The organism is Pontiella desulfatans (assembly GCF_900890425.1).
Classification (GTDB): Bacteria; Verrucomicrobiota; Kiritimatiellia; order Kiritimatiellales; family Pontiellaceae; genus Pontiella; species Pontiella desulfatans.
The window spans coordinates 460,836-518,506 of record NZ_CAAHFG010000001.1 but is presented as its reverse complement, the minus strand read 5'-3'; the positions used below and the strand labels follow the sequence as shown (position 1 = coordinate 518,506).

Sequence of the window (57,671 nt, the reverse complement as noted above, 5' to 3'; positions counted from 1 at the left end):
TACGTGCCTAACTATGTATATTTATATATAAATATATAAATCCAGCTTCGTACCTCAGCTTTCAATTTGCCCTTTCTCTTATCTGATTTGGGATGATTGAGGTGGTGATTTATAAGTGAGTCTATTCCGAAGATGGAGTGGTTGTTATCTTCCGGGCCAAAATTACAGCATCCCCTTTGATACCGGGGAAGTCATGACTTTGGAATGCGTTCCAAAACCGAAGCTCATAAACCCACAGAATACCCCCTCTCGCTGTTAGGAATTCCGGGCTACGTCATCACCCACCTCACATGCTCTAATGCCGGAGAAGACAGCATTCTGCTGCGATTAGAACAATGCATTTCCATCCGAACACAAAAAAGCCCCCGTGAGTGACGAGGGCGGTCTAGTTGATGAGTTATGAGGCTAATCCCCTGCTCATTTATTATTTCTAGCAATTGGTTGAGTTGCGGGAACTCAGGTTGCAATTTCCTTCCAGATCACCTTCTGCGTTTCATTACCCATATTAGAAGAATAACTGTGCCGGCAATGATGCACAGAGACCCATCAACAAAACGGTTGAGTGCATAGTTAATACCACCCAATGCAATTGCCACCATGGCAATATAGAGCATTCCTTTTCCGGTTTGTCGTGTTGGTGGTCTCTTTTTCATCGGGAGGAACGTTCGAGGTGAGCTGGTTTGGAATCAGTTGTTACCTTGACGGACAACCTCAGGTGGCTGGTTGGCTGATTTTCTCTTTATGGATTTTTAGTAAATAACGTAACGCTAGAATTGCTCCAACTGTACCTAAAATTAGTGGTATCAGTCTAATGAGCATATCTACTGTGGCGATGGTTAGAATTTGTGCCTCAGTTGAGTGTTCCGTGGTCACCATCGAATTTCCTGTGAAGTATACTCGGTTATTCCAAAACCAATTAATTACTCCGCCAACTTCAGCCCAAATTAATAATTTTATAAATTTAAGTTTATGAAGTTGGTACAGGATGATGAATCCAGCTCCCCAAATGAAACATGAGGCTAGCCACATGACATTTTCTAAGCCTGCGATGACTCTCGCAAATTCAGCAATCTTGTCCCATGTCTCTACTTTGATATTCATTTTTTATCTCTAGCCAACGTTAAACATGAGCCGCTTGGGAATCAAACTCTGACCGAATCGACCGGCGTTGTCCAAGTAGGCTCAATGTTCTGGTTCGCCTGATTTGTTTTTCTTGAATTCTCTAACTACTGAATTGATGAACAAAAAAACGATAAATGGGACTATGGCCCATCCCGTGGCTTTCAGAGGAGTCATTACCATTACGTGAATAGGATAATCCTCACCACTGTTTATCAAATGGTCAGATGGGGGGATAATTTTGTAATGCTTGTGGTGAATTTGAGCTTCATTTTGAACAAAGTAAAATTTCCTTGAATTCGAAAAGCTCAAGATCACCGACAAAACAATGGCAGACGCCAAGGCTGGTAGCATTCCATCTTTATAAATCTGGTTGATAATCTTTGTCATTGGTCTGTTTTTTTAGTGGCGAACGTTCAGGCTGACCTGCCGTGCACATAAACCTTGACCGGATCAGCGGGCGTTTTCACGGTAAGGTCAAGGCTCTGGTTGTGCTGCATTTAAGTTTCCATGAACATGCTCTCGAATATTATCATTTAGTTCATCGAGTGTAGAATTAAGCTTCTCAACTGATTCTGTTAATCTTTTCCAATCAGGCCCTCTGAGTTTTTGGATATAACTTAATTCAAAATCTATTTGAAAATCACTAACGATGTCTTTTAGGGAGAGGCAAGTTTCATAAACAACGGGAGGGATGAATGGTTTGTTTTTATATACGACATCTTTAAATTCATTTGCTGAGTCAATGTAGGTTTTATATCGATCCTCAAACATCTTCTTTTTTTCTTCATCATCCTCTGGAACAAAATCCATCATGGGACGCAGAGAGCGAGCTGCAGCTTGAAATTCCCAAGATGAATTCCAGACGTCTTTTAGGATTTCATACTCCTTTTCAAAAACCCATTTCCATGCATGGGATTGCCGATGGAATTGGGATTTAACATTTTCGACTTCATTGGTTATTTTCCCGGTATCTTCAATGGTCGCTAGATTCTTGGCCTTTTCATCAACATATTTTTGTGCACCATTTTTGAAGATGAAAAATAAGGCGATTGCTATATACCCCGCCCAAGATCCGATTGATTCTAAAAGTTCCATATCCATATTTTCCATGCACAACGTTAATCCTGACCCGCTTGGGAATCAGACGTTGCCTTCAAAACGGGCGTTGTCCAAGTAGGGTCCAGGATCTGATTGGTAATTATTTTTTGTTTGTTGATTCTACGAAAGCTGGCACATCAATTACGTATCGATAACCTCCATCACGAACATTGCCCGTATCGTCAATGTAGAGATATGTTTTTTGAGCGAGAGCGATTGGGATTTCGGGACTAAATTCAAGTTCTTCCATTCCGTATCGACTCCGCTCGGAGGCAGGGGAATATCTACCTCGTGACTCAGTCACATTGATAACGTTTTTAAGTTTCTCATCAATGGCTTCATTAATTTTACCGATCAAATCTGGCTTGTTCTTAATAAAATCAACTTTGGCCAGAACTTCGTCAAACTCTACTTTTTGATGGAGCTTTCTTCCGCTTATATAATAGGGTTCTTCTAGACGATTCTGAAATGTCACCAGCCAACACTTCGACCATTTGGGAACTCCTTCAATTTTCAACGTATACGATGAGTTTGAAGATTGAGAACAAAGCACATCGATATAGATCATCTCATCTTCGTTAATATTTTCTGGTGTTACTATTTTTACTCCCCACATTCCCATTTATCATTCTCCATTAAAGGTCGAGCTTTCCTATAATTTCATTCTTGCCCCTCTTTTTATAAGTGAAGCTTCCGGTCATTTCTAAAACTATCGATTTGGCTATTTCCATGTGATTTTGAACAACTGCGAATTTGGATTTGAGTTTGGGCTCCAACTCGAATGCATGATAAATTTGGCTGTATAAATCTGTTAATACTTCACAGATCCGTTGGTTGTTAAATGAATCATTATTTAGACTCTTCCTGTGAGCTTCAGCGGTTTGTATTAGATCGTTTCTAGTCGTGTTTGATGTGAGCTGTGATTTTGCTATCTCTTCACTGTCTCTAATCAAAAGGGAAATTATCTTTATGGGAGATTTCATGTGCTCTCTCCTAGCTTAATGAGTGGGTTCATCAATTATTTTTGCAAAAATCAGTAGTTTTCTAATTAACGGAAATGGCTTTTTCTCACGACTCTCTAATTCCTTTTTGATTCTCTTTTTTTCTTTTTCCGATTTTCCCCAGAATAAATAGTCACTGGTCGAATTCTCATCAGGTTCTATGCAGATTGTTTCTTTCTTCTGTGACGAGGTTAGCTTGATGTCTAATGGATCTTTTTTCTTCGGAATAATCCGATATGTGTACCATCCGTTATATTCACGTGTCGGAACAACGTATTGATGTCGGTTTGACCTCATCTGGTGAGGTTTCTTTGTTGTGATGAAACGGTGAGGTTTATTTCTTGTCATCATTTATTGTGCATCGAACGTTCAGCCTGACCTGCCGTGCCTTGTTCATTGCCTGACTCGACGGGCGTTTTCACGGTAGGCTCAATGTTCTGGTTGGCTCATTATTTTTAATATTGGATCGCTGTCTTTTACGATGGATAATAGACGAATTGGGTTGGTGTTAATCAGGTTTCGAATTTCTCCAACATCTCCAGATTTTGAAAGCTCTGTGTAATATTTACCTAATTTGTCGGGATGGAGTTGCTTCCCAAAATATGAGTTCATATGTTGGTAACCATCCTCTGGGTTGGATTTTGTTTCGGTAAATAGTGCATACACGTTTTCTTGATAGATCTCTTTTGGGTTTCCGTCAGGAGTGAGTGTTACCGAAAAATCTGCACAAAGAACAATGTCACTGGTTTTGAATAAAACCAAATACTTGAATTCGGTAGTTGTCGACAAAACGTCAGGAGAATCTTTCAGCTCAGAACGGTGGGTTGCAGTTTTAGTGACAAGGTGGGGTAAGTCAGATGGGAAAATTTCGAGTGATGGGCGTTGTGAAAGCAACCATTCCTGGGTTTCAGGGAGTGCTTCGTAAACTATGTCGTTTCCTTTAACCCAATGAGAATTTTCAAACCAGATAATTGCACCAAACAAGGCCAGTATTGAGAGGGGAATGATGAATAGTACTAAAGCTATTATTAATTTCTTCATTTAATTCTCTCTAGCCAACGTTCGGGCTGAGCTGCCGTGAACATAAACTTTGACCGAATTGATCGGCGTTTTCACGGTAAGCTCAAGCCCCTGGTTGGCTGATTTTCTCTTTATGGATTTTTAGTAAATAACGTAACGCTAGAATTGCTCCAACTGTACCTAAAATTAGTGGTATCAGTCTAATGAGCATATCTACTGTGGCGATGGTTAGAATTTGTGCCTCAGTTGAGTGTTCCGTGGTCACCATCGAATTTCCTGTGAAGTATACTCGGTTATTCCAAAACCAATTAATTACTCCGCCAACTTCAGCCCAAATTAATAATTTTATAAATTTAAGTTTATGAAGTTGGTACAGGATGATGAATCCAGCTCCCCAAATGAAACATGAGGCTAGCCACATGACATTTTCTAAGCCTGCGATGACTCTCGCAAATTCAGCAATCTTGTCCCATGTCTCTACTTTGATATTCATTTTTTATCTCTAGCCAACGTTCGGGGTGAGCCGCCGGTGCGCATAAAACGTTGCCTGACTCGACTGGCGTTTTCACCGTAGGCTCCAAGTTCTGGTTGTGAATTATTTTTTCTGTTTAGCACGACTGAACTGATATGCAGGAATCTTTGATTCAAAATCAGACCAATCTGTATTTTGATCAACTCCAACAAATGGTATCCAGATTGTCTTTTCAACGACTTTGCATGCAATAGGGTCAATGAGGTTTTCTGCTCTTGTAACCCCACATTCAATTGAATGCCCATCAGCTACAACATCGGCTCTGATAATTCTTCCATATGCAACTCCTTTGTATTCTTTTGGAAGGATCGATCCTTTTGGTGACCTTCTATCTCCAGTCCGAGGAGGAATTACAATTTCCGTTTCATAATTCCAGAACTCTTGATACATGGATTTCCGTTGTTGTGGGATGACGACACTCAAAAAACGCATAAGTGCAAACCATTTCAAAAATCCATGTTGCCTTGATTCTGATTTATCAAATGCATCTCTGAATATTTCAGAATATACCTTATGATTCGCTCTTGGTGGAGGAACTGGATCAATATTGATTTCCTTAATATTCACGGGAAATTGAGGACATGCTGTTTCAATCCATTGTTTTACAGTTTCAATATCATGTTTATCTATTGGACATAACTTCCGTGCTTCTTGTCGGATTTGTTTAGATTCTTCTGATGATGTAGTTCGTCCAGTTCTCCAAACTCTAAACAAATAATCAGCTATATCTTCTAATCCTTCTTCACGAAGATCCGTTTGATATTCCATCGCCGGTCCAACATTGGCACCAGCCTCCAATAGGATCTGAACTATTTTCTTATTACCCCCTAATGCTGCATCTACAATGAGGGCCACTCCCTCTTCATCAGTAGCGTTTAGGTTTGGGTTGTATTTCAGGAATTCTTCAACGAGACCTAGATTTCCTTTGAGGCATGCTAAGCGCAGTTGTGGATCAATATCTTCAGCAATGTGCTTGGTTTGCATTTTTTATGTCCTCACAACGTTAAACGTGAGCCTTGCTGCACATAAACTTTGCCTTACTCAGCCGACGTTTCCAGCATAGGCTCCATGTTCTGGTTGGGTGCTTATTGTTTAGTCTTCTATAGAGTAGACGAAATCAAAATCGTTTCCGAATGCGACTGCATTTCCTTCTGCATCATACAGATCAACTCCCCAACTATATAATCCATTGGTTAAGGATAAATTTGCTTGATAGGAGTTTGTTCCAAGGTCTGGGACAGTCATGAACTTCGATCCATAATTATCGTCATTTCCTGTTCTTAACCAAAATGTGTGGGATGATGCTTCATCAACAGTTTCCCATGAGAAGGTTACGACATTGGTGGTAATGACTGCATCACGAATTGGGGAGATATAATAAACTCTCTTTTTTGCACGCAAATCTCTGGAAACATCACTGTTTTCCACATTCACGATATACCCAATACCGTTAAATCCATCATGTGATGTTGTTGAAAGTAGATAACGCCCATTCTTGATATTCTCAAATGTAAACCGACCTTGTGAATCAGAGAGAACGTTATGTTCCGGGGAACCATCATCAGGCCAGATTCGCAAACGTATTGGTTCTTGCTCAAGGATGCCTGTTGAGTAGTAAACAGTTCCCGATACTGTAAATCCTTCTTTCCAAACTACCCGATAAAAACGAGGAACTTGGACTGACATTACTTCATTTGTGTTTTCAATATTGTTGTAAGGAAAATCGGTATACCATTCACCATCAAGTGTGGATGCCCACTGAACCTGATAAAATCCATTTGAATAATTACTGCTCCATTCGAGGACACCATTTTCATCAAAGGACGTTATGACAAGATCCTCAGAATGACAGATGGATGTCAGTAAGCTCAGGCATATTGCTAAGCTCAAGATTATGTTTTTGGATATCTTCATTTTTTAGCCCCACCCAACGTTACACGTGACTTCCGGTGCACATAAACTTCAAATTAATCGACAGGCGTTTTCACCGTAAAGTCCATGTGCTGGTTGGCTTTTTTCTAATATGTTTTGAATGTGATGACATATGTTGACATTGGAATTCCTTCTGAACTCCTGAAGCCTGCGCTTAAACCTTCACGATTGAGAACGACGCAATACTGTGTGTTTGATTCCAGCACAAACTCTCTGACACAAGTTTTTCTATCTGGCCATGTAGGATTCCGGAGCCAGTCTGGTCTTTCTCCTAATGCTAGATCTGATGACCATGCTCCTCCTGTAATATCATCTGAAAAATTAATAACCAGATTGGTTGTTGCAGGATCAACATTCGTACTTCCATTGGCTGGAATAGTACTAACAACTAAAGATGGTCTTGGAGTTGAATCTACACGATAGAATAACTTTTCATCCGAAATATCAAAGAAGTGCGTACTTACGTTACCAGTTCCGCCTTCCCATTTAGACCAGACAGGAGTCCAGCTACTTAAATTCGACGATGATTCAAGCATGTAAGCGTTGGTTGAAATAGTAGGGAATTCAATTTTAATAGCCGTATCAATCGTAAGATTGGTTTGTGCCTTGGAACTGATAATGATTGTTGAAACCACTAACAGCATTAACCTGATTGAATGTTTTGATGTCATAATTTTTGTAGCCAGACCTCATGGCTGAAGTTGACTCAGCTTAGATCGGTTTCAAGTTCTAGGTTAGTGGATAGACAAAAGCTACCGCCCTTGGTCGTCCCCCTTGTAGACGATTAATCCCCTGCCCCTGACTGTTCGATGCGTGGTGCATCTAATCACTTGCAGTCTAGTACGGAATATCAAAGCGGGGCAAATTATAAGCTGAGATATTCTTTGTAACGGCTTGTGGGGATTTAATACCAACAAGGAAAACAAGGCCTGCTGGATGCGAGGCCATTGATGCCCACTCAGGGCAACTAGAATGGGCCAGAATCGATTCGGGTTTGAGACAGGCAGTGAAGAACAGCTTAACAATTTCTCTAATGGTGTATGTGCATCCTTATGACAGCAATGACACGACCTAAAGCTATCAGGAACCATGGAAGGTAGACCAAGACAGCAACTCCCGACCCACATAAGTACAACCGAAGTTTACTGTGAACTCCCTTCTTCTGAAAGAGGACAATGAACAAGTAAACGACAACCAGATAAACCAGCCAGCAAGCAACGGCCATCACCCACTCCACCCAATCCGGTGCCCAGTTGAGCGGAAAAGCACAGTCGAGACGCAGACCGACCAAAACAGGAAATAACAGTTCATCTGGATCTGTTGACCAGCCTCCCTCCAGTAGAATCCAGCTTACAACAAATACAACCACCATGCTATAGGCAGTCAAGGCACAGCCCAGGGTCAGAGCAAAGATTCTTTTCTTGCTGCTCATACGCCCTCCCGATGTTCTAAATACTTTTTTAATAGATATCTGAACGGGTAAAAGAGCCAAGCGATCAGCGGGACCAGGAACAGCGACAGGAAAGTGATCCGAAACCAGGTTGGACTAAAGGTTTTTCTATCAAGGAAGAAATAGCCTCCGTGCCTGTGCTCCAGTGTTTCTGCTTGAAATCCAGAATACCAACCTATCGCTCCACCTACCAAGATGATCGTTACCAAAAGCGATACAAGGGTCACCACATATCCGCTCGTTTTATATGCAAGCCACACAATGAAGATTTCAGCCGCAATGGTTGCTGTTACAGCCAGTGCTGTTTCCCAGTTCAGAGTTGGGTTCCAATCAAACATATTACACAAGGCACTTAGAAATAGAGTCGAGATATAAAGTGCATACCCGGCAGCAATCCACAACCCAGCATATAGCGTTGAATGCAATAGCGTTTTCATATAATGCCCAAGGCTCAGCCTACTCCCGATGAGCCTTTTCGCAAGGGTTAACTACCCTCCTTTATCACTGCGAGAATGGCCCACAATCGCTCCGGCTGAGCGGCATGAGTGATGAGTCATTTGAGGCCTAGTTAAGCGGCTGTGGAGGAGATTTGATGGAGGGAATGTGAAGCTTGGTTCCACCCTATGCCGATGCCGTTACTTGATGCCCCAGCGATTTCACTGTCAGGAAACGTTGTTGAGGAGTACTCTACTCGAATGGCAACCGATTCGGGTGCCTGATACCACTCAAAGGAAAGAATATGCCTACTCCAAATGACTCGGGACGCATCAACATCAGGCAGCAGTATGAAGTGCAATACTGGACCAAAGAACTTGACCTCACGGCAGCGCAGCTTTTCGAGATCATTGAAGCAGTCGGGGATTCGATAGACGCTGTCCGGAATCATGTGGGGAGGTAGCGCACCATCTATACGGCTGTAGAGCCTTCCTGATGGAGGGAATGCGGTGATAGCTGGAGGCTAATCCCGATCCACATGACCAGGTTATAGATATGAACCTGATAGTTAATTTATAACCTTAACTCTGTAGAATCGGTTAGAGGTCATAAATGGATCAATCAGGTTTATTTCTGTTCCAGTTCCTTTAAGTCCAACTCTTTCAATCCATTCCCCACTAACCAAAGAATCACGACTTTCCAAATAAAAAGTTTTTCCTGTAATCGTCATAAACGTTAGCTGATAGTTGTTATCGCATACCCCCCTTAAATTTAACCTGGAATGCGGGTCTGCGGGATTAAACCCCATAGCAATTTCATCAGCATCCAACTCACCGTCTGCATCTGAATCTGTTTTCCAAGGATTAATGCCATAGGCATATTCATCTAAGTTCACTATGCCATCAAAGTCTACGTCTCCCATTGCGTCATTAAAAAAGGGATTCAAGCCATAGTTAATTTCCCATACATCAGGCATACTATCACCATCGTTGTCTGGCACTAATGCTAATCCATGAGAGGCGTTTATAGAAATTGCATTCACATTGGAGGAGGCTGATAGTGGAATATCTAATTGATCATTGTCATTTATCCCCCACGCAATCACCCTCTCGTCTAATGAAACAACCCAACTTGAAGATCCATCAGCCCCAATTGCAGCCGCATTGCTAGTAACTGATTGTGGAATATTAAGCTGACCATTCTGATTCCACCCCCACGCAACCACGCTCTCATCAGACAATAATGCCAAGTTATGATTCCCGCCAGCTCCAATCATCACCGCATTATTGGAAATAGATGATGGGATATCGAGCTGCCCATCATCTCTGCCCCATGCAACCACATTCCCATCAGAGCACAATGCTACATTGTGGCGATTGCCACTCGCAACCGCTATAGCATTGGTAATGGAGTCTGGGACATCACATTGTCCAGATGAATTTAATCCCCACGCAACCACACTCCCATCTGATAATAAAGCCGCACTGTGACCAAGTCCGCCTGATATTGCCACAGCATTGTTGGAAATGGATGCTGGAACGTCACATTGTCCAGATGAATTCAACCCCCACGCAACCACGCTCCCATCTGATAATAAAGCCATGCTGTGATCTGATCCACATGATATTGCCACAGTATTATTGGAGATGGATGCTGGAACATCACACTGCCCATGGTCATTTCTTCCCCACGCAACCACACTCCCATCTAATGACATAGCTAGACTAAAATAATACCCAACCTTAATCGCCACAGCATCACCCGAAATGGTTGCCGGAATTTCGCATTCACCAAATTCATTCGCCCCCCATGCAACCACAAGACTTCCTGAAAAGGATGGCACCGCAACACCAACTGATAAAACAAGAAGTAATTTTAACAGCCAATACCTCATAACCCTACTTTCATCGTTTCTCCTACATTCATAACCAGATCTGTTGCTTCTGCGCACATACACGCATCCAACGATGCAACTGTAGCCTTGGCAGTATAGAGTGCCAATAAGATTCAATAGCTGATTACCATTTCCAGGATTGCGAGGATGAGCCAGAATCGCTTTGGGCAAGCGGAAGACTCATCAATCGTCTTAGGGTAAGAAAAGCCGCTGCAGAGCTATTCTGATGGAGGGAATGGGAGGGTTAATTGATCTACCTTGTCCGTAGCGTGACGATCAAGGATCGGAGAGGCATCAATCAGGAACAAGAACACTGTTCCAAAGGAAAATCCCAGATTCCCTAGAACACTGTTCCAAAGCCAAGAATGGTACTCTAGGGGTGGAATCCGGGGTGATGTTGTGTTGATCCTTAGTCGATGCCGTCGCAATCGGAGATTGATTGGATCTCGGATTCTCCGAATCGAAGATCACAAGGGCATCGGCTATGAACTCAAATCAATCATCAACTCATACAGAGCCCTGAAATCCTTGTATGTATTCACAGGATACCACGTGGCCATTTTACCGTGATCTTCCAGCCACTTTATTTCACCCTGCAGCAATTCATCTTCGATCCAGACAAACTCTTCATCGGGATCGATGGCTTCCGTTTTGAATACACTGAAATTGGTTGGCTTGATTCGGCCTAGATCCCTGTACGTTTCGTCGTCAACATAAGGTCGGAGATAGCGAAGGGCGGTCTCGGCATTGCCTTTGCAGTGCGTGGTCAGCCAGTAACAGTCAAACTGGGATAGAGCAAACCTGATGAACTCTTTCGCTTTGTAGGCCAGTTGCACATCACCGTTGTTCTTACCGAGCAGGACACCGTCTACGTCGATGTATATCTTTAGTTTAGGTGTCATAAAAAGCTATCACAGCCGTCAGGATATACTCTTCAGCGATTCTTTGAGGTACGGTACGACAACGTCTCTTAGCTTCATGACATGCTCAATATGCCATTGCCGGATTTCAGACAGCACTTCTTCCGAATCATTTATACTACCGGGGCGGTAAACCGCTATCCTGGACGCCCGTTTATTATCAAGGCGTTCCCAGCTCAAAGGGCATCCATACTTTGCTTCGATCTCTTCGCTAAGAACTTTCAGCTCATCAAAGATCCGTTTCGTTTCATCCTGATCACCTGTATCCATATAAATCTCGGTTCGAGCATTCTTTCCCTGTGCGAAAGATACTGAATAGATGAATCCGGAAACTCCTGTAGAGATGCCGATCCAGTTGTAGGGTTGAGCTTTTTTCAATGATGTAAGCCTGTAGGCATCTCGAAGTTCATCAATAACCTTTTGGAAGTAATCTCGATAGAGTTCAGCTCTGGCAGAGGGTGCAGTCCCTCCTCGTTTGGTGCTCTTCTGCCACTCATTCGGCATCACAACAGGCTTAAAGTTGAACGCAGGCTTAGACTCATCTATCTGAAGAACTTCCAGGACAACAGCAAAGAACTGCGTTTCAGAGTCCGTTCTCTGGTTAAGCCAGTCTAAGGCCTGCCTGTGCTCATCCCGAACTGTTTCTGAAACCCAGATAACTGTAGATGCATCAAAGCCGGCAGCGTACGTGAGAAGCTTCCCTAGATGGTCGTGATCAGTTTGATTGAACTGGTTTTCGATAATAACCGGCTTTGAGCTACTTAGATCTTTCGCTAATAAATCCAGGGAGAAGTCACCCACTGACGCTTCCCGTTCAGTAAGCTCAAGTTCCATGCCTAGCACATCTCCCAGTTCAGCGATGTTATCGGCCAACCACGGTGTAAAGTCGATAGCTTCATGAGGCCAGACATTGCGTAAGGGGACTTTTTTTAATGCACCAAAATTATTCATAGGTTCTGTCTCCGTATTTTTTAATTCCGTAAGTCGTATTAGTAACCGACCAATAGATCCATCTTCAATCATCGCCCCCCAGTGTCCATCACAGAAATGTTCTCCTCTTACACAAAAGGTTAGCATCTCTTTAATTTGATCCATGTTGGCTTCTTTGATTTTCGCATGATCATTAATCATGTTCCCTGCAAGCTCAGGATCGTATGGATACATCCAGCATTCTTTGGATGCTATGTGGAAAAACTCTTCCGTAATCTCGTGGTAATCTGGGTATCCAATTTGGTGAGTCCCATCAGGCTGTTTTCCTCCCAGCCATTGCTTAATTGGATTGAAATCCTTTTCCTGTAAACGGGGAAGAAACCCCACGAGTTCGTTAATTTCTTCAATGGTTGGTTTTGTGGGTTCCATATTTTTTTAACTCAGACCTTATGGCTGAAGTTAACACAGCCTCGGTCGGTTTCATTCATTTCTAGATTAGACTACTCCCCTACTCAGAGGGGCTTAATGGTGGTTAGGGATTTTTTATTGGCTTATCAATCTGGTTCGAAAAAAGGCTGAAGATCCTGCTGTACCAGCACTTCCGGAATATACCGGAGTCCATGTTTCAAGGTCGGTACTTGATTCGATAAGTAATTGTACATCACCATTATTTTCTGGCGGAAGTGTAATAACATTCATGGGACACGTTGTGACTCCGGCTCTTGTAATTTTATATCCAAAATTATGATAATTGCTGGATGGCATGATTTTACAGGGGCCTGGAAATGTGCGTCCAGCAATGTCCGTGGAATTATATATTGTTATGCTGAAGGTTTCTTGAAATGGGGTGTCATATGGGGGCAATACAACCTTGATAGAAATATTATCGTACTTAAGGTTTCCTAGAACGACTAGACTATCACCTTCTGCTAATGTGACTGTATTGGTGCCACTCAGATATCCTTGGTCGGTTGCTTTCGCTGAAATCGTAAAGAACAGCAAAAGAACAATGCCTATCATTTTCATTATTTATCACCTTTCTCTCATTTTGATTCCAGACCTCATGCCTGCAGTTGATTGAGCCCCGGTCGGTTTTTCGTCTACCGTCTTAGCTTCCTACGGAACATCCAGCCTCCCGCACCTGCAACTAGCATGAGGAGAGCTGACGAGGGTTCAGGAATGACATTATGAGTCCCGATTTCAATGCCACCACTCTCATAGGCGACCGCACTTTCCTGCAATGTCAATTCTCCTCCCAACTCATAACCGAATTTAGCCCATCCAAAAGAGTTCCTCGCCCCATAACCTAAATCCAGCGTACTGGCTGTTACGCCAAGATAGAAACTTGGTGCCAGAGGAATTGAAGAACCCATCTCGTAGGGGCTGAACATGTCGAGGGATATGTTTTCGGGAGTGAATTCATCATCAACATTTACAACATACCAGTCCGCCTGATGAGGTAATGCGCCCCCTTCATGCGTCATTGTCATGGCAAGATCAGCGACACTCAGAAATATAACGCTATCCCCGTAACTTTGTGGCTCTAGCCACAGATCATAGCTACCGCCTACTCCGCTTAGCCTGACCGCATCCGTCATAAGGGATGCGTTTACGATATTACATGCGAGTAATGTAGCAATTGTAATAATCTTTCTCATCTCGCTCCTTTCCGCATACAAGCTCAGTTTCGCCTAGCCCTAAAGTACCGCTTATCCTGCCCTTCGATAGAATAAAGCCTCTTCACTTCGCCACCCGGCCCGATGATGTCAGTCTCGATAACCTCCCATGCATTGGCCAGATCATCAGTTGCTTCAATCCTGTAGCTGACTCCAGTAGCTGCATTGAACTGGAATTCAATAGCGGCCTGGATTTCCGAAAGGAGGTCGGGAGTGCTGTTGGTTGAGGTCGGACTAAAACCGGTGCTTATCTCAAAGAGGTCGCCAAACCCATCGGCATCGGAGTCGGCCAGTTTGGGATCGGTATTGTATATCAGGATTTCTTGCCCATCCGATAGACCGTCGCCATCCATATCACGATTGTTGGGGTCTGTTCCGTATATGCCGACCTCATCCTTATCCAACAGACCATCGCCATCCGAATCTGGATAAGGGACTGAGGCGATGGAATGAATTCCGAACCTATCCACAACAACCCTTGAAATCTCCAGCCCTGACAGGGGACTCAGCTCAACAATTAGATTTACAGACCCGGACGTGCGGTCGGTAGCAGAAACCCAGAGACTGCCCCCATAAGCCTCATCCATGTCATGTAGATCACCGGGGCCATTGCCTGTGTGCCATATTGCACTGCTTGGCGACCATACTTCAGCCCCGTCGTTTATGCTGACACGGTATACCTTCCCATCCCACTCATCCGACAACCACATAGTCCCATCGGACGATAAATCTCCACCAAGAACACTCGGATAGCTATTTGCACCTCCAAGCAAGGTAGAGTTACCTGTTGAGAGATCGAAAGAGTACAAATTGCCCTGCTCAAAAGCCGCACCTTCTGCGTACACGTAAGCATCACCTGTGATACTGAATCCCAGTGAAGCAATGAATGTGGATTCCGTTCCAGGCAAAGCATTGCTCCATACCAGGCTTGCCACACCACCCGTTGGTGAAACGCTATATAGTGAATCAGTTTTGTTCTCAACAAAGTAAAGCAACCCGTCAACCGGGTTGTAGTCAAATGCTACCGTCACACCTAGGTCCACGCCCAGTGGAGCAACTGTAGTCGTTGTCCCATTAGTCATATTGATAAGAACAAGTTCATCGGCATCCGAATCAATTCCATACATTTGGAAGTCGTATGCATGGACGCTCAATACGCACCCCACACACAACAGCACTATCCCCAAAACCTTCAACTTCATAAATCCCCCGAATGATTTTGTCTCATGAATATCCGATATTCCAAACAAGACCAAGAAAACACGCCCTAAATCATACGGGTTTTATGAGCTGATAACCGGGAATTTGCGCCCTTGAACCCTCCACAGCCGCCTTTGCTTCCGGGGCAATCAATGAGCCGCAAAAGTTCCATTCATTGGTCCTGAGCCAACTGTGCAGCTCTGACAATTCCTCTTGCATCATTAGAGCATATCCATTACCCATATGCACATCAAAGGGCACATCCTAGTCAGGGTGCGACCTCCCATCCGGCTGCAGTAAGCACGAGGGTCAGGTTAGCGGACATTATATCCGCTAGCGATAAGCGATCACTTTCCGAGGGATTACTCAACAACAGTAAACTCAGGAGAGAACCATGCCCACCAGACAAACAAAGACCATCGAAACCACCCACCAGGCTATGAAGAACACAGCCTACGAGAATATCGTCAAAGGCTGGCTTATGCAGGATGGCTGGCAGGTATTCAGCCCCGAACTAGATCATGGCCATCAGACCGATGTGTTGATTTCGGATGGCGACCGCTATTATCGGATTCAGGTCAAAACGGTAGAGTCGAAAAGCAAGGAACACACCGTCGATAGGATGTGGAAGGATGATAACTCTATCGATGCTGTCGTGTACTTTGCACACAACTCGGACTGGGGATTAGTGGCTCCGGCCTTCAAGGAAAAGAAACGAACTTTAGGCCATCCGGATCATTTCAGTTTTTCCAAGTTCAGTCCTAAAGAGTTTCTAGCTGCGTTTCACAGTATTCCGAATGGATGAAATGAGCTATTTTTTACACGCAAAGCCCGGTGTAACTCCTTAATAGTCAACGGCCCCTCTACAGGGTTAGGCCCCTAAGTATGTATATTTATATATTCTATATAAATCCAGCCTCATTCTTCGGCTCAAATTTATCTCTATATGATGCTGGGTCGGGGGATGGATTCCTTGCGGGACATCTAGGATAAAATCTCAATCTCACTCCTGATATGCCGACCTTGGTTGCTCTATTTTGGAACGTGTACCAAAATGATGTTTGGAATGGATGGTTAAATCTCTATTAGAGCAACCCCGATTGCAGCATCCCCTTTGTTGCCGGGGATTTACTGGATTTAACACCCATTCCTGATATACCTCTAAATCGCACAGAATGGCCCCTCTCGCTGTTAGGAATTCCGGGCTACGTCATCACCCACCTCACATGCTCTAATGCCGGAGAAGACAGCATTCTGCTGCGATTAGAACAATGCATTTCCATCCGAACACAAAAAAGCCCCCGTGAGTGACGAGGGCGGTCTAGTTGATGAGTTATGAGGCTAATCCCCTGCTCATTTATTATTTCTAGCAATTGGTTGAGTTGCGGGAACTCAGGTTGCAATTTCCTTCCAGATCACCTTCTGCGTTTCATTACCCATATTAGAAGAATAACTGTGCCGGCAATGATGCACAGAGACCCATCAACAAAACGGTTGAGTGCATAGTTAATACCACCCAATGCAATTGCCACCATGGCAATATAGAGCATTCCTTTTCCGGTTTGTCGTGTTGGTGGTCTCTTTTTCATCGGGAGGAACGTTCGAGGTGAGCTGGTTTGGAATCAGTTGTTACCTTGACGGACAACCTCAGATGACTGGTTGGCATTTTTTATGGCTTCTACAAGTTTGGTTGCAAATTCCTCATTTATATCATCTTTAAAATCTCCTTGGTCATATCGCTGCACAAAATGATCAAGCCGAGATTGGATTGAAGAATTGACGCTATTAGTATTTCCATTTTCCAAATATTTTTTAATCAGGAGAGATTGTTGAGCCTGCCACAATGTTCTTGAATTTCCATCTGTGGACATCTTCTTTCCCACCTCAACAACAGACTCTAATTGTTCCCTTAATTCTTCTTCTGTCATCGTTGAGCCAAGTGCATAGCTGTCTTTGACAAATTGTTGAAATTCTGGAGACCATGCTTTTTGTATTTTATCCATTGCCTGGCGGGACTGATAAGATGAAATGCTCCATCCAATTCCAATCCCTACTACGAGTGTTAATATTGGGAAAATCTTTTTCATATTTTCTTCATCCGAACGTTAAGGATGACCTGCCGTGCGCACAAACGTTGACCGAATCAACGGGCGTTTTCACGGTAGGCTCATTGTTCTGACCCTGTTTTCTTAGCACTATTCAGGACGAGAATTAATTTAGGGTCTTCCCCCATGGAATGTAGTCCCTGATAAATCAGGAATTCACATATACGTTGTTGGAAATATGGTCTGATGGCTTCACCGAAAACCTCCGTTGCGAGTTCGGTTTCTCCTTTAAGCCGTAAAACTTCGCCGGCGAAGGCGTGTGCATCCACATTGAAGCCTTCGTAACGATAAGAGTTAGAAAATTCCTGAAATTGTGCTTTCAGTTCAGGGGAAAGACCTTCCGTATTTGCTTTAATATATAGGTCAAGAAACTGCCGTAGCCCCTGACGATTATTGGATGGCCTCTCTAAATTTGGGAAACGAACAACCGCTTCCTGTAGAAGTTCATCCCGTTGCTTATACCAATCTTGCTGATCACAAATGATTGCTCCGAAGACACCATACCAGGGATCATTAGATGACTTCAGTGCCTTTGTTAGCAGCACTACGGCATTTTCGCTGTCCTGATCTACTAATGAAATGCAGGCGGCTCTTGATAGAGAAACAGGATTCCCTTTGGACTGCCGTTGATAGGTCTGATTCAGCTTTTTTTGAATAGGGTTGGTTGGTTCAAAATTGAAACAGAGAAGATAGTTGTAGATATCATCGTTTCCAGGTCCTGCGGCCAATTTCTCAAGGCAGCTCACACCTTCGGTGGATTGTCCAGTAAGTCCATAATACCAGGCCGCCTTCATCAGCGGCAGCCAGCTGTTGCTCTCTTTAGAAGGGCCAATGTGGGGCCCTGCTCTATCCCAAGCTCCGACCGAGACAAAATGATCCGCAATTTCCTGGTGGGTTAAAAGAGCGTCTAGGTCGTTCTCCGCCTGGTCCAGAATGGCCAACATTTGATCCAGCCAAGCCTCGGTATCGCCCATTCTTAAATATTGTTTCGCTAAGGCATTCTGCGTCGTTCGACTGGAATCTGTCCGTACTGCCTTCCGGAGCAGTTTGAGGGATTTTTGATGATGACCCTCATGCCCATACCGCTCACCCAAGAGGCAGAGTGCAAGTGCAGAGCGGTCTAACCGGCCGGCATATTTTTTGTGATATACATCGGCAGCCTCCCAGCCATAATCCAGTTCGTGGAGCATTTTATCGAGTTCGGTTTTTGGACTCTTAAAAGGCTTACGTTGGTTTCCGTCGGTCCCATAGATCTGCTGCCAAACGCCCTGGAACCGTGTTTCGCCATTGGGCAGTTTAAATTCCTGACGGTAGACGAGTGTGATGCCTTGCTTTTTCATATCCTGTAGATGTCTCTGAAATGAGCTCTCATCCTGATTAAACCACCAGTACGTCATATACCCCCAACTTGCGGGGACTTTACTTTGTCTCAGGCGAAACTGCAGTTCATCATTTTCCCAGCGTCCTTCGACTGCATCCATCCAGTAGGGAGCATCTTTATGATCATTGCTGAACTCTTTCAAATAAACATCCATTTCAGGACAAGACATCCAGCCGGATTCAATACGCTCTTCCGGTATAGTGGTTACGGTTTCGCTCTGTTTGCGGGAGCAACCTCCTAGCAATAGAGCTGACGCCAAAATAATAATTGGTAATTTCATCTTTTTTCCTATGCAGAATATTATGAGTGTGGCTGAGGGCAATCAATGCCTAGACCCAAGCCACCGCCCTTGGTCGCCCTTCCCCAAAGCGATTAATCCCCTGCCCCTGACTGTTTGATGCCACATGCATCGAATCACTTGCAGTCTAGTACGGAATATCAAAGCGGGGCAAATTATAAGCTGAGATATTCTTTGTAACGGCTTGTGGGGATTTAATACCAACAAGGGCAGTTGGAGCTGCCTATACGGGGATGCTTTGAGAGCTGCGAGGATGGCCCAGAATCGCTCCAGGCAAGCGGCATGAGTAATGAGTCGCCTCTGGGGTAGTTTTTTGACCACAGAACATCCACAGGACACAGGAAAGGGCACTGAATTAAGCCACTCCCTCCCCCAAGAGGGGAATGAGAGAGGGAGCCGAAGATGCTATCCTCGCTGCTTAAATAGTACTCCTATAGCTTCGTACTGCCCTGAAGAATAAAAGGGTTAGCATCAGAATGGACGTCATCGCTTTCATGCCTTACTTCCCATCAAGGTGCCTAGATGAACCAATGACCGCATTCTCTCCCTAAGAGTCACCTCATTCACACCCTCAACACCGGAACCTGATGAATCGGAGCACTCATCAGGGGAAAAGAATTCCCGATCATCCGATGGTTCGTAATAGACTTCGGTCTGGGGCGGCAGTTTTTCCCGGATGCGCTCCGTCAAGGATCGTCCAAGTTCATTGAATAGTTCCCAGTCAAATTCGTAGGGACGTCGCTTAAACTGGCCGTCATAGAGGGTTTGCCATTGCCGGAGATCCCTCTCAAACTCTTCATCCTTGATGCCCAACACATCCTCGGCCCTGACCTGTCCGGAGGTATCCCATAGCCCCGTAGAGAGCACATATGCCATAACCTTATATCGCTTCAACCCATCCCCCCTGTCAGACATTAAAAACCCCTTACGTTCCCTGCTCGCCAACCTTACATAGAAGGCATCATTTTTTACTAATAAATAAACGTAGCCCAAGAACAAAATAGGACATGGAAGGTAATCTGCAGCTGTCGGGAGGTCCTCAGCCACCTCGTAGACCGGGACAAGTAATGAGTCACCTCAGAAGGAGTTTGTTGGCCACGGACGATTGCCAACTATGACAGATGGTGCCGATTGACTTCGCACCAGCTCCTCCCTAAACTTCCCTTATTGAGAGCGACCTAACTACTAGAAGGGAGAGGCAATCATGAGATACAACGGTAAGACCCGCCAACAGTTCCTCAAGGAACTAACTGCTCACACCGCCCTTCTTGGTGCGGCATCTCTTGCTCCGGAACAATCACATGCAGGAGCAATACGCAAACCACCACTGATCCCCCAGCGACCGCTCGGAAATACAGGACGAATGGTGGGTATCTACAGCCTCGGTGCCCAAGCCACGGTAGAACAGGTTGGAATGAAGGACCAGGCCGTCGAGATAGTAAACCGCTGCATTAACCTTGGAATTAACTATATCGACACCTCCGCCGTGTATGGACAGAACGGGACAGCAAAGAAAACTCCTGAGATGCAGGGAACCAGCGAACGTCATGTGGGTGAAGTTATGAAAACCCGGCGTAACGAGGTCTATTTGGCCACGAAAACTCACGACCGAACCTACGATGGCTCCATGCGGTTGCTGGAGAAGTCATTGAAGAATCTCCAGACCGACCACATCGACCTGTGGCAGATCCATAACATCAAAGGAGGAGGAAAAGAAAACATTGATCAGATATTTGCCGACGATGGTGTGCTGAAGGCCTTACAGAAAGCCCGTGATGAAAAGATCGTAACCCATCTCGGCATTACGGGACATGCCGATCCAGATCCTATGCGCACCATCATCGAGCGGTTTCCATTCGACTGTGCGCTGATGGCTCTCAATGCCGCTGACAAACACTACAATCCCTTCATCGAAAAACTGATCCCCACGGCAGTAGAAAAGAACATGGGCATTATCGGCATGAAGATTCCGGCCCGTGACCGCATCTTTTCAAATGGCGGCATTATCACAATGAAAGAGGCCATGAGCTACACACTAACCCTTCCGGTCAGCACGATCATTGTGGGACTGGACAACATAGCTGAGCTGGAAGAGAACATCAGAATTGCACAGGAGTTCAAACCGCTTAGCGAAGAGGAGATGGTGGCGATAGAGGACAAGGTAAAGCCCCATCACGAGCATCTGATGTTCTACAAGGGACTAAGCAAGTGGCCCAAAGGATGGTCGGGTAACAACGTGTGAGCATCTGCATCTTTCACTTGTGGAGTATATTTTTGCACATTCAGCGGCTTCTACCTTGATCCCGAAAGGATATACCTATGATTATTCAACTTGCTCACATCTGCATTCATTCCAATGATCTTGATGCCACTGCCCGCTTCTATTTGAATGGACTTAACCTTGAGCGGGGATTCGAGTTCATTAAAGACGGCGAACTCTTTGGCTATTACATTCATCTTGGGGAGAACAGTTTCATTGAGGTCTTTAAAGGCAACCCAGGGGACGTGGGAAACATCAACCATATCGCCATGCAGGTTGATAATATCGATGAAACGATCGCCCTTCTTCGTAATCATGGGTACGAGGCGGGCGATAAGTCTCTGGGAGCTGATCACTCATGGCAGGCATGGACCACTGATCCTAATGGAGTCAGGATTGAATTCCACGAGTACACGGCCAAGAGCCTTCAGCTAACCGGAGGACAATGTATTGTTGACTGGTAATAGGCAGGAGCTATTTCTTCGCCTTTTCCAGGAATGCCATAACGTTGCTCAAATCCTGAACAGCCTTAACCTTGTCATCTCGATAGACGACCTTCCCCTGGGGATCAACGACGAAAGTCCACCGGGAAGCGGTTGCTGTTCTACTAAGCTCAACCTCATCACCGCTGACGGTCCGCTTGAGACTCTTTTCCCCGGTGCGAACAGGCACACCAAAGGCTTCCGCAATCTTTCCATCGGGGTCAGACAGCAGGGTAAAATTAAGTCCTTCTGCTTGTTGAAAATATTTAAGACTTTGAGGTGAGTCTCCGCTGATACCGACGATCTCAACACCCTCATTCGAGCCTTTGCTGACAAAGTCCCTATAGCTGCATGCCTGCTTGGTACAACCGCCTGTCATTGCGGCCGGATAGAAATAGATAATGAGATACTTTCCCCCTACATGATCTTTCAGCATCCATGAGCCACCGTCCTGATCGACCGCTTTAAAATCCGGCACAGAATCCCCGACCTGAAGTCCTTTCTTCAGATCAACCTTGAACTTCTCCTTGGTCCAACCATGGACATTGTCATGAGCCTCAATATACACGGAGGACATGGAATCCGGGATCGTTACATTCTTCAAGTCCCTGGTAAACGGTTGGTCTTTGTGTGGATGTCCGAGTTCACGTGTTCCTATAATCTGCCCATCTTCAGATACGACCCTCCACATGTCGGCAAAGTGCTGCCGGTCGACATCTGCATGGTTCAAGGTAACGGCAACAGTCCAGCCTTCACTGCCTTTGGTTGCTTTGGCATCAACGATTTCTACCTGATTCGCAAAGGAATGGAGAGCGAGAAACAGGGTGAGGGTTAGGAATCCCAATTTAACTAAACGCATAGTGTCTCCTTTGAATATTAGTTGGACTGCGAGTTCACAACGGTAAATGCGACAACCCGGTTGTCAAAAAATGTGGGAATCACGAGCATCTTTTTGTCAGCGAGGTATTCAAAGTCGGCTGAGTTGATATTGGATTCAGTTGTATCCATCAGTATTACAGTCTTCCCTTCAGCCGTAATCAATGTCGTCCGGCCTTTCCAGTTGGAAGTAAAGAAATTCCCATAACCATCCGGTTTAAGACCGTCAATACCGGAGTCCGTGACAGCGATTGGTGATATCGCTTTTGTTTTTGGATCGATTGCGATGAGGTGCCCGTTTCTGGCATCACCGGCCAGCAACCGGCCCTCATGCATATGAAGCCCGTTCGGGCGTTCCATTTTGGAAGACTTCAACCAGGTCTCAAGTTTACCGGCACTCAGCCGGTAGATCCTGCCATTCTCTGCCGAGGAATCGCCCACATAAATATTGCCTGCTGCATCAGCCGCCACGTCATTTAGGAATACGGCCCCTGTAGCGGGATATCGCTTTAAGATCTCACCGCTGTTGAGGTCAACCTGGACCAGCTCATCGATATCAGAAACGTAAAGACTGTCTCCATGAATAATCATGCCCTTTGGGGCGTTCAACCCCGAAGCCCATTTCAGTTCAACAACCCTTCCCTCCAAATCCATCTTTGAAACAAACCCGGCACCGTTTTTCTCTGCCGGCTTTCCCGATACGTTGGATACATAGAAGAGATTATCGGCTGGACGGAACAGAACACATTCCGGAACTTCCAGTACGGGCTCAGAAGCCCATTGCCTACTTAAGGTGTATGAAGGAGCCGCCTCAACCAAGGTTGACGACAGCAGCATGGTTATTCCTAGGGTGATTTTCAACATGATGGTTCTCCTATGATCCCTTAGGTAAGCGCAGGTCTTTGTTTTTATAGTATTCCACCTTACCCTGCTCGGCAAAGCCCCCGACTTTATCAACAAGTACCTTCCTCTGATCGGATGACAACTCTGAAAATCTTCTTACGATCTCTGCCTTCTCTTCCACAAATTCCGGTTTTTCGGCTCCGGTAATCAGCACGCTGATTGGAAGCGACAGGGCGAACATGATGCATTCGTCTATAGATAAGGTATTAGGGATGACCGGGTCTTTCGAAGTCCACCTTACTTTTCCGTTCATCTCCTTGTGAGCAAAGAATCTGCCATCGGCCAGCGTCTTCATGGCCAGCACTCCGACATTGTGTTCGGCCATCTTCGGCAACGTGGTCTGGATAAAGCTGTGCTTTGCCGCAGCATCAACCGGGTTGATCGGGAACTGGCAGGCAGAACAGGCGGCAAGCACTTCTTTGTGCTCGGCCATCCGGATATGGGCATAGGGCGATGCATGGCCGGTAAATCCAATATGCTTCACCTTACCTTCCTGTTGCGCCTTGAGTGCCTCGTCCAGCACGCCTTTGGTCAACCGGTCGTCGGCATCTTCAGGAGTCTTCAGCGAGTGAATCTGCCACAGATCAATGACATCGGTTTTCATCCGCTTAAGCGATCCCTCCAGATGCAGGCGGGCAGTAGCGGCATCTTTTGCCTGGGTTTTTGTCATTAGAAAAATATCATCACGATACTTCGGGATAAGATACTTTCCATATCGCTCTTCGCTACGTCCTTTTCCATAACTTTCAGCATTATCGAAGAAACGGATTCCAACTTCCAAAGCCTTTTCGATGACAGCCTGCACCTGAGCTTCATCTTCCGGCCAACCGACATGAAAGCCGCCTAAACCCAGGCTGGTTACTTTTTCTTTACACTTACCCAGGGTTCTTTGAGGAAGAACAGGACCTAATCGATCCGAGGTGGAACCGCCTGAAAAAGCCACTGGCGGGGCGAGAACGGTCCCTGCAACAACCAGATTCTGAAGTACGTCTCTTCGTTTCATGAAGGAAACGATAATCCGTTCAAGGAAAAGGTTAAAGGGAAATAGGGATAAACATGTTTCCGTAAAATAAAAATTGGACATACATGTTTATTTGAACGGTCAGATCAAACCTTCCGCTTGCAAACCTGTGCGTCGCACCGTATACGACAACCAACTCTCAGCTTTAAGGACACCTATGAACGTACTTGGAAAAACCGGCCTCAATGTCTCCCCCATCGGCTTTGGAGGAATCGTAGTAATGGATTACGAACCAGAGCAAGCTTCAAGGATAGTTGCAGACGCCGTTGAATTCGGCATCAACTATTTTGATGTTGCCCCCTCTTACGGCAATGCCGAGGAAAAACTAGGCCCCGCACTTGAGCCATTCCGTAAAGATATTCACCTGGCCTGCAAGACGCACCTAAGAGACGCCAAAGGAGCCCGTGAGACACTCGACCAGTCACTGGAATACCTGAAGACGGATTATTTCGACGTGTTCCAGCTCCATGCAATTACCGACGTAGAAGAGGATGTGAAGGCGGTCTTTGCAAAGGGCGGTGCTATGGAAACAATCCTTGATGCAAAAAAGGCCGGCATTATCAAACATGTGGGGTTTTCAGCTCACTCGGAAGCGGCCGCCCTGGCTGCATTGAATGAATATGATTTTGATACGGTGATGCTGCCGGTCAGCTTTGTTCTGCACTACCAAAAGCAGTTTGAATCCAAGGTTCTGGAGGAAGCTAAGAAACGGAACTGCGGTATTATTGCCCTAAAGACACTGTCGAGCAACAAACGTCCGGATGGCCAGACACCCATCAAATATAAGAAATGCTGGTACGAGCCAATCGACGATCCCGAAATAGCTGAACTGGCCATGTGCTGGACCCTATCGCAGGGAGTATCACTGGCGGTATCCCCCGGCGAAGAGGTACTGCTGAAAATGATGATGGAGCTGTATCCAAAGCTGCATAAACTCAGTGAATCAGAAATAGAAACGCTGAAAGCTTACGCTGCGTCACAGGTTCCCATATTCTAGGATCGATCTGATCCGTTTAGAGGCTCTTTAGAATTCGAGAAGGTCAACTAGCATTCCCTTCTCCACATTTGGTTTCCATTCATCTTTCACGTACTGGTTGTGAATCGGATGATTCGAATATATATCGGCTCCAGCCTGATCATCGAACACCAACCGCAAACAATACTCATAGTCCATTTTACCCGAACGAACTTTCAACAGTTCAAACCCCTTAACAACCGGGATTTCCTTCAAAATGACTATTTTCTCGAAGAACACTTTTTCTTCATGGGAGCCTGAATCGTGCTTCAGGCTAAAATACAAAAGGCGGGTTACAGTTTCTGCACACGTAAGCGAAACGCATGCAAACAGAACGGTTATCAATACGATGTGTTTATTCATTTTCATCACCTTTACCTCCAGCTTTCCTGCAACTCTTTGTTGACCCTCCCCCGATCAAATACATCGGGATTCCAGCCCGGCTCCATAGACTCCAGCCATTCAAGCAGGGCGTCCTGATCCTCATCGGGGCTTTCATCATTGAAGGCCATAACCAGATCCTCGTATCCCGGAATACTGCCGCAGTCTTCAGGCGGACAGGCACGTGCACCATCAAGGCAATCGGGAAGAGTAGAGTTTGAGTCCACGGGAGAAACCTTTTCGATGGTGATCCAGTGTCGCCAGTCATCGCCAAAGTCATACTCATACAGGAAGCGTTTTATTCCCGACTTGATCAAATCAGACAGATGAACCGTACCTTCATCTTCCATGTCCATCTCAGGCAGTTGATTCGGGAAGGTGTATTTGGTGCCGTCGATGTCAAAGCAATGCAGGTGGCAATCTCTCCATCCCATAGCGGTCTGAATCACTGAATGGAGGTCTCCGAGTGAGCAGCTATCAGGCACCGCCACACGTCGCCAGATTAAGGGCTCGATAAACTCAAGTTCGATCTTCAGCTCTACCGAATTAGTTGCTGCCATGGTTTACGCTCCAATCTTTTTTACAATCCCAGCCCCTTAACCTGAAGCTCAAGATGATCATCGCTTTCATAGAGTTCACGATACTGGTTCTTATTTAAATTTCCCGCTTCATACTGTCTCCGAAGAAAGATCATCAGTCTCCAGGAATCAGGTTCCGGTCTGTCGAAATCAAAGTCTATGCCGTCGGTACCGTCTGTCCTGAAGATATCAACCCCCACGCCATGAGGCCGACAGTGCCAGTTGGTTCCGGGGATTTCCTGCACATCATCCAGGTCAAGGTTGAGCACCTCAAAAGGTTCATCCACCTTGTATGAACGCTTGAGCACTTCCTCGGCCCATGCCCGTTCCGCATACCAAAGGTTAATCAGATTTTGAACCAGTTCCTTGTCAGTCATCACGTAATCCTCGTACACACATGCGATTGTTGAAGATTATCGCTCTGACTATTAAATTCCAATAAGAATCAATTACGGGCTTAGAGGTAAGGGCTGCAAGGATCACCCACAGCCGCACCAGCATCCGACAGAGGTCGTTGATCATCTGAGAGTGCCCGGAGTCGGTGGCGGTGGGTTACCTGTGGGCGAATGCGTCAACCGCCGAGGACTTTGTCAACGTCCTTGAGATGAAGAACAAGTTTAGAGCCCTAAATCATGGTTTCTTAGACAAGCAATCCGGAAAGTAGCTAGAGAAGAGCATCACTAGCCTATCCGGCAGATGCTCCTCTAATGAGCATCGCCTAGAGTAGTCCATAAGTTGATACAGAGCATTTGCAGTATCACAGCGATTATCGATGATGGCTTCATACTCCTCAAAAATCAGGCGGTGTGCAAATATCTGTGCTGGGGAGATAGAAATAGCACTGTCTTTTTCGTTTAGAGAGATCCAGTGTCGGCGATCTTCATCACTAGCCATATCCAGTAGGTGCTTCACATAGGGAACTCCATCCATCACATGGTACTCCAGAACAGGCTCTTGGTAGATCTGCCCCTCTAATGCCCCCGGCCAAGGCGTCCTGTACCCCATACGTTTGCCCATCTCTGACAGCTCATCACCGAACTCTCTACCGCCATTGCAATATCGAATTACCATCTCTTCCCAGAATTCATTGTCATAGCGTTCTGAATCCACCTTGTACTTCGGAGCCACACAGGAGAACTGCTTCGTCGGCCTACTCGCTCCAAAGTCACGAACTGATTCGTAATCCAGAACAAACTGACTGGCCAGCTCCGGCAGGTATTCCCGATAGATCGGTTCCCAGTTGAATTTGTAGGGATTGTCCATAGTGCTCCTTGAAATTGAAGAAGCATATTACTGGATCAACCGACCCAAGTACATTTGATTTGCAGACTGCTGTGACTCATGCCGGAGGCATCCAGGGAATAGAGCCCCGGAAACTCAAAAATCAACACCCCGGAATAAGCCAATCTGAGCCCTCAGGCTTGCGGCCCTGGTCGTCATATTGCTGAATTAACCGGGAGTCAGCACAGGCCATTCTCGCAGCGTTTTGGGGTGGTTAAGAATGATGATTGGTTGATACTTGGTAGGTCTGGTTTTTGGAACGGTGCTTCAAACTGGAAGGTCATAGCTTTCAGGTACTCTCGACACATCGGCTCCCTGTTGAATCTGTAGGGGTTGGTTGACATGTCATCATCATAGTAAGATTCTATCGTCGAGGGACGCTGAGTTCATAATCATACAGTTTACCGTCCTCGTGGACTAAATCCATAGTTATAACTTTCGTTGATGGCATCAGAACAACCTCCATCTGCGTTATAGGCATACCGGGGATAAATGGCGCAAAGGCGAATACTTGATCTTTTAGATCGTATAACTGGCCACTAATTAGGGCGACTTTCTTATCAGGAATAATCTGTGCGAATTTCTCCATGATAGAAACAGAGATAGTATAAGAAGTCAGGAAGCGATTTTCTACGTACTGACTCCCATTTTCAAATGGATCTTTTAGATGAACACCCCTATGCAACCAGAACTCACTTGTTGATATATCATACCCCTGTTCACGACAATGCTCAGCGAAGTTAGAGAAATATAAATTTATTAGTTCAGAGTTCGTGATGAGTAAATGGGTCAGCTCACCCACGGTAAATAGTGGCTCGCCAGTGGTTCTATATGGCTTGCGAATATACTCACACGGATTGTCCTCACGAGTCTTCAGAAACTCAACAACCGAGTCATATAAAGATTTAACCTCACGTGATCTAGTTGCAGATGCTCCCTTCACCCAAACGCCCGACATTATTGTTATGTATTTATCAAATTTATCCTCAGGAACCTTCTTCAAACATCTCTCCCTAAAATTGGCCTCCATGGTAAGCCGATTTCTTTCAAAGAAAGATAGCTCACATGAGATATACTCACAGCTATCGACAACCTTTTCTCCCTTGCCAGCTTCAGAAACCTCCAGACTGCACCCCTCATTATTCGCATTTAAAGCGAAACGCCGGCCTATCTCTGCATTATGAATATATTTACCACTACAGGCTCGACCCAATAGGGTTACATTATCCCTTAGCACCTTTTCGAAAGCCTCTTCGTTCAATTCAATAAGCTCATTCATTCAAAGCCACTCCAACAACTAGTAAAGTTCCACATTCTGGTCATGCCGCTTTGCATCCCAGTCATAACTCGATGCCAGCGACCTAAGAATCGTAGCGGTTCGAGGAAAGACCAGTTGCAGCTTCTCGGCCTCCTCCTGATATTTGTCAGCTAGGTTCCGTTCCTGATCACCACCCTCAAACATTGCTCTGCTAGTCGCTCCCCGTGAGTTGCTTCTACCGACCTGAACCGCAACATCAAGTTCTTTGCTTTTAATTGCTTCGATTACGTGTCGGACATTTTCGTGAGGCCATATACCATCCGCTCCTTCAGGACAGTGTGACAAACAATGCCCAATACGATCATCGCCTATTCCTGTTAAATTCTCTTCAAGAAGCGTTAAACGAACTTGCTCCACCCATCTTGAAAGCCCCTCTCTACTTACCACCTGCTCATCCCCCGCTTCCCATAGATTAATTTTATCAAGCAGTGTGAATGATTTTTCTGCCAGCAGCTTCCTCTGCTCCTGTTCGGCCTCAGCTAGCTCTTCCTTTTTATAAATCCAGCTCACCAATTGTGCAAAAAACGCTGGGTCAGCAGCAACTTTCTTGAATAGATATATTGGTGTGAAGCGATCAAACCGGAACATCCGAAGATAATTCCATTCAATTTCGATCATCATTTGATCATCGATTGAGCCGACGCCTTGCAGCACCTGAATTACTTCTTGGATATGGTATTGAACGGAAGCGAAAGGAACGTCTTCAATGTCAGCAGGATTCCTTATTATAGACAAAAGAATTTCGGAAGCTAATTCACAATCTATCCCTTGCTCAGGGTTGCGAGCATGTTTAGCCATTGCAATTGTATCGATTGCTGCCAACGGCCTATCATTTTCGAGCAATCGGCGAGCTACAATATTAATTGATGGAGCCTTATCCCCCCGAACATAGTAGCGCAACGCTTTACTCCAATACTCTCTCTGGCCAGCCTCATCAAGCTGCTCTATCCGCTCTAGCGTGTCTTCAGTTAGAAGGAAGTTAAGAAGTATTGTGGCCTTCATGACCGAATCCCACTCAGATCGGGAATCAAATAATTCCAAAAGCTCTCCTGTAGACCTACATGCCCACGAAGAGATAAATGATTTGGCCACCTGACTCGTGACCCCATCCCCCTCCACCCATTCAAACATCATTTCAGATACATCCTGGCCCATACTAGAATCATATAACGCTTCGCCAACTAAATAAGGATCAGCACAGGTGTCTGCTAACTGAGTTATGCCAGGCATGTCGTATTCCATATAAATAGCTTCAATTACTTCTCGTCGCTTACCTCTGACCAAAGCATCTCGCTCATCGTAAGAAACGTCCTTTTTGCTAACTGCATCAATTAGTGGAGCGTGCCTTTTATCAAAAAGATAAACATTATCCTCCACTAAATCTTGAAATTTAAAATGATCATGGACGGCCTCTAATCGAACGAGCAGAGCTTCGGGCCAAGCCCATTTAACATCAGAGAACTCCCTGTGACGGGATATGGTTTCTCTAAACTTATTTCGTATTTCATGACGGAGTTCGGGGTCGAGAGATTCGACATCAACAGCCATGAATTTGTCAACAATCGCATCCCTTTGATCAGGCTTATAGGAATCAAACTCCGATATTAGAGTCACGATGTCTCGATTAATATGATTGTTGAACTCCCGTATCAGCAGATCAACCATTGCATATACATAGCCGTAATAAGCAGGAACTGTGGTTGATTGTTCAATCGCCTGCGCCCAATCACGATACTCAGGTTCGTGAATCCCTGATGTAGTGCTATGCTTATCAACAAGTAACTCAACCATCAACTTCCATGCAACGTCAGGGAACTGCGGAATTAAAACTTTGTCAACAATCTCAAGTCGCTCATCATGAGTAGCATTCGTGTTATTTATCCATCCGAGAAACATGTCGCAAAGGGAGCTAAATGGTCTGTTAGAGTAGCTTCCCCCTGGATCAATCTGCGAGAGCTTAGCTAAGCATTGTGCGACTCTAGACAAATACTGCTTATTCCATGAGATCCCTTCCAGTCCCCAAAGCAAATTGGAATGATAGCAACCACCAAAAACGCCTGCCCCTTCTGCTTCAAACAACCCCAAGAGGGCCGGAGGTTCTCCTGTTGATGCATTCTCTACCGCCGTTAAATACTCTTCAGGGGCCGCCTCTGCCAGTAGCTGAGTACAACTACCCAGTGAGTACCAATGCTTTGTTGTTTGATTACTCTCAAACAATGACCTTACAGCATAGTGGATTATGGAAGATGGATTAGTCGCTCCCAACACATCTTCATGGTCATCGATATGAGCGGCAAGAAGTGCCGCAGTGTCTGCAACAGCTTCCTTAAGATTGTTTGAATACTGAGGTGTCTCATTACTAAATGATGCTAAATGCCGTTCTTCCTCCGGCAGATCATAACCAGGGTCTTCATCTGAAAGAATTTGATTCATAACCTCCACAAACCTACCCAGTATCGTCTGTGATGCTAGATGTGCGATCCGCAGAAAAAAATCCATCTTAGAGATCACTTGCCATATGCTACCTATCAGGCGAACGGGAGGGTCGTCAGCCTTTGAAACCTCCAAGACAATTTTTTCAAAGTCTCCATAGGTCATTCCCGACAATGACTCTAATGCATTACGGTCATTTTCATTATCTTTGTTCCATTCCGATGCAAACAGGATTGCAAACAAGGCATCTGCAGATATCTGTTGCGGCCACTCCGGCCCAACATAATCTATTGGCTTCATAAGAGGATGCCTAAGCAATGGCTCAAAATACCCCTTTGTCTTCCGATATAGTTCATGAGAGGTCGCTTCATCGAATCCCAAAGCTGCGAACGCCTTAGTCTTTTCCATCCTCTGTAGCCGACCTAGAATAATCTCAGCCGGGGGATGACTTTTAGTGGTCGCCACAATCACCACGGTATGCCCGGAATTCGTTGCCGCCCCAATCTCATTGGGAATAAAGCCGTATGGGATTAAAATCAACGGGTTCGGTGATGGTGCCATCGCATCCCAGCCATCTTGATTTCTAACGATTAGACTCCGAGCAGACGCATTTTCATCCTGAAGTATTGTGGAAAGAACAAATCCATAAGCCTCGTCAGCAGACTCGGAAGCAACCCGAATCACATTATTCTGTTGTCGCATCTTTCCTGACAGGCAATTCACCTGAGAATCTCTTCCATATAGAAAGAACTCAGGCGTTAGCTTTGTCTCCGTCCTGGAAGAATGTGCCTCCCAGGCCTGACCCACATCTCTGGTATCCGATGTTCGCTTTCCAATCAACTCGGCAAACCAACGATGAACAGCCGGGCACTGCAACAACCACGAGCTTAGCTTCTCAGCGTTAAGCCCAATGACATTACCCCACTCTTTTGCCGACTTCTTGCTAGATACCCATTTATCACACCGAGTCCACAACCGGGATGTTACGAATACAAACGTAGACCGCTTTGGATCAAGGGGGGCTGGCTCCGCCAGCCGCTTAGCATAATCACCATCAGCTTTCCCTTTTACAGATGCGTTTGTCCCGAACTCCCAACCAGAATGCCCAGAAGGAACAAATTCATTACCTTCTTCAACCTCTAAAATTCCATCCCAACCACCAATCGCAATATCATCCCCAGAAGGAAATGATACGTTTTTGGGCTTACATGATGCCCGAATTAACTTATCGACCAACAGAGGAAGAATCTCTTCAGCCCGTCGCTTATTAGTCTCAGTCCAATGCCTGATATCGTTCGTAGTAACATGCCATCCGTCCACAATTCCCCCAGTCTGGATATACTCCATGATATGATTATGGAAAAAATATCGGATTTCCTTCTGTAGCTCAACCTCCAGAGCTAAAACGCAGAAAGAAATCTAATTTAACCACCCTTTCACCGGGGACATGGGGCAAACCGGCCCAAATGACCCTAAAACACCGGTAAACATGGGCTCCCCATGTCAATTCGGGGGTCTTGTTTGAGATGGGGTTGATGTGGGGGACGAGGAGCGGTAAAAGCCGATTTACGCTTCCAAAATAGACTCAAATGACCTCTCAACTGGAAATCCCCCCGTTTTTTTTAGCCCACTTCAACAAAAGCTAATCAGAGCTTGTTGACACGCCCCTAAAGCTACCCCATATTCCCCCGGAAAAGCACTTAAAACTGAAATACGTAGCGATGGAGATCGAGCCCGCTCGAAAACCCAAAACTACTTGAATTTATTAGGAAATATAACGATTTGGTGCCCAATTTGAGGCACAAGCCATAGATACAGGTTCGACTCCTGTTGGGCGCACCATTTCCCAAAAAGACCGCCGATTTTTGTGCGGTCTTTTTTTCTGGCACCCCTATACTTTCCAGATGTTGAAAACATTGATTGGCATCTTCTTCAGCGTCGGTTTGGCTGTGGGCAGTCCGGTTAAGCTCGAATATGCCCCGGCCCCGGCAGACAATCCGCTGAAAGGTTTGGTGCCGTATGTCGGGCAGGGAAAAGGGCTCTTCCCCCATAGCATGGAGTTTTCCTATCTGCCACTCTCCTCGGTGGTGGTCGGGGAAAAGGAATATGACTGGAGCCGGCTGGAAAAGCTGCTGAACGATGTCGCTTCGCGCGGGCACCAAACGGTCTTCCGCTTTTATTCCGAATATCCAAACGGGGCGCCAGGAGTCCCGCAATACCTTTTGGACCAAGGGCTCATCCAGCATGAATGGAAACAGGGCGCTAAAACCCAACTTACTCCCGACTACTCCAATGGAAACCTGCGGAAGTGCATCATCGATTTTATTGCCGAGCTGGGCGCCCACTATGATGGCGACCCGCGCATCGGCTTCATCACCGCCGGGCTCCTCGGGAAATGGGGGGAATGGCATAATTATCCGCAAAACGAATGGTGGGCGGATAAGGAGCTCCAGGCCGAAGTAATTTCCGCGTACGAAGCTGCATTCAAAACAACCCCGATCCTCCTGCGCTACCCGGCCGGCGTGGCCGACGCGCACCAGGTCAGCAATGTTGACAGCAAGCTGGGCTACCACGACGACAGCTTTGCCTGGTCGACGCTATCAACCGGGACCGATGGGAAGCCCTGGCATTTCATGCCGCAAATGAAACGTGCCGGTGCGTTGGATAAATGGAAACGGTTTCCATCGGTGGCGAAATCCGCCCGGAGGCCTGGGGGCAGGTGTTCGATGCCAGCCCCGCCGACACACGCATTCAGGATTTTTCCGCGTGCGTGGAGCAAACGCACGTTACCTGGCTGATGGACAGCGGCATGTTCAACCGTAAAACATGGACCCACGCCCGGAAGGCGCGGGGCATCGAATGCGTACGCAAGATGGGCTATGAATTTCATATTCCCCAAGCGGAATACCATGAGGACGCCGGGCGGCTTACGATTTCTTTCCAGATCGAAAACCGCGGCGTGGCTCCGTTCTACCATGCCTGGCCGATCGAGTTGGCCCTGCTTTCCAACGAGCAGACCGAGGCCGCTCCCCAAAAGACAAACGAAACCCTGTTACACATTCTGCCGGGTGCGCCCCCCAAAGGGATCCAACTCGGGATCGATGTTTCAGCATGCAGCCCCGGAAGCCACAAAATCCTGCTCCGCGTTCCCAACCCGCTGCCGGGCGCCGCGCCGGTGCGCTTCGCCAACCGGTCGCAGGATCAGGATTTGGCTGGATGGATCACACTCGGCACCGTTCAGATCCGTTAATCTTATCTGCACCAAAACCTTGCCCTGCCCCCCAAAACCCGACAGAGTGCGCGCTTTGAATTTTGAACAAAATCTCTGTGATGCACTTCACAGGAAAGGAAAACATGGCAGAAGAACAATCCCTTGAAAACATCCAGATCGACGGCGCGAACCTCTGGAAAGAGGAAAACTATACCGACCTTCAGGTGGGGTCGATCCGCAAGCTGATCCCGATCAAGCTCGATGGCACCGAAGACGAAGCCCGCGAAGCATCCTGGTCCGCCACTACGAATATCATGACCCCCGGCGGCGCGCTTCCGATCTCCGGCGAGATCGATGCCTCCAACCTGGAGGAAGCCGTGGCCAAATTCCCGGAAGCCATCAACGCCGCCATCAAACAGCTGCAGGAAGACATGATCCGCATGCAGCAGGAGCAAGCCAACCAGATCATCACCCCCGACCAGCTCCGCGGCGGCAAGAACGACCTCATCATCTAGTCCGCAGTCCCAGGATCCCGGCAACAGCAAAAGCGCCCCGAAAAGGGCGCTTTTTTTGTGGATAGAAATTCCAATCTCGACCTCTCTACGGGCTGAGCGGCAGCTCGGCCTGCACGCGGTAGAAGCGGTTGGTGCCGACCACACCGACGACCATTTCGCCGATCTCGCCGCTGAACGGCGGCACGAAGCTCGACCCGGCGCTCGTCCATCCGTTGGTCAGCTCCGCGGTGAATTGCAACGTGTAGCGGCGTGTGGGTCGGCACATCCAGAACACGGTGTTCGTGTCGCCATCGACCTCGAAGTCGGTGATCCGCAGGAAGTCACCGGAGTCGAACGGGTCGGTGTCGGCGTAGTATTCCCTGAGATTATCGTGCGGGTCGGCGTCGGGGTTGCCGGAAGCGTCGGCCACGGCGGCATTGAGGCCGTGGTCGGTTTCCCAGCCGTCGGGCATGGTGTCGCCGTCGGAGTCGGCGGTGGCGATGAGGAATTCATAGGCCCCGATGTCGATGGTGGCGGTGCCGTTGGTGTCGCCGTCGAGCGGGCGCGGAATGCCGTCGAAGTCGGATGAAGCCTGGGTGAGGGCATTGCTTCCGGCATCGATGCAGGGCGAGGTGGCCAGGAGATGGAAGTCGGCGGTGGGGGCATCCACAAACTGCGGATCGGTGTATATACAGTCAACATTTGCCCCTGACGGCGGATAGGTCACGCTGTCGGACAGGCAACACCGAACTGGGTCGGTTGCATAGAGGTCGCTCCCCGTCGGCGCGGAGTTCGACCAGATGATGGAGTTGTAGGCCGAGCTTCTTTCCGCCCCGCCACCGACAGAATAAGCGGTGTTGTTGAACACAACGCAGTTGTAGAGATCCGCTTCCGACACCGCGCCGCCGTCACTCGCGGAGTTTCCATAGAAGATGCAGTTGTATAGCTGCCCATCGCGCACCGCACCTCCATCGCCCGCAGTGGAGTTGGAAATGAAAACGCAATCCCGCATAACGTGATTATACCAAGATTTGGCTCCCCCGGTTCCGTTGGCATGGTTACCGATGAAGGTGCAGTTGGACGCACCGTCCTGGTATATCGCGCCGCCGTGTTCGTTTGCCCAGTTGTTAGTGAAGAAACAATCGTATGCATAAGTAGCCACGATCGCGCCGCCACTGTTGTTCGAGGCGATGTTGCCGGAAAATGAGCAGTTGATTACAGCGACACCAGCGTACACCGCTCCGCCGGATCTCACAGCAACGTTGTTCGAAAAAACGCAATCGATTACCGAACCGGCCTCATAGACTCCCCCTCCCAGGTCTGCCGTGTTGCCGATGAAGACGCAATTGCTGGGTATCGCTGTGTTGGAAAAGATACTGAACCCACCACCTTTGCTTGTAGCCTTATTGTTAATGTAGGTGCAATTGTTGGCAGAGGCATTGAAGGTTCCGCCACCGCTGCCAAGAGAGGTATTGTTGGTAAAGACACACGCGCTGGCAGAGCCGGAATAGATCCCGCCCCCTTCATAAGCCGCAATATTACCGGAGAAAAGGCACGCGGTTGCCGAGCCGTCAAAGAAGCCCGCACCGCGGTTTGCTGAATTATCGATAAAGCGGCAATCGTATGCGTCGCCGTTATATAGTCCACCCCCGTCGGCTCCCGCCGAATTTCCCGTTATAACGCAGTTGGTGATCATGACGGAATCGTCGGCACAGTAGATTCCTCCAGCGTTCCCCGAACTGTATCCATTGGTGATGGTGAAGCCGCCGAGGAAAGCCCCGGCTCCGAGGCTAAAGCAACGGTTGCTGTTGACGGCTACCACGAGCGTATCCTCTAAACCGCCCATGCTCTCCAGCCGGATCCCGCCGGGCACCGAAACCTCCGCATCCAGCAGGTAGGTGCCGTTGGTCACGAATACGGTTTCCCCGGCAGATGCCTCATCGACGGCGTCCTGGATGTTCATCGCCGCCATCGCCCAGTTGGTATAGGGGGCGACCGGTATTGCGTTGTTGATGTCCACATAGTACGTGGCCGCAAATGCGGCGGCGCTCCAGAACAGAAGCGCGATGGTAGCGATTTTATTTTTCATGGAACTCTCCTCCGTGAAGGGTTGATGGGTGAAATTTCCAAGGAATGGAAAGCGGGGTTCGGAGGGAGGAAAACGAAGCGGAATGCCTCGTTCCGGCACCGCCTGGATGAATGGAGAATTATCTGCATTCCAACCGCCTCCCGGTAGGTGAACATCCGGCAGGATAAGCCTTTCGGGCGGGCTGTCAACAAAACACCGGAATGAGACCCGCATTTACCGAACCTATTGAAAAACATGCATTTAATGATACCCCTACATACCTATTGGTGTTTTATGGATTTGCACCTTTACACCCCTCGCCAACGGCGTTAAAACCGCCTTGTCGGAACCAAGGAGAGACACAACGGTTAAATTCTAGAAAAGCCCGTGATTGGGCTGGGGAGGAAAGACCTATGAAGGCTCAAGTATTCCGCACCACCGCGCTGCTCATTGCAGCCCTATCCATTGCAGCCGTCTCGCTGCAGGCAGCGCCATCGCTGCCCATCACCAAACCGCCGGTTCAATCCACCGGCATCCTCACCGGCCCGATGCAGGATCCGGCAGCGACCAACGGCCAGTGGTTCCTCGATCTCGCAACCGGCGACGAGGAATACCGCCCGTACGAGTTCCACGACAACCTGCTGGAGTATGGAGGAGGCAACGCCGAGACCTACGCCATCGAGGGGATCGTTCCTCCAGGTGGAATCCAGTATGCCACCGGCGCCAGCGGCGGCTACGGCGATCCCATCATCGGTTTCAAGATCGATGCATGCATATACAACGATACGCTTTCGACCTTCGGGGATGCTTCGGCATCCGACAACAGCCACGGCGAGAGCCGCCAACCCATGGCGGAAGATGAATTTTATGCCGGCACGCTGGTCGATACCAAGCTGACGGCGGACTTTGCCATCGCCGATACCGGCCTGCTGCCAAATGCATTTACCGGCCCGTACAACCAGCCACCGTATCCAAGCTGGATCATCGCCGACAATGAGGACGAGTTGGCCTGGTATTGTTGGAGCCCGGCAGATCCCCCTGCCAATCAGGAGGTCGGAAACTACTATGTGCCGACCTGGGATTTCGGAGACATTCCCGTTTATAATTCGACTTGCAGAACGCTGGACTTCACCGTCGACCCGCCCATGGATCCGACCGACCCGCGCTACGACCTCTTATACGCATCGCAATCGGATGGAATCGACCTTTTCGCCAACCGTACCACCTCGCTCAAGATCAGCACGTGGATCGATCTGCTCGGAGACGACAGCACCTACACCCCCTACCCCGAGCCGCCGGCCCGCAGCTCCGATGTTTCCGTCTTCCACGACGAGCCACCACCCTATGAACCGACCCACAAGATGCACTGGCCGCAGCTCCCCGACCCCAATGGCTGGGACGTGCGCGCAAGCTATCACGAATGGGGCCCCGACCAGCTGCAAAAAGTGCTGGCCGACGATTTCCAATGCTCCGCCAACGGGCCGATCACCAAGATCACCTTTTGGGGTTCCTTCGAGTTCGACGGCTTCAACCCCTCCCACGAATACGGAGGCATCACCAACTTCCACCTCAGCCTGCACAAAGACATCCCCGCCGATCCGCCATGGGTGCCCTACAGCATGCCGGTGATTCCATCGGAATGGGAATTCGATCTCGATCCCTTCAACCTGCCTGCCGGCTGGGCCATTGAGGTCACTGCGGAAGCACCCTCCTCGCAAGGCTGGTACGATCCCAACCACGACACCTTCGAGGAAAACAACCATTCACAATACTTCCGCTACGACGTCACCATCCCGGTCGACGACGCCTTCGTGCAAACTGAAGGCGAAATCTACTGGCTCGACATTTCCGTGATGCTGGGCGAATCGGAAGCCCTGTGGGGATGGAAAACCTCCGGTTCCGAGCACTTCAACGACGATGGTGTCTGGGCCGACCTACCCGTCACCAACCTGGCCCAATGGAAGGAACTGCGCGATCCCCTCACCGGGGAATCGCTCGACCTCGCCTTCGTCATCGACGGCGGCGACCCCGACCCCGATCCATACCCCGACGCCAAGTGGTTCCAGCCGCCCGACCTTTCGAGCAACGGCTTCGATGTGGCGTGCCGCCTGCAAGGCGATCCGCCCATCCTGCTGGCGGATGACTTCCTGTGCACCAACCATTGCGCCATCACCAACATCATCGTCTGGGGTTCCTGGCTGGGAGATGAGTTGCCCATGATCGACGGCATCGCCAACCCGAGCAACGTCAGCTTCACCCTGAGCTTCCACGCCGACCTGCCCGCCGGAACGGCGCGCCCCTGGAGCATCCCCGGATCGAACCTATGGGTGAGGACGTTTAACCCGAGCGAGTTTTCCGCCGAACCGATCACCTTCGACGGCATGCAGGAAGGCTGGTACGACCCGCCCTCCGGCACCTACATACCCAACGCGGACTGGACGTGCTGGCAATACACCTTCCCGGTCGATCTCGCCGACGCTTTCGTGCAGACCGGCACGGTCGATCGCCCGATCATCTACTGGCTGGATGTACAGGCCCATCCGATCGATGAGATGGAAGAGGCCCGCTTCGGCTGGAAAACCACGCCGCCAGACCACCAATGGAACGACGACGCAGCCTGGTCGCCCAACCTCGAACTCTACAACGGCTACGACTGGTTTGACCTGCACTACCCGCCCGGCCACCCCTACCACCAGTGGGAAGACAACTCCTTCGACCTCGCCTTCGCCCTCTTCTGCGGCCCCGAGGAACAGATGGAAAACTACGACTGGGGCGATGCACCCGACGCCGCCGGCGCGGTGGGCTTCAACACCCTGGCCGCCAACACCGGCGCCAACCACGCCATCATCCCCGGCTTTATGCTGGGCAACCAGATTGACGGCGAGCCGGACGGGCAGCCGACACCACCCGCCGATGGGGATGACATAAACATCCTCTATCCCGGCGTTCCCTACCCTGCGGGCGACGAGGACGGCGTGGTCTTCACCTCCGCCATCGTCCCCGGACTCAACGCAACGCTGCAGGTGACCATGAACGGGGCCGCCGCGGCGATGCTGGATGCCTGGATGGATCTCGACGGCTCCGGAACCTGGACAGCCGGCGACCAGATATTCAGCTCCCATGTCCTGAATCCCGGCGCCAACAGCTTGAGCTTCCCGGTTCCAAACACCGCGGTTCCCGGAACCAGCTATGCCCGGTTCCGGCTCAGCACCACCGGGGGTCTGTCGCCGATCGGCTACGCGCCCGACGGCGAGGTCGAGGACTACCAGTTCATCATTGAAGACCCAATCGACTGGGGCGATGCGCCCGACACCCCCTACCCAACGCTCTCCGGCAGCGGTGGCGCAAACCACTATATCCTCGGCGGCGGACTGAACCCGACCCTCGGCGCGTTTGTCGATCCCGAACCGGACGGCCAGCCCACACCCGGGGCCGATGGCGACGACCTTGACGCCCTCTACCCCTCGCTAGGCGACGACGAGGACGGCGTCACCTTCCTGACGCCGCTCATTCCCGGTGCAGTGGCCCAGGTCAATGTCGTGGCCAGCGGCCCGGCCGGCTTCCTCCAGTGCTGGGTCGATGCCAACGGCAACGGTTTCTGGGGCGACCCCGGCGAACAGGTGCTCATGAACGTATCGCTGGCACCTGGAAACAATTTGCTGTCGTTCGTGGTTCCGCCAAACGGAACCGGAGCCTCCGTTCCTGCCGGCATCCGCTTCCGCTACAGTAGCGTCCGCGGACTGCCCTTCAGCGGCACGGCCCCCGACGGCGAGGTCGAGGACTACATGGAGGAGGTCTACCCGGATTCGGATATCGACTGGGGCGATGCCCCCACCGGCTACCCCACCCTCGCAGCCAACAACGGGGCGCATCATCTCCTCGGCTCCCCATTGTTCCTTGGCAAAGCAGTTGATCCTGAACAGGATGGACAGCCAAGCATCAATGCGGACGGCGATGATGCCAACTTGCTGTATCCCGGCATCCCCTATCCCCCCGGCGACGAGGATGGCGTGATTCTGACCTGCCCGCTGCTCATGCCCGGAGGCTATGCTTCGGTGAATGTGATTGCATCGCAACCCGGCATGCTGGACGCGTGGGTGGACTTCAACGCGGACGGTAGCTGGGCACAGGCCGGAGATCAAATCTTCAGCGGCCAACCACTCGCCATGGGCACCAACTCCCTGTTCTTCCCGGTTCCGCTCACTGCCAGCTGGGGCCCCGGCTACAGCCGCTTCCGCCTCAGTGGAGCTCCAAGCGCGTATCCTGCCAGCGTCTCCTATACTGGATTGTGCATGGATGGCGAGGTCGAGGACTATGAATTCCTTATCAAAAACGCCGATCCCGGACGGGACTTCGGCGATGCGCCGAATTCATACCCAACCCTGCTTCCGACAGGAGCCCGCCACACCATCGTGGCCGGCGTTATGCTGGGAGCGGTGATCGACCCCGAACCCGATGGCCAGCCCTCGGCGGCAACCTTGGATGACACCACGGGCCTCGACGACGAAGACGGCATAAGCTTCGGCGGAAAAATCGTGGCCGGATCGAACGCCACCATCATTGCGGTTGCCGGCGTTTCGGGCGGAAATCTCGACGCGTGGATCGACTTCAACAACGATGGTTCCTTCGCCGGCGAGCACTTGTGGCTAGGTTCATCGCAATGGTTGAATCCGGGGGCTAATAGCTTGACGTTCGCGGTTCCGGGACTGCCGGCGCAGGCGCTCGGCCCGAGTATGGCCCGCTTCCGTATCTCCACGGCAGGCGGCCTGGCACCATCCGGCCCGGCGAATGACGGCGAAGTGGAAGACTACGGAGTGAAGCTCTTCCAGCCTGCACCGACCAACCTGGTCATTACCAAGCTGACGTTCAATACAGGCTTAACGGTTTCGACCAACGAATGGACAGTTGAAAACGGCATTCAATACCAGTTGGAAACAAAGACCAACCTGCTGGTCAGCCCTTGGATTCCAACCGGCAGTCCAGTCATCGGCCCGGTCAACTGGCAGACCAACAACATATCGGCCGAACGCGTCAAGTTCTACCGCGTCACCGTGCCGTGGACGCCATAGTTTAAGCGCCGTAGGCAAGGCGCTTCAGATGGGCGGCTTCCCACCGCCCTCCGGGGACTGGAAAAGAGATCCAGTCCCCGGTTTTTCTTTAGATCCTTCCCTCAAAGTAAAGACTTGCACCTTAATAGGGATTTGTTCTTTACGAAAAAGAGATTCCCGACTATTAATTACATTCGCCAGCTGGCGGTCATGCCGGTTGCCAAACCAAGGGGATGAACATGAACGACCAGCTCGGTTCACGATCGGCAATCGCCGCCTTCAACCATCCCGCGCACCCCGCTTTGCCTACAGGAATCCAAGCCCTTCGGGAGGAAGGGTGTTCCCTCGGCATAATGGAAGAAAAGGAGATGGAACCATGAAAGCAAAAGCAGCAATTGCCGGCACCTTGCTGGCTCTGATTCTGGCGGGTAGCGCCGTTGCCCAGGAGGAATTCGACTTCGGGGATGCCCCCGACCCGGGATTCCCGACACTGCTCGCCAACAATGGCGCGCGGCACTTGGTTTCCATTGGTTCCCAGCACATTTTCCTCGGTTTGGCTCCCGTCGATACCGAGCCCGACGGGCAACCCCATATCAACGCCATCGGCGACGACAACGACATTGCCTATCCACCACCGTTCGACGATGAGGATGGCGTTTCCTGGGATACACCGCTGATTCCCGGGCAGGTTGCCCAGATCACGGTGACGGCATCGGTCAACGGCGATCTCGACGCCTGGATCGACTTTTCAGGCAATAACGACTGGACGACGGTTGGCGACCAAATCTTCACGACGCAGCCGCTGATCGCCGGTGCCAACACACTGAATTTCAACGTACCCGTCTGGGCGAGTCCCGGCTATACCTACGCCCGTTTCCGCTTCAATGCCAGCGGAGTGGCGCTTCAACACGTCGGCCCGGCACCCGATGGCGAGGTGGAGGATTATTTCATCCAGATCACCCAGGAACTGGAAGACTTCTATGACTGGGGCGATGCCCCCGATTCGGCTTCAAGCCCGAAATATCCAACCCTCGCTGCCAACAACGGTGCCAACCACCTGATCAATGCCAGCGTCTATCTCGGAGCCGTCGTCGACATCGATCTCGACGGACAACCGCATGCGAAGGCACTCGGCGACGACATCAACCAAGCCTATCCCGGCAGCCCCTACCCTCCGGGCGACGAAGACGGCATTGCTTTCACGTCGTTGCTCGTGCAAAACCAGACCGCAACGCTCACCGCGACCGCCTCGACAGCCGGCTACCTCGATGCCTGGATCGACTACAACCAGGATGGCGTATGGAATGCGGCCGAAAAAATCTTCAGTAGCACACCGCTAGGCGCAGGAGCCAATGCGCTTTCCGTAACCATTCCGGGCGGTGCCACCGCAGGCAAAACCTTCGCCCGCTTCCGCTTCAGCCTCAATGGCGGGCTCGCCCCCAACGGGACGGCACCGGACGGCGAGGTGGAGGACTACGAAGTCTGGATTGAGACCACCGAGGAAGACCACAAGATGCACTGGCCGCAATATCCCGACCCCCACGGCTGGGACGTGCGCGCGAGCTATCTCGACGGTAATCCCGACGATCAGTTCCACAAGGTTTTGGCCGACGATTTCCTCTGCACCTCCAACGGCCCGATCACCAAGATCACCTTCTGGGGTTCGTTCCAATACAACGGCTATATTCCAACCAACTTCCACAAGTTCAACGGCATCTCGAAATTCCATTTCAGCTTCCATAAGGATATCCCGGTCGATCTACCGGAAATCCCCTACAGCCGTCCGGTCGTGCCGGCGGAATGGGAAATCGATGTCGATCCCTTCATGCTCCCGGCGGGTTGGGAAATCACGGTGACGACGGAGGAACCCTCGTGGCAGGGCTGGTACGATCCCAACACCGGCAACTGGAACACGAACGACCACAACCATTATTTCCGCTACGACATCACCATTCCGGAGGCGGATGCCTTTGTTCAGGTGGAAAGCAACATCTACTGGCTCGACATTTCGGTCGATCTCGAAGGAACGGAAGGCTACTGGGGCTGGAAAACCTCGCGCTCGCCGCACTGGAACGACGATGCGGTCTGGGCAGACCTGCCGGTTGAATTCCATCAACAATGGGGCGAGCTGATCGACCCGATCTACAGCAACTCCCTCGACCTCGCCTTCATCATCAACGATGAAGTGGAACCGGAGGAAACCTACGACTGGGGCGACGCCCCCGACCAGCCCTACCCGACGCTGGCCGCAAGCTCTGGCGCCAACCATCTCATTGTTCCCGGTGTATTCATGGGAACCCTGATCGATGCGGAAACCGACGGTCAACCCAATGCCACCGCAACGGGCGACGACCTGGCCGGCCCCGCAGCGGACGACGAGGACGGCGTGGTCTTCAACACCCCGCTCTTCCCGGGGCAACCGGCGCTGATCGATGTGACGGTTTCGCAGGCCGGCTGGCTCGATGTCTGGCTCGACGCCGACAACAACGGCGACTGGCTCGGCCCGAACGACCTGGTCTATAGCGCCTACGTTTCGGCAGGCCTCAACCCGCTCTCCATCAACATTCCGCTGAGTGTCCCGCCGGGGCAAAACTTCATGCGCTTCCGCTACAACACCAACGGCCCGCTTCCGCCCACTGGCGGCGCGCAGAATGGCGAGGTGGAAGACTATGAAGTCGATATCGAGCTCGAACCGGAACTCGACTTTGGCGACGCGCCCGATCCGGGCTACCCAACCTGGCTCGCCATGAACGGCGCGCGACACATCATCTACGGCGGCCCCGCCATTGCCCTGCGCATGGGTGCCAAGGTTGACGCCGATCCTGATGGCCAACCCACCGCCGCAAGCGACGGTGACGATACGGACGGCTCCGACGATGAGGAAAGCATCGTCTTCACCACCCCCATCATCCCGGGAACCTGGGCGAAGATGGATCTGACCGTGGGCGTTGGAATTCCGGCCAGCGGCTATGCCTGGCTGCAGGGCTGGGCGGACTTCAACAACGACGGCGACTGGCTGGATGCCGGCGAACAAATCTTCGCCGACGAGCTCGTCACCTTCGGCGCCAGCGGCTCGGGTGTAAACAATCTCAGCTTCCCCGTACCGACCACGGCGTTGCCCGGGGCGCTCCACCTACGCCTGCGCCTCTCCACCTACAAAGGTATTGGCATAACCGGCCTCGCCTATGACGGAGAGGTGGAAGACTACCTCGTCCACGTCGAGGAACCGATGGACATCGACTGGGGCGACGCCTTCGACAACTGGATTACTCCGGTCTACCCGACCATCCTGCTCAACAACGGTGCCCACCACGTAATCGATGGAGTCCACTTCCTCGGCGGGCAGATCGATGCCGAGGCGGATGGGCAACCGGCCATCGCGGTCGACGGCGACGACATTGTCGGGCCATCCCCCGACGACGAGGATGGGGTGTTCTTTACCACCATGATCTTTGCCGGCGGCTATGTGGGCGTGGACGTGGACGCCTCCACCAACGGCGTGCTCGATGCGTGGGTGGACTTCAACAACGACGGCGATTGGGATGATCTGAACGAGCAGATCTTCAGTGGCCAAAACCTGCATCCGGGCATCAACAGCCTCGGCTTCACGGTGCCGGCCTCCGCCGCCACGGTCTATCCGATCACCTCGCGCTTCCGCTTCACCAGCGGCGGTATCTCCACCTATACCGGGCTGGCGATGGACGGCGAAGTGGAAGACCACGCGCTCGACATCCAAGCCGTCGACACCAACGGCCTCGACTTCGGCGATGCGGACATCTTCCCCGAGACCGTGCTGCCCAACGGCGCGCGCCATGCCATCGTGCCCGGCATCGTACTTGGTTCGGCCATCGATTGGGAACCGGATGGACAGCCCTCTGCGGCGGACATGGACGACATGAACGGGTTGGACGACGAGGATGGCGTAGTGTTCAACAACCTGCTCATCGCCGGAAGCAGCGGCTCCATCGACGTCATGGCCGGCAGCGCCGGCGGACAGCTCGATGCATGGATCGACTATGGCAACGACTTCTCGTTCGTGGGCGACCACCTATGGGGAGGCACTTCGCACCCGCTGTTACCGGGGCTGAATGCAGGACTTACTTTCACGATTCCCGCACCTCCCCTGGCAATCGGCCCCGTGTTCGCGCGCTTCCGAATTTCGTCGGGCGGCGGACTTGCGCCAACCGGTCTGGCGACCGACGGCGAGGTGGAGGACTATCTCGTTGAACTCTTCCAGCCCGCACCAACCGTTCCGCTGAAAATCACGAACCTGACGTTCAACGCCTCCTGCACCACCTCAACCGTGGAATGGACGGTGCAGAGCGGCATCACCTATGAGCTGGAATCAACCACCAACCTAGTGACCGGCCCGTGGATGTATGTCCCAGGCAATCCCGTAATCGGCCCGGCCAATTCGCTGACCGACAACATGTCGGCGGAAACCAGCAAGTTCTACCGCGTCAGGGCGCCTTATACGCCATAGTCGCAATCCGGAACCGAATGCAGGGAGGGGCCGCAAACATCGGCCCCTCCTTGCTGTTGCAGAACACCATTCCAAGACCTAAGCCTACATCACACCGCCCTCCAAGCAACCTTCCCCTTGCAAGCCTTGCAGCACACCGTATACAATAGCCAAATCCTCAACCCAACCGAAGGAGACGTATGAACCTGCTTGGAAAAACCGGCCTCAATGTCATGCCCATTGGTTTTGGAGGAATCGTAGTCATGGATTCCGAACCGAAGCAGGCTTCAAGGGCTGTTGCAGATGCCATTGAGTTCGGCATCAACTATTTCGATGTCGCACCATCATATGGCAATGCCGAGGAAAAGCTCGGCCCTGCACTGGAGCCGTTCCGCAAAGATATCCACCTGGCCTGCAAGACGCACCGAAGAGACGCCAAAGGGGCCCGCGAGACACTCGACCAGTCGCTGGAACACCTGAAGACGGATTATTTCGACGTGTTCCAGCTCCATGCCATTACCGACGTAGAAGAGGATGTGAAGGCGGCCTTTGCAAAGGGCGGTGCGATGGAAACGATCCTTGAAGCAAGGAAGGCCGGCATAATCAAGCATGTCGGTTTTTCAGCCCACTCCGAAGCGGCCGCCTTGGCTGCACTGAATGAATATGATTTCGACACGGTCATGCTGCCTGTCAGCTTCGTTCTGCATTACCAGAAGCAGTTTGAATCCAAGGTTCTGAAGGAAGCCAAGAAGCGGAACTGCGGCATTATTGCCCTCAAGACGCTATCGAGCAACAAGCGTCCGGAAGGCCAGGCACCGTTGAAATACAAAAAGTGCTGGTACGAGCCGATCGACGATCCTGGACTGGCCGAACTGGCCATGTGCTGGACGCTATCGCAGGGAGTATCACTGGCTGTATCCCCCGGCGAAGAGGTGTTGCTTAGAATGATGATGGATCTGTATCCGAAACTCCACAAGCTCACGGAGTCGGAAATGGAAACGCTGAAAGCTTACGCTGCGCCACAGGTTCCGATTTTCTAGATCCCTCCCGTTCCCCGAATCGTCTCGTATAGAGATCATCACCGGGTTGCGCTTAACCCGATTTCAGGACTACATACTTAAGTGGAATCTGCGTCCTTAAAATGGCAGAAAAGCCACGAAACAGGACGACGCGCCAACTCTCGCCCAAAACCAAAAAACCCCACAATTGGTCAATAATAGCAGGGTTTTAAGGTGGTGCCCGGAGCCGGACTTGAACCGGCACAGCCGCAATGGCCGAGGGAGTTTAAGTCCCTTGTGTCTACCAATTTCACCATCCGGGCATTCAACGGTACGCGCAAAAAACCAATCTGGGTCCAGTGGGAGATTCCCGCCCCAAAACGCTCGTACCAAATGAAGCGTGATGTTATAGCGAGCGGCGAATTGAATGGCAACCCTGTATCGGCGCGAAGGATGGCCTTGCCGCCGGAATCTGGATCTACGATTGCTGCATGAAGGCCCGAACCAGGCGCAGGTCGGCATAGGTGACCTTGTTGCCGGAGGCCTCGATGATGGATTTCATGGAGGCGCCGGACAGGCGGCTGAAGAGTTCTTCGCACAGCATCCGCTTGCCGGGATCGATCAGGCGATCGAGTTCCAACCCAGTGCCGTTCCCCTCCTCGAGCAGGGTTTCGATATGCTGGCTGATGGTGCCTTCGGAAAGATCGCGCACGGCGGCGATGGCTTCCATCGAAAGGCCATCCTTCGCCATCTTCTGGGTTTCGCGCACGGTCTGCCCGGTCTTCTTTTTCTTCTTCTTGACCTTGAGCGGCACCTGGAGAATGGAGCGTTTCTCGGCCTCCTCGGGATGCATGTGCTTGAACATTTCGATGATGGTCATGAAGGTGTCGCCATATTTCCGGAGCTTGGCGTCGCCGACGCCGGAGATGCCCGACATCTGCTCCGGCGTGTCGGGGAAATAGAGCGCCATTTCGCGCAGGGTGCGGTCGGAGAAAATGACGAAGGGCGGAATGCCCTCCTCCTGCGCCAGGCGCTGGCGCTCGGCGCGGAGCTGATCGAACAACTGGTGGGAATAGTCGCCGGTCATCGCGGTTGCCCGGGCCTTCTTGCCCTCCTTCTGGCGGATCACTTCGAACGTTCTTTTGCCGAACAGGATCTGTTTCCCTTTTGGGGAGAGTTCGAGCGCGGAATAGTGCTCCGTATTCTGGACGATGCAATCCTGCGCCAGCAGGTCGTCGATGACGCGGCGCCAGTATTTTTTATCCTGGTCCTTGCCGACGCCATAGGTCTTGAGCTGGTCGTGGCCGAGCTGTTTGATTTTCTGGGTTTTGGCACCGACCACGATATCGGCAATGTGCACCGCGCCGAACTTTCCACCTGAACGATGGATGGCCGACATGATTTTTTGCGCCGACACGGTGGCATCGACCCGCTCGACGTCGCCCATGCAGACATCGCAGGTTTTGCAATTGTCTTTTTCATAGGTTTCGCCGAAGTAGCCGAGGATGGTTCTGCGGCGGCAGGCGTTGGCCTCGGCAAAGCGTACCATCTGGAACAGCTGCTGTTCGGCAATATCGCGCTCGCGCGGATCCTCGGTCTGCTCAATGAAATAGCGGATGCGCACCATGTCGGAACGGTTGAAAAAGAGGCGGCAGTGCGAGGGCTCGCCATCGCGCCCGGCGCGGCCGGTCTCCTGGTAGTAGCCCTCCATGTTTTTCGGCAGGTCGCCGTGCAGCACGAAGCGGACGTTGGATTTATCGATCCCCATGCCGAAGGCAATGGTGGCCACGACCACTTCGACCTCGTCGCGGTTGAACTTGTCCTGGTTTTCCTTGCGTTGCTTCGGCGTCAGGCCGGCGTGGTAGGCCAGCGCGGGAATTCCCTGCTCCTGCAGGAACTCGGCGGTCGATTCCACGCTCTTGCGGGTGGTGCGGTAGATGATGCCCGAATCGCCCTTGTGGTCGTGCAGGAATTCGAGCAGCTGGATTTCCAGGTTTTCTTTCGGCACCACCTGGTAGAACAGGTTCGGGCGGTCGAACGAAGCGCGCGTCAGGTGCGGGTTGCGCAGGCCGAGCTTGTTGACGATGTCGGCGGAAACCTGGTGCGTCGCCGTGGCCGTGAAGGCGGCAATGCCGGACTTGGGGAAATGCTTTACGATGTTGGAGAGCAACAGGTAGTCGGGGCGGAAGTCGTGCCCCCACTCCGAGATGCAGTGCGCCTCGTCGATCGCGAAAAAAGAGACCTCGGCCTGCTTAAGCGTGGCGATGAAGTCCGGCATGGCGAAGCGTTCGGGCGAGACATAGAGCAGGTCGAGCTGATGGTTTTCCAATGCCGTGTAGACCCGGCGGCGATCCGCCATGCCCAGCGAGCTGTTCAAAAACTCCGCATCGAGGCCGTTGGCCTTCGCCGCATCGACCTGGTCTTTCATCAACGAGATCAACGGACTGATCACCACGCACAGCCCTTCGAGCATGTGCGCCGGCAACTGGTAGCAGAGCGACTTTCCGCCGCCGGTCGGCATTACCGCGAAGACATCGCGCTTTTCCAGGATCGCGGCGACAATCGCCTCCTGGTTCGGACGGAAATCCCGGAAGCCAAAGATACGGTGCAGGGCATCGTGCATCGATTCGCTCATTCCCACACCACCTTGACCTTGGGGTAGGTTGGAATGGTGCGATCCTTGGTGAGGATCGTCATGCCATGCGCCATGGCCGAGGCAATGATGATCCGGTCGAACGGATCGCGGTGGATATGAGGGAGCTGACCGGATTGCCATGCAATCCCGGCATCAATGGGAACCGTTTTCACACAATGATGTTCCAAAGCGCGCTCGAAGCGGGAAAGCGGTCGCTTGCCCCAATCCAGTTTTTCGCATTTCGTGAGCAGGCTGATCTCCAATGCACTAATCGCGGACACATGCAACTCCTGGGCATGGTACCGGATGGCCGACTTTGCGGTTTCGGTCAGTTGAGGTAGATCCGTTGCCAGCCAGATTAGGGCGTGGGTGTCGAGCAGTAGCATTAGCGATATTCCTCCGGCCAAAGCTCTTCGGTCGATTCAAGTGGGTCGGAAAGGTATTTGGCCGATCCCTTCAGTTTCGGATCCTGCTTCAAGGGGTCGAAGCCTGCCGGCACCTCCTGATGCACCACGATATCCACCACCGGCTTGTTGTTTTTGCAGACGGTATAGGGTTCGCCGGTTTCGCAGACCTGCCGGACAATCTCGGAAAAATTGGTTTTGGCTTCGTAGATATTGAGTCTTTTCTTCATGGCCAACCTCCGCGAGCATGATGGTTGACCAACTTGGTCAAGTCAATGGATTTGTTGCGTGAGGCGTGACCAAGGGCTATGCGCCTGATCGGCGCGACAAACATCACGATTCAATCGTCATTTTTCACTTTCGCGCTTGAGCTCTGCAATGCGTTCCATAATGAGCGCGGCGTGCTTGTCGTAGGCCTCGCGCCCGGATCCCAAGGCCTGGAAATCCTCCTGGGTGATCGGTTTACCGTAGGTGATCGTGACTTTGGTGGGCTTGATGAATTTGGCGCCTTTTGCATGGGCTTTGTAGGACCCGTCGATATAGGCCGGCACCACCACGCAGCCGGACTTTTCGATGATGAACCCAATGCCGCCCTTGGCCTCCTGCAACTCGCCATCCTCGGTGCGGGTTCCTTCGGGGAACATGGAAACCACCTTGCCCTCCTTGAGCATCCGCACCGTGGTTTTGAGCGCCTTCATATCGCCGGTTCCACGCGAAACGGGAATGCAGCCGACCGAATCCATCCACCACTTGCCAAAGCCGGGCTTCCACAGCGTGTTGCGCGCCATGAAATGCACCGGGCGGTAGCGGTAGCCCACCCCGACCACGGGCGGATCCAGATAGCTGGCATGGTTCGAGGCAATCATGACCCCGCCCGTTTTCGGAATATTTTCCGCCCCCCGGATCCCCAGACGGTGCCAAACCAAAAGAAACAGCTTAAACAGACGGGTCGACCAACGGTAGACCGGACTATCCTTCATGCTTTCATACTTAACCAAGTCAGTAGACATCACTCCCCCTTTACGGCATCAACCACCGTCTGAACCACTTCTTCGAGCGTCATGGAGGTGCTATCGATCACCTGCGCGCCCGGCGCCACCACCAGCGGATCGGTCTTGCGGGTGGAATCGATCTTGTCGCGCTTCTTCAAACTCTCCATCACCTCGTGCGCCTTTTCGTCCTCGCCGGCCGCGACGAGTTCGCGGTAGCGGCGCATGGCGCGCTCCTCCGGGTCGGCGTCCAGATAAAACTTGTAGGGCGAGTCCGGGAACACGACCGTTCCAATGTCGCGCCCCTCCATCACCAGCGAACCAAAGTTTTCGAGCGACTGCAGGCTCTCGACCACAAACTTGCGGACTTCGGGAATCGAGGCGACATCGGCCACCGATTCACGCACATCCTTGCCACGAAGCTCCTGCACCGGAACATCGCCGTCGATGGAAAAGACCGCCGCCCCGTCCTGGACAAAGAAATCCCACTCGGCATTGAGCATGCAGTCGATCACTTCAGCCGAATCCTTTGCATCCACACCCTTGCGGATCGCCTGCCAGGTCACGCCGCGGTAGAGCGCGCCGGAATCCACATAGATGAACCCCAACTCGGCGGCCACGCCCTTTGAAACCGTAGACTTCCCCGAGGCCGACGGCCCGTCGATTGCTATTGCCTTAACCATTTTCTCTCCATTCAAATCTATTTTAAACACTCGCTCGCAAGCTCGCTAAAGACACAAAGGCAACAAAGCCCGAACCGCTTAGTGTCCTTCGTGCCTTTGTGGTTTAATTATTCCACCGTTCCGCCGAGCTGCTCCATATGCTGCCAGAACTCTGGATAGGAGGTATCCACGCAACCCACATTCTCAATCGTTATTGCCCCGTCGCTGAAGCTGTTCAAAATCGCCACCGACATCGCAATGCGATGGTCGCCGTGGCTATCGATCACCGCGTCGGGGGTTTTCAGCCTTGCCGGCCCGGTGACCACCATGCCGTCCTCCTTTTCGTCCACTTCGATACCGAAGAGCTGCAGGTTTTTCACCATTTCCGCAATCCGGTCGGATTCCTTCACGCGCAGCTCGGCGGCATCGCGAATATCCGTTTGGCCTTCGGCCAGCGCACCGGCCACCGCAATGATCGGCAATTCATCGATCAGGTTCGGGATTTCGTCGCCCTCGACCACCGTCCCCTTCAGTTGCGCACCGCGCACCCTGATGGTTCCATAAGGATCGCCCTTCTCTTCCGTCACGCTCACTTCGATATCCGCGCCCATGCGCTTCATCACATCGAGGAGCGCCGTGCGACGCGGATTGAGGCCCACGTTTTCAATCAGCAGTTCCGCCCCCGGACGCGCGGCTACCGCAACAATCCAGAATGCCGCCGAGGAAAAATCGCCCGGCACAAAAAAGTCGCGCGCCTTGTAACGCGGCCCCTGCTTCCCAAATCCTTCAATCGAAATCTCCAGCCCATTGATCTGAATGGGAATGTCCAGCGCCTGGAACAGTTTTTCGGTGTGGTCGCGCGTCGGGCGCGGTTCGATGACCGTTGTTTTTCCTTCGGCAAAGAGGCCCGCGAGCAGCACGCACGATTTCACCTGCGCCGAAGCCATCGGCAGCAGGTAGCCGATGCCCTGCAGGTTGCCACCGGCAATCATCATGGGCAGCGTGCCCTTCTTGCCGGTTAGGCCAATGCGGGCCCCCATCAGTTCGAGCGGTTGGCGGATGCGGCCCATCGGACGCGACGAGAGCGAGGCATCGCCCACCATCGCGGCTTCGATTCCGGAACCGGCCACAATGCCGGCCAGCAGGCGCGTGCCCGTCCCGGAGTTGCCCATATCGAGCGGCTCCTCGGGTTGCCGGAGCTCGCCGGCCACACCGGTGATGTATAGGGCATCGTCCTTGAATTCGGCCTTGGCCCCCATCTGCTCCATGGCGGAAAGCGTGCTGCGGGCATCCTCGCCATTGAGATAGCCCACCACCCTCGACGTGCCTTCCGCCAACGAGGCCAGCATGGCCACGCGTTGCGAAATACTTTTGTCGCCCGGAACGGTGACCGTTCCGCCCAGCTTTGCCGGAAATATTTTTTTACTGCTCATAGTTTTTTTTCACCACCCGCTTCGCTGAAGAACTCGAAGATAAGGAAGCTTTCCTTCGTGTTCTTCCGGACTTCGTGGTGAATTACCTTTTTAAAAATTTGTTCAGTTTAAGAATTTCGTTGCGATCATCGCGTGCGTCTTCGAGCCATTTGCGGATATCGTCGCCATTGCCGCTGCGCAGGATGCTGATCAACCCCTGCAACTCTTCATGAAAGCGATCAAGCTCGGTTTCAAGCGCCGCGCGGTTGGTATCGATGATGTCCACCCACATATCGGCCGATCCGGAGGCCACCCGGGTGGTATCCTTGAACCCGGTGCCACAAAAGTCGGCCTTTTTCGCCGGATCGCCATCGGCCACGGAGCGCGCCAGCGCGGCGGCCACCATATGCGGCAGGTGGCTGGTCGAGGCCAACAGGGCGTCGTGCTCCTCCGGCGACATTTCCACCACTTCCGAACCGGCCCTTTCCCAGAGGGAGCGAACCGCCCGCTTGGCCTCGGCCGGGGTCTCTTCCGACGGACAGACGACGGTCAACCGGCCCTCGTACAAATCGGGGTTTCCGGCATCGATCCCCGTTTTTTCGGAACCGGCGATGGGATGGGAACCCACAAAATGGGCGGCGGAATCCTTGAAGAGCGGCGCCATCGTCTTCAGCAGCTCGGACTTGGTGCTGCCGACATCGGTCACCACCGCGCCGGGCTTTAACGCCGCAACAATCTGCTCCGCCAACGAGGCAATCGTCCAGATCGGGACGCAGACCACCACGATGTCGGCATCGCGCACGGCATCGGCGGGATCGGCAAAGACCGCGTCCGCCACCCCGCCCTCCATGGCCTGTTCGCGGGTTTCCGCACGCCGCGCATACCCCAGGATTTTCCCCGCATAGCCCCGCTTTTTAAGGCCAAGCGCCAACGAGGCCCCCATGAGGCCTAATCCCAAGATCGCTATATTCGGTGAACGTTCCATGTTGCTTCCATTGATTCAAAGGCCGCCTATTGTCCTTGGATTGGAAATTAATTCAACCCAAAACCCCCTTGCCGGCCCCACCACCCAGGGTCATTCGCTTCTCCGCAGTACGTTGCTGTTCAGCGGGGTTATGGTTAAACCTTAATTCGGGAATGGAACCACGGATGAACACAAATGGACGCTGATATTCAAGAAGATACGAAATTTGTCCCACGCTCCCGAGGGTTAGATATCGGTTATGCATATCCTGTTTTGGGTTCTGTGTTTATCCGTGGTTCATTGACGTTTCCGGGATAAAACATCGTAGGTTTGACTCATACGATTGCTCAAAATTGGAGGGCGAGGCTCTGTCCGAGCCGCTGCCGAGGTTCGGTTCCATCTCGGACAGAGCCTCGCCCTCCAAAAACAACGATCTATAGATGTGGCGGCTAAATATCGGGATTTATTTGCCACAAGAGAACGCAAAGATAACAAGGAATTCTCCATATGGTTCTGAGTTCCATGCGCGCAATTGCTTCTCAATTGTGTGGCCAAACCTCCCTGCTGAGAATTCACAATATTTTATCGCCGGAGCAATAGATGCCTTGCTGGTGGGGCGCACGCCGTCCGCCCCTCCACGAAACAAGCGTACGGCATCTCATATGTTCAATGCTCTTGCGGACAGAGAACATCATACTTGCATAAGTGTGATATATCGAAATAGGCACGTATATATGGATACAAGGCATTATCTTACTTGCATAAGTATGATAGTTCCCCCTTGTCTCCAGGAACCCGGGCATTCCGGAATCGCCTGCACACCTACTCCAAACTCCCCGCAGCAAGCTGCGGGGTATCTAGAGCGGATCGGGCCCCCGAGTCTTGCGTTCGGAAGTCGCCGAGGCCGGCGTCCCTCCACAAATCGCTGTAAGCAGCGGGGTCTTATAGGAACTTAACTTGAATGGTCCCACCACAGAGGACACCGAAACACAGAGAACCAAGGCAATCCCGCTCCTCTGTTGCTCCGTGCCTCCGTGGTAAAAGACGAATCCGTTTGATTTGGTATTATGCCTGGGCTTCGCAATGAATGGGAAACCGAATGGGGAGCGGGGGGCTGAATGCCTCTCCCTCCATCATCCGTTCAAGGGAGCGCCTTTTCGCTGCGGACGACCGGCATGCCGACGTGGTTGATGAGCGTAATGTTCGTGGCTTCTTCCGGAAGGATCGGCGTTGCCATCTCGGCGTGCATGGGCATGCCGTATCCGAGCAGGATCGGCAGACGGGGCGCAACGCCTTCCGCCGCCCAACGCGTCAGCTTGACGCGATGATTGCTTCCGGAAATGGTCGCGAGCGCGTGCACGGTGTAGTCCGATCCCTCGCCCGTCCATTCCAGCTCCACATCGGCATTGCTTCCGCGCCAGAGATAGAGCAACGGCCCATGCACGGTGTTGCCCCGGCAGCGGCGGGTGACAATGTTCCCGTTGATCAGCAGATAACCCCGCTCGGTTCCCAGTGCCGTACAGCCGATGAGCTCGGTTTTTTCCCCATCCGCCGGGCCAACAATCTCGAAACCGGCACGCGTGTTGATGGCCGTGCAGTTGATCAGGGTGGTTTTGCCGGTGGTTTGGTTTCGCGGTCCGCCCTTGCTGTAGGTGCGGAAGCCGTCCTCGGTCAGGCTTTTCCGGTAGCCGGGCGTGATGAGATAACGACCATCGCGGTTTTCGTATACGGATCTAAATTCAAAATCCGCGGCCATCCCGGTGGTATCGCGCAGCATGTCGCTGGTGGCGCGGGTGATGCCTTCGGCATAGCAATCCTGCACCAGCGTATTGCGCGCGCCCTGGATGTAGAAACAGTGGCCGAACGCGCGGCTGATCACCTTGCAGCGTTCGAGCGTGCAGTGGTCGCCACCGATCATCAATCCGCTCTGCTTGCCCAACGGGGCCATGCCCGGGTTCTTTCCTTTGCCTAGCAGGTCGCCATAGCCATAGGGCGAGGAGCCGTGCATGAACAGCGTTACCCCTTCGAGCGTATTATGGTCGCCCCACAACGATAGCGCGTTGCCGTTGGTTCCCTGCTGCGGGCCGACATAGCGCATCGTCAATCCCTTGATCCGGTTTCCGTTTCCGGAAACAAAGAGGAAGCGGTGGTATCCAAACGTTGGAAGGTGGTCATAGATGGACGTATCGACTTCCAGCACCACGCCATCGAGATTGAAGACATTGTCGTTGCCGCTGAAGACCAGCACCGGCACGGGCGGCCGGCTGCCGTTGCCACGATCCACCCCCTTGCCGACCGCCGCCAGCATTTCGGGCGTCAGGTAGTCCTTCGCCGAATACGTCCCCGGCGCCATCGTGATTTCGTTCCCGCTCCGGCTCGCGAATTCCATCAATGCGCCCAGGCTTGAAACCGTATGCGAAGCCGCCATGCCGGATGAAGCAAGCAGTGCGGCAACCACACCAACCATCGAATATCCAAAACCAGTCTTCACCATGTCCTCCTATCTTTCCGGCGCATCAAGCCGGCCAATACCACCACCACGAGCAGACCGCCAACGCCCATGAAGAGTATGTTGCGATCCGTCAACCCGCCTTGCGGTTCCTCGACAGCCTTTTGAACCGGAGCAACGGGTTCCGGTTTCGGCGCGGCTTTCGGTTGAACGGGTTCCGCGGCCTGCACAGCGGGAGGAACCACCGGGGCTGCGGGTGCCACGTTTTCAACGGCAGGCACCGCCGGCTCGGTATTCCAGTTGCGACAGAGGATGATGGTTATCCCTGGTTTC

52 protein-coding genes and 1 tRNA gene (1 of these 53 only partly in view) are annotated in these 57,671 nt (G+C 51.1%); 11 read left to right on the top strand and 42 right to left on the bottom strand.

Annotated elements, in window-relative coordinates; translation table 11 throughout:
• Window positions 1-711: 711 nt before the first annotated feature.
• The 13 genes from E9954_RS01920 to E9954_RS01860 form a co-directional block, all read right to left on the bottom strand.
• Window positions 712-1,101, bottom strand: a complete 390-nt coding sequence (locus E9954_RS01920; RefSeq protein WP_136077560.1) for a hypothetical protein — start codon at window positions 1,099-1,101, stop codon at window positions 712-714.
• A gap of 81 nt (window positions 1,102-1,182) precedes the next feature.
• Window positions 1,183-1,509 (bottom strand): hypothetical protein, encoded by a 327-nt coding sequence (locus E9954_RS01915; protein WP_136077559.1) that lies wholly within the window; start codon window positions 1,507-1,509, stop codon window positions 1,183-1,185.
• Between the two features lie 87 nt (window positions 1,510-1,596).
• On the bottom strand, window positions 1,597-2,232 hold the full coding sequence (locus E9954_RS01910) for a hypothetical protein (protein ID WP_136077558.1): 636 nt from the start codon (window positions 2,230-2,232) through the stop codon (window positions 1,597-1,599).
• An 88-nt stretch (window positions 2,233-2,320) separates the two neighbouring features.
• Window positions 2,321-2,842, bottom strand: a complete 522-nt coding sequence (locus E9954_RS01905; RefSeq protein ID WP_136077557.1) for an LPS-assembly protein LptD — start codon at window positions 2,840-2,842, stop codon at window positions 2,321-2,323.
• 13 nt (window positions 2,843-2,855) lie between these two features.
• Window positions 2,856-3,203 (bottom strand): hypothetical protein, encoded by a 348-nt coding sequence (locus E9954_RS01900; protein WP_136077556.1) that lies wholly within the window; start codon window positions 3,201-3,203, stop codon window positions 2,856-2,858.
• A gap of 15 nt (window positions 3,204-3,218) precedes the next feature.
• Entirely contained in the window at window positions 3,219-3,572 is a 354-nt protein-coding gene (locus tag E9954_RS01895; protein WP_136077555.1) for a hypothetical protein, read from the bottom strand.
• Window positions 3,573-3,650: 78 nt separating this feature from the next.
• The gene (locus E9954_RS01890) at window positions 3,651-4,262 is read right to left on the bottom strand and encodes a hypothetical protein (RefSeq protein ID WP_136077554.1); all 612 of its coding nucleotides are present in this window, start codon (window positions 4,260-4,262) and stop codon (window positions 3,651-3,653) included.
• An 82-nt stretch (window positions 4,263-4,344) separates the two neighbouring features.
• Window positions 4,345-4,734, bottom strand: coding sequence for a hypothetical protein (locus E9954_RS01885; protein WP_136077553.1), 390 nt, complete (start codon window positions 4,732-4,734; stop codon window positions 4,345-4,347).
• 102 nt (window positions 4,735-4,836) lie between these two features.
• Window positions 4,837-5,757, bottom strand: coding sequence for an ankyrin repeat domain-containing protein (locus E9954_RS01880; RefSeq protein WP_136077552.1), 921 nt, complete (start codon window positions 5,755-5,757; stop codon window positions 4,837-4,839).
• Window positions 5,758-5,865: 108 nt separating this feature from the next.
• Window positions 5,866-6,687, bottom strand: coding sequence for a carboxypeptidase-like regulatory domain-containing protein (locus E9954_RS01875; RefSeq protein WP_136077551.1), 822 nt, complete (start codon window positions 6,685-6,687; stop codon window positions 5,866-5,868).
• 104 nt (window positions 6,688-6,791) lie between these two features.
• Window positions 6,792-7,376 carry an Ig-like domain-containing protein gene (locus tag E9954_RS01870; RefSeq protein WP_136077550.1) on the bottom strand — a complete coding sequence of 195 codons (585 nt, stop codon included), beginning with the start codon at window positions 7,374-7,376 and terminating at the stop codon, window positions 6,792-6,794.
• Window positions 7,377-7,735: 359 nt separating this feature from the next.
• Window positions 7,736-8,137 carry a hypothetical protein gene (locus tag E9954_RS01865; protein ID WP_136077549.1) on the bottom strand — a complete coding sequence of 134 codons (402 nt, stop codon included), beginning with the start codon at window positions 8,135-8,137 and terminating at the stop codon, window positions 7,736-7,738.
• Window positions 8,134-8,592, bottom strand: a complete 459-nt coding sequence (locus E9954_RS01860; protein WP_136077548.1) for a hypothetical protein — start codon at window positions 8,590-8,592, stop codon at window positions 8,134-8,136. The genes E9954_RS01865 and E9954_RS01860 overlap by 4 nt, the downstream gene beginning before the upstream one ends.
• Window positions 8,593-8,894: 302 nt before the next feature.
• On the opposite strand from E9954_RS01860, the gene E9954_RS01855 reads away from it, so the two are divergent.
• The gene (locus E9954_RS01855) at window positions 8,895-9,053 is read left to right on the top strand and encodes a DUF3606 domain-containing protein (protein WP_136077547.1); all 159 of its coding nucleotides are present in this window, start codon (window positions 8,895-8,897) and stop codon (window positions 9,051-9,053) included.
• Between the two features lie 105 nt (window positions 9,054-9,158).
• On the opposite strand, the gene E9954_RS01850 is transcribed toward E9954_RS01855, so the two are convergent.
• The 6 genes from E9954_RS01850 to E9954_RS01825 all read right to left on the bottom strand — a co-directional run bounded on the left by E9954_RS01850 (window position 9,159) and on the right by E9954_RS01825 (window position 15,212).
• Window positions 9,159-10,484, bottom strand: coding sequence for an RCC1 domain-containing protein (locus tag E9954_RS01850; protein WP_136077546.1), 1,326 nt, complete (start codon window positions 10,482-10,484; stop codon window positions 9,159-9,161).
• Window positions 10,485-10,966: 482 nt separating this feature from the next.
• Entirely contained in the window at window positions 10,967-11,386 is a 420-nt protein-coding gene (locus tag E9954_RS01845) for a hypothetical protein (RefSeq protein ID WP_136077545.1), read from the bottom strand.
• An 18-nt stretch (window positions 11,387-11,404) separates the two neighbouring features.
• Entirely contained in the window at window positions 11,405-12,763 is a 1,359-nt protein-coding gene (locus E9954_RS01840; protein WP_136077544.1) for a DUF4268 domain-containing protein, read from the bottom strand.
• Window positions 12,764-12,877: 114 nt separating this feature from the next.
• Window positions 12,878-13,360, bottom strand: a complete 483-nt coding sequence (locus E9954_RS01835; RefSeq protein ID WP_136077543.1) for a hypothetical protein — start codon at window positions 13,358-13,360, stop codon at window positions 12,878-12,880.
• A gap of 74 nt (window positions 13,361-13,434) precedes the next feature.
• On the bottom strand, window positions 13,435-13,992 hold the full coding sequence (locus tag E9954_RS01830) for a PEP-CTERM sorting domain-containing protein (RefSeq protein WP_136077542.1): 558 nt from the start codon (window positions 13,990-13,992) through the stop codon (window positions 13,435-13,437).
• A gap of 23 nt (window positions 13,993-14,015) precedes the next feature.
• Window positions 14,016-15,212 (bottom strand): NHL repeat-containing protein, encoded by a 1,197-nt coding sequence (locus tag E9954_RS01825; protein WP_136077541.1) that lies wholly within the window; start codon window positions 15,210-15,212, stop codon window positions 14,016-14,018.
• Between the two features lie 392 nt (window positions 15,213-15,604).
• On the opposite strand from E9954_RS01825, the gene E9954_RS01820 reads away from it, so the two are divergent.
• The gene (locus tag E9954_RS01820) at window positions 15,605-16,015 is read left to right on the top strand and encodes a hypothetical protein (protein ID WP_136077540.1); all 411 of its coding nucleotides are present in this window, start codon (window positions 15,605-15,607) and stop codon (window positions 16,013-16,015) included.
• Window positions 16,016-16,832: 817 nt separating this feature from the next.
• Here E9954_RS01820 and E9954_RS01815 read toward each other — a convergent pair.
• From E9954_RS01815 to E9954_RS01805, 3 genes are all read right to left on the bottom strand, one after another.
• Window positions 16,833-17,297, bottom strand: a complete 465-nt coding sequence (locus tag E9954_RS01815; protein ID WP_136077539.1) for a hypothetical protein — start codon at window positions 17,295-17,297, stop codon at window positions 16,833-16,835.
• A gap of 80 nt (window positions 17,298-17,377) precedes the next feature.
• Entirely contained in the window at window positions 17,378-18,976 is a 1,599-nt protein-coding gene (locus E9954_RS01810; RefSeq protein WP_136077538.1) for a tetratricopeptide repeat protein, read from the bottom strand.
• A gap of 510 nt (window positions 18,977-19,486) precedes the next feature.
• Window positions 19,487-19,888 (bottom strand): hypothetical protein, encoded by a 402-nt coding sequence (locus E9954_RS01805; protein ID WP_168441893.1) that lies wholly within the window; start codon window positions 19,886-19,888, stop codon window positions 19,487-19,489.
• A gap of 310 nt (window positions 19,889-20,198) precedes the next feature.
• Between E9954_RS01805 and E9954_RS01800 the strand changes: the two genes are divergently transcribed.
• Window positions 20,199-21,236 (top strand): aldo/keto reductase, encoded by a 1,038-nt coding sequence (locus E9954_RS01800; protein WP_136077536.1) that lies wholly within the window; start codon window positions 20,199-20,201, stop codon window positions 21,234-21,236.
• A gap of 77 nt (window positions 21,237-21,313) precedes the next feature.
• Window positions 21,314-21,718: a VOC family protein gene (locus tag E9954_RS01795; protein WP_136077535.1), complete on the top strand. Its 405-nt coding sequence runs from the start codon at window positions 21,314-21,316 to the stop codon at window positions 21,716-21,718.
• 10 nt (window positions 21,719-21,728) lie between these two features.
• Here E9954_RS01795 and E9954_RS01790 read toward each other — a convergent pair whose 3' ends face one another.
• The 3 genes from E9954_RS01790 to E9954_RS01780 are packed head-to-tail and all read right to left on the bottom strand — an operon-like array spanning window position 21,729 to window position 24,518.
• Window positions 21,729-22,595, bottom strand: coding sequence for a peroxiredoxin (locus E9954_RS01790; protein WP_136077534.1), 867 nt, complete (start codon window positions 22,593-22,595; stop codon window positions 21,729-21,731).
• 17 nt (window positions 22,596-22,612) lie between these two features.
• Complete coding sequence (locus tag E9954_RS01785; RefSeq protein WP_136077533.1) at window positions 22,613-23,476, bottom strand: SMP-30/gluconolactonase/LRE family protein; 864 nt, start codon at window positions 23,474-23,476, stop codon at window positions 22,613-22,615.
• A 10-nt stretch (window positions 23,477-23,486) separates the two neighbouring features.
• Complete coding sequence (locus E9954_RS01780) at window positions 23,487-24,518, bottom strand: aldo/keto reductase (RefSeq protein WP_136077532.1); 1,032 nt, start codon at window positions 24,516-24,518, stop codon at window positions 23,487-23,489.
• 175 nt (window positions 24,519-24,693) lie between these two features.
• On the opposite strand from E9954_RS01780, the gene E9954_RS01775 reads away from it, so the two are divergent.
• Window positions 24,694-25,533 (top strand): aldo/keto reductase, encoded by an 840-nt coding sequence (locus tag E9954_RS01775; protein ID WP_136077531.1) that lies wholly within the window; start codon window positions 24,694-24,696, stop codon window positions 25,531-25,533.
• A 27-nt stretch (window positions 25,534-25,560) separates the two neighbouring features.
• Here the strand turns inward: E9954_RS01775 and E9954_RS01770 are convergent, their stop codons facing one another.
• The 6 genes from E9954_RS01770 to E9954_RS01745 form a co-directional block, all read right to left on the bottom strand.
• Window positions 25,561-25,914, bottom strand: coding sequence for a Dabb family protein (locus tag E9954_RS01770; RefSeq protein WP_168441892.1), 354 nt, complete (start codon window positions 25,912-25,914; stop codon window positions 25,561-25,563).
• 11 nt (window positions 25,915-25,925) lie between these two features.
• Window positions 25,926-26,492 carry a plasmid pRiA4b ORF-3 family protein gene (locus E9954_RS01765; RefSeq protein ID WP_136077529.1) on the bottom strand — a complete coding sequence of 189 codons (567 nt, stop codon included), beginning with the start codon at window positions 26,490-26,492 and terminating at the stop codon, window positions 25,926-25,928.
• Window positions 26,493-26,512: 20 nt separating this feature from the next.
• Window positions 26,513-26,887, bottom strand: a complete 375-nt coding sequence (locus tag E9954_RS01760; protein WP_136077528.1) for a DUF6896 domain-containing protein — start codon at window positions 26,885-26,887, stop codon at window positions 26,513-26,515.
• Window positions 26,888-27,140: 253 nt separating this feature from the next.
• The gene (locus E9954_RS01755; protein WP_136077527.1) at window positions 27,141-27,773 is read right to left on the bottom strand and encodes a hypothetical protein; all 633 of its coding nucleotides are present in this window, start codon (window positions 27,771-27,773) and stop codon (window positions 27,141-27,143) included.
• 382 nt (window positions 27,774-28,155) lie between these two features.
• Window positions 28,156-29,070 (bottom strand): hypothetical protein, encoded by a 915-nt coding sequence (locus tag E9954_RS01750; protein WP_136077526.1) that lies wholly within the window; start codon window positions 29,068-29,070, stop codon window positions 28,156-28,158.
• Between the two features lie 18 nt (window positions 29,071-29,088).
• Window positions 29,089-32,778 carry a hypothetical protein gene (locus E9954_RS01745; protein ID WP_168441891.1) on the bottom strand — a complete coding sequence of 1,230 codons (3,690 nt, stop codon included), beginning with the start codon at window positions 32,776-32,778 and terminating at the stop codon, window positions 29,089-29,091.
• 668 nt (window positions 32,779-33,446) lie between these two features.
• Here E9954_RS01745 and E9954_RS33245 point away from each other — a divergent pair.
• The 3 genes from E9954_RS33245 (at window position 33,447) to E9954_RS01735 (ending at window position 35,268) form a co-directional block, all read left to right on the top strand.
• Window positions 33,447-34,340, top strand: coding sequence for a hypothetical protein (locus tag E9954_RS33245; protein ID WP_246046694.1), 894 nt, complete (start codon window positions 33,447-33,449; stop codon window positions 34,338-34,340).
• On the top strand, window positions 34,262-34,792 hold the full coding sequence (locus E9954_RS01740) for a DUF4832 domain-containing protein (protein ID WP_246046713.1): 531 nt from the start codon (window positions 34,262-34,264) through the stop codon (window positions 34,790-34,792). Before E9954_RS33245 ends, E9954_RS01740 begins: the two co-directional genes overlap by 79 nt.
• 104 nt (window positions 34,793-34,896) lie before the next feature.
• The gene (locus E9954_RS01735) at window positions 34,897-35,268 is read left to right on the top strand and encodes a hypothetical protein (protein ID WP_136077523.1); all 372 of its coding nucleotides are present in this window, start codon (window positions 34,897-34,899) and stop codon (window positions 35,266-35,268) included.
• Window positions 35,269-35,353: 85 nt separating this feature from the next.
• Here E9954_RS01735 and E9954_RS01730 read toward each other — a convergent pair whose 3' ends face one another.
• Entirely contained in the window at window positions 35,354-37,336 is a 1,983-nt protein-coding gene (locus tag E9954_RS01730) for a choice-of-anchor Q domain-containing protein (protein ID WP_168441890.1), read from the bottom strand.
• A 392-nt stretch (window positions 37,337-37,728) separates the two neighbouring features.
• Here E9954_RS01730 and E9954_RS01725 point away from each other — a divergent pair, with 392 nt between their 5' ends.
• The 3 genes from E9954_RS01725 (at window position 37,729) to E9954_RS01715 (ending at window position 47,865) form a co-directional block, all read left to right on the top strand.
• Window positions 37,729-42,384 (top strand): DUF7901 domain-containing protein, encoded by a 4,656-nt coding sequence (locus tag E9954_RS01725; RefSeq protein ID WP_136077521.1) that lies wholly within the window; start codon window positions 37,729-37,731, stop codon window positions 42,382-42,384.
• A 355-nt stretch (window positions 42,385-42,739) separates the two neighbouring features.
• Window positions 42,740-46,846 (top strand): GEVED domain-containing protein, encoded by a 4,107-nt coding sequence (locus tag E9954_RS01720; protein ID WP_136077520.1) that lies wholly within the window; start codon window positions 42,740-42,742, stop codon window positions 46,844-46,846.
• A 179-nt stretch (window positions 46,847-47,025) separates the two neighbouring features.
• A complete protein-coding gene (locus E9954_RS01715) occupies window positions 47,026-47,865 on the top strand; it encodes an aldo/keto reductase (protein WP_136077519.1) in 840 nt (279 codons plus the stop codon).
• A gap of 193 nt (window positions 47,866-48,058) precedes the next feature.
• On the opposite strand, the gene E9954_RS01710 is transcribed toward E9954_RS01715, so the two are convergent.
• The 10 genes from E9954_RS01710 to E9954_RS01665 all read right to left on the bottom strand — a co-directional run.
• Window positions 48,059-48,146, bottom strand: a tRNA-Leu gene (locus E9954_RS01710).
• A gap of 155 nt (window positions 48,147-48,301) precedes the next feature.
• Window positions 48,302-50,458 (bottom strand): DNA helicase RecQ, encoded by a 2,157-nt coding sequence (recQ, locus tag E9954_RS01705; RefSeq protein ID WP_168441889.1) that lies wholly within the window; start codon window positions 50,456-50,458, stop codon window positions 48,302-48,304.
• The gene (locus E9954_RS01700; RefSeq protein WP_136077518.1) at window positions 50,455-50,844 is read right to left on the bottom strand and encodes a type II toxin-antitoxin system VapC family toxin; all 390 of its coding nucleotides are present in this window, start codon (window positions 50,842-50,844) and stop codon (window positions 50,455-50,457) included. The genes recQ and E9954_RS01700 overlap by 4 nt, the downstream gene beginning before the upstream one ends.
• Window positions 50,844-51,092 (bottom strand): type II toxin-antitoxin system Phd/YefM family antitoxin, encoded by a 249-nt coding sequence (locus E9954_RS01695; RefSeq protein ID WP_136077517.1) that lies wholly within the window; start codon window positions 51,090-51,092, stop codon window positions 50,844-50,846. Before E9954_RS01695 ends, E9954_RS01700 begins: the two co-directional genes overlap by 1 nt.
• A gap of 117 nt (window positions 51,093-51,209) precedes the next feature.
• Window positions 51,210-51,872 (bottom strand): lysophospholipid acyltransferase family protein, encoded by a 663-nt coding sequence (locus E9954_RS01690; RefSeq protein ID WP_136077516.1) that lies wholly within the window; start codon window positions 51,870-51,872, stop codon window positions 51,210-51,212.
• A complete protein-coding gene (gene cmk / locus E9954_RS01685) occupies window positions 51,872-52,534 on the bottom strand; it encodes a (d)CMP kinase (protein ID WP_136077515.1) in 663 nt (220 codons plus the stop codon). Before cmk ends, E9954_RS01690 begins: the two co-directional genes overlap by 1 nt.
• 107 nt (window positions 52,535-52,641) lie before the next feature.
• Complete coding sequence (aroA, locus tag E9954_RS01680; protein WP_136077514.1) at window positions 52,642-53,946, bottom strand: 3-phosphoshikimate 1-carboxyvinyltransferase; 1,305 nt, start codon at window positions 53,944-53,946, stop codon at window positions 52,642-52,644.
• A gap of 82 nt (window positions 53,947-54,028) precedes the next feature.
• The gene (locus E9954_RS01675; protein WP_136077513.1) at window positions 54,029-54,910 is read right to left on the bottom strand and encodes a prephenate dehydrogenase; all 882 of its coding nucleotides are present in this window, start codon (window positions 54,908-54,910) and stop codon (window positions 54,029-54,031) included.
• Window positions 54,911-56,030: 1,120 nt separating this feature from the next.
• The gene (locus tag E9954_RS01670; protein ID WP_136077512.1) at window positions 56,031-57,383 is read right to left on the bottom strand and encodes a right-handed parallel beta-helix repeat-containing protein; all 1,353 of its coding nucleotides are present in this window, start codon (window positions 57,381-57,383) and stop codon (window positions 56,031-56,033) included.
• Window positions 57,377-57,671, bottom strand: partial view of a hypothetical protein gene (locus E9954_RS01665; protein WP_136077511.1) — the 3' end only. The gene runs 2,396 nt beyond the window's last position; the window shows 295 of its 2,691 coding nt (coding positions 2,397-2,691); the start codon falls outside the window, past its right edge — the gene reads right to left on this strand; the stop codon is at window positions 57,377-57,379. Before E9954_RS01665 ends, E9954_RS01670 begins: the two co-directional genes overlap by 7 nt.

Coding starts and splice junctions, on each gene's coding strand:
- E9954_RS01920 (WP_136077560.1), bottom strand. CDS start 1,101: ATGAATATCAAAGTAGAGACATGGGACAAGATTGCTGAATTTGCGAGA.
- E9954_RS01915 (WP_136077559.1), bottom strand. CDS start 1,509: ATGACAAAGATTATCAACCAGATTTATAAAGATGGAATGCTACCAGCC.
- E9954_RS01910 (WP_136077558.1), bottom strand. CDS start 2,232: ATGGAAAATATGGATATGGAACTTTTAGAATCAATCGGATCTTGGGCG.
- E9954_RS01905 (WP_136077557.1), bottom strand. CDS start 2,842: ATGGGAATGTGGGGAGTAAAAATAGTAACACCAGAAAATATTAACGAA.
- E9954_RS01900 (WP_136077556.1), bottom strand. CDS start 3,203: ATGAAATCTCCCATAAAGATAATTTCCCTTTTGATTAGAGACAGTGAA.
- E9954_RS01895 (WP_136077555.1), bottom strand. CDS start 3,572: ATGATGACAAGAAATAAACCTCACCGTTTCATCACAACAAAGAAACCT.
- E9954_RS01890 (WP_136077554.1), bottom strand. CDS start 4,262: ATGAAGAAATTAATAATAGCTTTAGTACTATTCATCATTCCCCTCTCA.
- E9954_RS01885 (WP_136077553.1), bottom strand. CDS start 4,734: ATGAATATCAAAGTAGAGACATGGGACAAGATTGCTGAATTTGCGAGA.
- E9954_RS01880 (WP_136077552.1), bottom strand. CDS start 5,757: ATGCAAACCAAGCACATTGCTGAAGATATTGATCCACAACTGCGCTTA.
- E9954_RS01875 (WP_136077551.1), bottom strand. CDS start 6,687: ATGAAGATATCCAAAAACATAATCTTGAGCTTAGCAATATGCCTGAGC.
- E9954_RS01870 (WP_136077550.1), bottom strand. CDS start 7,376: ATGACATCAAAACATTCAATCAGGTTAATGCTGTTAGTGGTTTCAACA.
- E9954_RS01865 (WP_136077549.1), bottom strand. CDS start 8,137: ATGAGCAGCAAGAAAAGAATCTTTGCTCTGACCCTGGGCTGTGCCTTG.
- E9954_RS01860 (WP_136077548.1), bottom strand. CDS start 8,592: ATGAAAACGCTATTGCATTCAACGCTATATGCTGGGTTGTGGATTGCT.
- E9954_RS01855 (WP_136077547.1), top strand. CDS start 8,895: ATGCCTACTCCAAATGACTCGGGACGCATCAACATCAGGCAGCAGTAT.
- E9954_RS01850 (WP_136077546.1), bottom strand. CDS start 10,484: ATGAGGTATTGGCTGTTAAAATTACTTCTTGTTTTATCAGTTGGTGTT.
- E9954_RS01845 (WP_136077545.1), bottom strand. CDS start 11,386: ATGACACCTAAACTAAAGATATACATCGACGTAGACGGTGTCCTGCTC.
- E9954_RS01840 (WP_136077544.1), bottom strand. CDS start 12,763: ATGGAACCCACAAAACCAACCATTGAAGAAATTAACGAACTCGTGGGG.
- E9954_RS01835 (WP_136077543.1), bottom strand. CDS start 13,360: ATGAAAATGATAGGCATTGTTCTTTTGCTGTTCTTTACGATTTCAGCG.
- E9954_RS01830 (WP_136077542.1), bottom strand. CDS start 13,992: ATGAGAAAGATTATTACAATTGCTACATTACTCGCATGTAATATCGTA.
- E9954_RS01825 (WP_136077541.1), bottom strand. CDS start 15,212: ATGAAGTTGAAGGTTTTGGGGATAGTGCTGTTGTGTGTGGGGTGCGTA.
- E9954_RS01820 (WP_136077540.1), top strand. CDS start 15,605: ATGCCCACCAGACAAACAAAGACCATCGAAACCACCCACCAGGCTATG.
- E9954_RS01815 (WP_136077539.1), bottom strand. CDS start 17,297: ATGAAAAAGATTTTCCCAATATTAACACTCGTAGTAGGGATTGGAATT.
- E9954_RS01810 (WP_136077538.1), bottom strand. CDS start 18,976: ATGAAATTACCAATTATTATTTTGGCGTCAGCTCTATTGCTAGGAGGT.
- E9954_RS01800 (WP_136077536.1), top strand. CDS start 20,199: ATGAGATACAACGGTAAGACCCGCCAACAGTTCCTCAAGGAACTAACT.
- E9954_RS01795 (WP_136077535.1), top strand. CDS start 21,314: ATGATTATTCAACTTGCTCACATCTGCATTCATTCCAATGATCTTGAT.
- E9954_RS01790 (WP_136077534.1), bottom strand. CDS start 22,595: ATGCGTTTAGTTAAATTGGGATTCCTAACCCTCACCCTGTTTCTCGCT.
- E9954_RS01785 (WP_136077533.1), bottom strand. CDS start 23,476: ATGTTGAAAATCACCCTAGGAATAACCATGCTGCTGTCGTCAACCTTG.
- E9954_RS01780 (WP_136077532.1), bottom strand. CDS start 24,518: ATGAAACGAAGAGACGTACTTCAGAATCTGGTTGTTGCAGGGACCGTT.
- E9954_RS01775 (WP_136077531.1), top strand. CDS start 24,694: ATGAACGTACTTGGAAAAACCGGCCTCAATGTCTCCCCCATCGGCTTT.
- E9954_RS01770 (WP_168441892.1), bottom strand. CDS start 25,914: ATGAATAAACACATCGTATTGATAACCGTTCTGTTTGCATGCGTTTCG.
- E9954_RS01765 (WP_136077529.1), bottom strand. CDS start 26,492: ATGGCAGCAACTAATTCGGTAGAGCTGAAGATCGAACTTGAGTTTATC.
- E9954_RS01760 (WP_136077528.1), bottom strand. CDS start 26,887: ATGACTGACAAGGAACTGGTTCAAAATCTGATTAACCTTTGGTATGCG.
- E9954_RS01755 (WP_136077527.1), bottom strand. CDS start 27,773: ATGGACAATCCCTACAAATTCAACTGGGAACCGATCTATCGGGAATAC.
- E9954_RS01750 (WP_136077526.1), bottom strand. CDS start 29,070: ATGAATGAGCTTATTGAATTGAACGAAGAGGCTTTCGAAAAGGTGCTA.
- E9954_RS33245 (WP_246046694.1), top strand. CDS start 33,447: ATGTTGAAAACATTGATTGGCATCTTCTTCAGCGTCGGTTTGGCTGTG.
- E9954_RS01735 (WP_136077523.1), top strand. CDS start 34,897: ATGGCAGAAGAACAATCCCTTGAAAACATCCAGATCGACGGCGCGAAC.
- E9954_RS01730 (WP_168441890.1), bottom strand. CDS start 37,336: ATGAAAAATAAAATCGCTACCATCGCGCTTCTGTTCTGGAGCGCCGCC.
- E9954_RS01725 (WP_136077521.1), top strand. CDS start 37,729: ATGAAGGCTCAAGTATTCCGCACCACCGCGCTGCTCATTGCAGCCCTA.
- E9954_RS01720 (WP_136077520.1), top strand. CDS start 42,740: ATGAAAGCAAAAGCAGCAATTGCCGGCACCTTGCTGGCTCTGATTCTG.
- E9954_RS01715 (WP_136077519.1), top strand. CDS start 47,026: ATGAACCTGCTTGGAAAAACCGGCCTCAATGTCATGCCCATTGGTTTT.
- recQ (WP_168441889.1), bottom strand. CDS start 50,458: ATGAGCGAATCGATGCACGATGCCCTGCACCGTATCTTTGGCTTCCGG.
- E9954_RS01700 (WP_136077518.1), bottom strand. CDS start 50,844: ATGCTACTGCTCGACACCCACGCCCTAATCTGGCTGGCAACGGATCTA.
- E9954_RS01695 (WP_136077517.1), bottom strand. CDS start 51,092: ATGAAGAAAAGACTCAATATCTACGAAGCCAAAACCAATTTTTCCGAG.
- E9954_RS01690 (WP_136077516.1), bottom strand. CDS start 51,872: ATGTCTACTGACTTGGTTAAGTATGAAAGCATGAAGGATAGTCCGGTC.
- cmk (WP_136077515.1), bottom strand. CDS start 52,534: ATGGTTAAGGCAATAGCAATCGACGGGCCGTCGGCCTCGGGGAAGTCT.
- aroA (WP_136077514.1), bottom strand. CDS start 53,946: ATGAGCAGTAAAAAAATATTTCCGGCAAAGCTGGGCGGAACGGTCACC.
- E9954_RS01675 (WP_136077513.1), bottom strand. CDS start 54,910: ATGGAACGTTCACCGAATATAGCGATCTTGGGATTAGGCCTCATGGGG.
- E9954_RS01670 (WP_136077512.1), bottom strand. CDS start 57,383: ATGGTGAAGACTGGTTTTGGATATTCGATGGTTGGTGTGGTTGCCGCA.